Source organism: Flavobacterium sp. YO64 (assembly GCF_004119505.1).
Lineage (GTDB): Bacteria > Bacteroidota > Bacteroidia > Flavobacteriales > Flavobacteriaceae > Flavobacterium > Flavobacterium oncorhynchi.
The window spans coordinates 1-57671 of sequence record NZ_NRQV01000006.1 but is presented as its reverse complement, the minus strand read 5'-3'; the positions used below and the strand labels follow the sequence as shown (position 1 = coordinate 57671).

The 57671-nt window shown below is 33.5% G+C and carries 51 protein-coding genes (1 of these 51 running past the window's edge); 35 read left to right on the top strand and 16 right to left on the bottom strand.

The features are described from left to right. The 3 genes from rsmA to proC all read left to right on the top strand — a co-directional run. On the top strand, nucleotides 1–595 hold the 3' portion of the coding sequence (gene rsmA / locus BOW57_RS05970; protein WP_089053388.1) for a 16S rRNA (adenine(1518)-N(6)/adenine(1519)-N(6))-dimethyltransferase RsmA. Its footprint begins 185 nt before the window's first position; the window shows 595 of its 780 coding nt (coding positions 186–780); the start codon falls outside the window, past its left edge; its stop codon occupies nucleotides 593–595. After that, a complete protein-coding gene (gene mgtE / locus BOW57_RS05965) occupies nucleotides 585–1991 on the top strand; it encodes a magnesium transporter (RefSeq protein WP_129053370.1) in 1407 nt (468 codons plus the stop codon). The genes rsmA and mgtE overlap by 11 nt, the downstream gene beginning before the upstream one ends. 181 nt (nucleotides 1992–2172) lie before the next feature. Further along, nucleotides 2173–2949, top strand: coding sequence for a pyrroline-5-carboxylate reductase (proC, locus tag BOW57_RS05960; protein ID WP_129053369.1), 777 nt, complete (start codon nucleotides 2173–2175; stop codon nucleotides 2947–2949). A 71-nt stretch (nucleotides 2950–3020) separates the two neighbouring features. Here the strand turns inward: proC and nhaA are convergent, their stop codons facing one another. Beyond that, the gene (nhaA, locus tag BOW57_RS05955) at nucleotides 3021–4163 is read right to left on the bottom strand and encodes a Na+/H+ antiporter NhaA (protein ID WP_129053368.1); all 1143 of its coding nucleotides are present in this window, start codon (nucleotides 4161–4163) and stop codon (nucleotides 3021–3023) included. A 161-nt stretch (nucleotides 4164–4324) separates the two neighbouring features. Beyond that, nucleotides 4325–5014: an alpha/beta hydrolase gene (locus BOW57_RS05950; RefSeq protein WP_129053367.1), complete on the bottom strand. Its 690-nt coding sequence runs from the start codon at nucleotides 5012–5014 to the stop codon at nucleotides 4325–4327. Nucleotides 5015–5381: 367 nt separating this feature from the next. On the opposite strand from BOW57_RS05950, the gene BOW57_RS05945 reads away from it, so the two are divergent. The 5 genes from BOW57_RS05945 (at nucleotide 5382) to BOW57_RS05925 (ending at nucleotide 8138) form a co-directional block, all read left to right on the top strand. Continuing rightward, entirely contained in the window at nucleotides 5382–6329 is a 948-nt protein-coding gene (locus BOW57_RS05945) for a 2-hydroxyacid dehydrogenase (protein WP_129053366.1), read from the top strand. A 180-nt stretch (nucleotides 6330–6509) separates the two neighbouring features. Beyond that, nucleotides 6510–6917, top strand: a complete 408-nt coding sequence (locus BOW57_RS05940) for a DUF805 domain-containing protein (protein ID WP_129053365.1) — start codon at nucleotides 6510–6512, stop codon at nucleotides 6915–6917. 25 nt (nucleotides 6918–6942) lie between these two features. Next, nucleotides 6943–7218, top strand: coding sequence for a TM2 domain-containing protein (locus BOW57_RS05935; protein ID WP_129023720.1), 276 nt, complete (start codon nucleotides 6943–6945; stop codon nucleotides 7216–7218). A gap of 91 nt (nucleotides 7219–7309) precedes the next feature. Continuing rightward, nucleotides 7310–7573, top strand: coding sequence for a TM2 domain-containing protein (locus BOW57_RS05930; protein ID WP_129053364.1), 264 nt, complete (start codon nucleotides 7310–7312; stop codon nucleotides 7571–7573). Between the two features lie 199 nt (nucleotides 7574–7772). Further along, complete coding sequence (locus BOW57_RS05925) at nucleotides 7773–8138, top strand: DUF805 domain-containing protein (protein WP_129053363.1); 366 nt, start codon at nucleotides 7773–7775, stop codon at nucleotides 8136–8138. An 84-nt stretch (nucleotides 8139–8222) separates the two neighbouring features. On the opposite strand, the gene BOW57_RS05920 is transcribed toward BOW57_RS05925, so the two are convergent. Beyond that, complete coding sequence (locus tag BOW57_RS05920; RefSeq protein ID WP_089053378.1) at nucleotides 8223–10025, bottom strand: lysophospholipid acyltransferase family protein; 1803 nt, start codon at nucleotides 10023–10025, stop codon at nucleotides 8223–8225. Nucleotides 10026–10145: 120 nt separating this feature from the next. Between BOW57_RS05920 and BOW57_RS05915 the strand changes: the two genes are divergently transcribed. The 3 genes from BOW57_RS05915 to BOW57_RS05905 all read left to right on the top strand — a co-directional run bounded on the left by BOW57_RS05915 (nucleotide 10146) and on the right by BOW57_RS05905 (nucleotide 13283). After that, nucleotides 10146–10907 (top strand): exodeoxyribonuclease III, encoded by a 762-nt coding sequence (locus BOW57_RS05915; RefSeq protein WP_129053362.1) that lies wholly within the window; start codon nucleotides 10146–10148, stop codon nucleotides 10905–10907. 158 nt (nucleotides 10908–11065) lie between these two features. Then, on the top strand, nucleotides 11066–12010 hold the full coding sequence (locus BOW57_RS05910) for an OmpA family protein (protein ID WP_089053376.1): 945 nt from the start codon (nucleotides 11066–11068) through the stop codon (nucleotides 12008–12010). A gap of 235 nt (nucleotides 12011–12245) precedes the next feature. Next, nucleotides 12246–13283, top strand: a complete 1038-nt coding sequence (locus BOW57_RS05905; RefSeq protein WP_129053361.1) for an aldo/keto reductase — start codon at nucleotides 12246–12248, stop codon at nucleotides 13281–13283. Nucleotides 13284–13378: 95 nt separating this feature from the next. Here BOW57_RS05905 and BOW57_RS21035 read toward each other — a convergent pair whose 3' ends face one another. The 6 genes from BOW57_RS21035 to panC all read right to left on the bottom strand — a co-directional run bounded on the left by BOW57_RS21035 (nucleotide 13379) and on the right by panC (nucleotide 20077). After that, entirely contained in the window at nucleotides 13379–13792 is a 414-nt protein-coding gene (locus BOW57_RS21035; RefSeq protein ID WP_129053360.1) for an RDD family protein, read from the bottom strand. A 2-nt stretch (nucleotides 13793–13794) separates the two neighbouring features. Next, nucleotides 13795–15759: a transglycosylase domain-containing protein gene (locus tag BOW57_RS05895; RefSeq protein ID WP_129053359.1), complete on the bottom strand. Its 1965-nt coding sequence runs from the start codon at nucleotides 15757–15759 to the stop codon at nucleotides 13795–13797. Nucleotides 15760–15919: 160 nt separating this feature from the next. Then, on the bottom strand, nucleotides 15920–17281 hold the full coding sequence (radA, locus tag BOW57_RS05890; protein WP_089053372.1) for a DNA repair protein RadA: 1362 nt from the start codon (nucleotides 17279–17281) through the stop codon (nucleotides 15920–15922). Then, the gene (locus BOW57_RS05885; protein ID WP_129053358.1) at nucleotides 17281–18435 is read right to left on the bottom strand and encodes an alpha/beta hydrolase; all 1155 of its coding nucleotides are present in this window, start codon (nucleotides 18433–18435) and stop codon (nucleotides 17281–17283) included. Before BOW57_RS05885 ends, radA begins: the two co-directional genes overlap by 1 nt. Nucleotides 18436–18833: 398 nt before the next feature. Next, nucleotides 18834–19184 carry an aspartate 1-decarboxylase gene (panD, locus tag BOW57_RS05880; protein WP_017495920.1) on the bottom strand — a complete coding sequence of 117 codons (351 nt, stop codon included), beginning with the start codon at nucleotides 19182–19184 and terminating at the stop codon, nucleotides 18834–18836. A gap of 14 nt (nucleotides 19185–19198) precedes the next feature. Further along, the gene (gene panC, locus BOW57_RS05875) at nucleotides 19199–20077 is read right to left on the bottom strand and encodes a pantoate--beta-alanine ligase (protein WP_129053357.1); all 879 of its coding nucleotides are present in this window, start codon (nucleotides 20075–20077) and stop codon (nucleotides 19199–19201) included. 79 nt (nucleotides 20078–20156) lie between these two features. On the opposite strand from panC, the gene BOW57_RS05870 reads away from it, so the two are divergent. From BOW57_RS05870 to BOW57_RS05840, 7 genes are all read left to right on the top strand, one after another. Beyond that, nucleotides 20157–20963, top strand: coding sequence for a glycogen/starch synthase (locus BOW57_RS05870; RefSeq protein ID WP_089053369.1), 807 nt, complete (start codon nucleotides 20157–20159; stop codon nucleotides 20961–20963). Nucleotides 20964–20984: 21 nt separating this feature from the next. Continuing rightward, nucleotides 20985–22586, top strand: coding sequence for a DUF4270 domain-containing protein (locus tag BOW57_RS05865; RefSeq protein ID WP_129053356.1), 1602 nt, complete (start codon nucleotides 20985–20987; stop codon nucleotides 22584–22586). A 9-nt stretch (nucleotides 22587–22595) separates the two neighbouring features. Beyond that, nucleotides 22596–24446 carry a glutamine--fructose-6-phosphate transaminase (isomerizing) gene (gene glmS / locus BOW57_RS05860; protein ID WP_129053355.1) on the top strand — a complete coding sequence of 617 codons (1851 nt, stop codon included), beginning with the start codon at nucleotides 22596–22598 and terminating at the stop codon, nucleotides 24444–24446. A 305-nt stretch (nucleotides 24447–24751) separates the two neighbouring features. Beyond that, nucleotides 24752–27580, top strand: a complete 2829-nt coding sequence (locus BOW57_RS05855) for a TonB-dependent receptor domain-containing protein (RefSeq protein WP_129053354.1) — start codon at nucleotides 24752–24754, stop codon at nucleotides 27578–27580. Between the two features lie 85 nt (nucleotides 27581–27665). Then, nucleotides 27666–29255 (top strand): G-D-S-L family lipolytic protein, encoded by a 1590-nt coding sequence (locus tag BOW57_RS05850; protein ID WP_129053353.1) that lies wholly within the window; start codon nucleotides 27666–27668, stop codon nucleotides 29253–29255. 233 nt (nucleotides 29256–29488) lie between these two features. Beyond that, a complete protein-coding gene (gene atpD / locus BOW57_RS05845; protein ID WP_089053364.1) occupies nucleotides 29489–31000 on the top strand; it encodes a F0F1 ATP synthase subunit beta in 1512 nt (503 codons plus the stop codon). Nucleotides 31001–31051: 51 nt separating this feature from the next. Then, nucleotides 31052–31333 (top strand): F0F1 ATP synthase subunit epsilon, encoded by a 282-nt coding sequence (locus BOW57_RS05840; RefSeq protein WP_089053363.1) that lies wholly within the window; start codon nucleotides 31052–31054, stop codon nucleotides 31331–31333. 80 nt (nucleotides 31334–31413) lie between these two features. Here the strand turns inward: BOW57_RS05840 and BOW57_RS05835 are convergent, their stop codons facing one another. Next, complete coding sequence (locus BOW57_RS05835) at nucleotides 31414–32217, bottom strand: DUF3667 domain-containing protein (protein WP_129053352.1); 804 nt, start codon at nucleotides 32215–32217, stop codon at nucleotides 31414–31416. 165 nt (nucleotides 32218–32382) lie between these two features. Between BOW57_RS05835 and BOW57_RS05830 the strand changes: the two genes are divergently transcribed. From BOW57_RS05830 to BOW57_RS05795, 9 genes are all read left to right on the top strand, one after another. After that, entirely contained in the window at nucleotides 32383–33519 is a 1137-nt protein-coding gene (locus BOW57_RS05830) for a pyridoxal phosphate-dependent aminotransferase family protein (protein WP_129053351.1), read from the top strand. 2 nt (nucleotides 33520–33521) lie between these two features. After that, nucleotides 33522–33929 (top strand): DUF2007 domain-containing protein, encoded by a 408-nt coding sequence (locus BOW57_RS05825; RefSeq protein ID WP_129053350.1) that lies wholly within the window; start codon nucleotides 33522–33524, stop codon nucleotides 33927–33929. 134 nt (nucleotides 33930–34063) lie between these two features. After that, nucleotides 34064–34237 (top strand): hypothetical protein, encoded by a 174-nt coding sequence (locus BOW57_RS20580; protein WP_164973671.1) that lies wholly within the window; start codon nucleotides 34064–34066, stop codon nucleotides 34235–34237. A 50-nt stretch (nucleotides 34238–34287) separates the two neighbouring features. Beyond that, nucleotides 34288–35151 carry a TraB/GumN family protein gene (locus BOW57_RS05820; RefSeq protein ID WP_129053349.1) on the top strand — a complete coding sequence of 288 codons (864 nt, stop codon included), beginning with the start codon at nucleotides 34288–34290 and terminating at the stop codon, nucleotides 35149–35151. 7 nt (nucleotides 35152–35158) lie between these two features. Further along, a complete protein-coding gene (locus BOW57_RS05815) occupies nucleotides 35159–35662 on the top strand; it encodes an RNA polymerase sigma factor (RefSeq protein ID WP_089053358.1) in 504 nt (167 codons plus the stop codon). Next, nucleotides 35652–36266: a hypothetical protein gene (locus tag BOW57_RS05810; RefSeq protein WP_089053357.1), complete on the top strand. Its 615-nt coding sequence runs from the start codon at nucleotides 35652–35654 to the stop codon at nucleotides 36264–36266. Before BOW57_RS05815 ends, BOW57_RS05810 begins: the two co-directional genes overlap by 11 nt. Before the next feature lie 118 nt (nucleotides 36267–36384). Then, complete coding sequence (bioD, locus tag BOW57_RS05805; protein ID WP_129053348.1) at nucleotides 36385–37002, top strand: dethiobiotin synthase; 618 nt, start codon at nucleotides 36385–36387, stop codon at nucleotides 37000–37002. A 98-nt stretch (nucleotides 37003–37100) separates the two neighbouring features. Then, complete coding sequence (bioA, locus tag BOW57_RS05800) at nucleotides 37101–38372, top strand: adenosylmethionine--8-amino-7-oxononanoate transaminase (protein WP_129053347.1); 1272 nt, start codon at nucleotides 37101–37103, stop codon at nucleotides 38370–38372. Nucleotides 38373–38502: 130 nt separating this feature from the next. Further along, on the top strand, nucleotides 38503–39672 hold the full coding sequence (locus BOW57_RS05795; protein WP_129053346.1) for a beta-ketoacyl synthase N-terminal-like domain-containing protein: 1170 nt from the start codon (nucleotides 38503–38505) through the stop codon (nucleotides 39670–39672). A 34-nt stretch (nucleotides 39673–39706) separates the two neighbouring features. Here the strand turns inward: BOW57_RS05795 and BOW57_RS05790 are convergent, their stop codons facing one another. Next, the gene (locus BOW57_RS05790) at nucleotides 39707–40177 is read right to left on the bottom strand and encodes a regulatory protein RecX (protein WP_089053353.1); all 471 of its coding nucleotides are present in this window, start codon (nucleotides 40175–40177) and stop codon (nucleotides 39707–39709) included. 256 nt (nucleotides 40178–40433) lie between these two features. Here BOW57_RS05790 and BOW57_RS05785 point away from each other — a divergent pair, with 256 nt between their 5' ends. Continuing rightward, a complete protein-coding gene (locus tag BOW57_RS05785) occupies nucleotides 40434–44288 on the top strand; it encodes a T9SS sorting signal type C domain-containing protein (RefSeq protein WP_241687397.1) in 3855 nt (1284 codons plus the stop codon). A 6-nt stretch (nucleotides 44289–44294) separates the two neighbouring features. On the opposite strand, the gene BOW57_RS05780 is transcribed toward BOW57_RS05785, so the two are convergent. The 4 genes from BOW57_RS05780 to BOW57_RS05765 form a co-directional block, all read right to left on the bottom strand. Further along, nucleotides 44295–45161 (bottom strand): cupin-like domain-containing protein, encoded by an 867-nt coding sequence (locus BOW57_RS05780; protein WP_089053352.1) that lies wholly within the window; start codon nucleotides 45159–45161, stop codon nucleotides 44295–44297. Nucleotides 45162–45241: 80 nt separating this feature from the next. After that, the gene (gene bioB / locus BOW57_RS05775) at nucleotides 45242–46330 is read right to left on the bottom strand and encodes a biotin synthase BioB (protein WP_129053345.1); all 1089 of its coding nucleotides are present in this window, start codon (nucleotides 46328–46330) and stop codon (nucleotides 45242–45244) included. Nucleotides 46331–46504: 174 nt separating this feature from the next. Next, the gene (locus BOW57_RS05770; RefSeq protein ID WP_089053350.1) at nucleotides 46505–46942 is read right to left on the bottom strand and encodes a hypothetical protein; all 438 of its coding nucleotides are present in this window, start codon (nucleotides 46940–46942) and stop codon (nucleotides 46505–46507) included. A 119-nt stretch (nucleotides 46943–47061) separates the two neighbouring features. Then, complete coding sequence (locus BOW57_RS05765; protein ID WP_129053344.1) at nucleotides 47062–47991, bottom strand: bifunctional riboflavin kinase/FAD synthetase; 930 nt, start codon at nucleotides 47989–47991, stop codon at nucleotides 47062–47064. Between the two features lie 199 nt (nucleotides 47992–48190). Here BOW57_RS05765 and BOW57_RS05760 point away from each other — a divergent pair, with 199 nt between their 5' ends. After that, on the top strand, nucleotides 48191–50866 hold the full coding sequence (locus BOW57_RS05760; protein ID WP_129053343.1) for a reprolysin-like metallopeptidase: 2676 nt from the start codon (nucleotides 48191–48193) through the stop codon (nucleotides 50864–50866). A 19-nt stretch (nucleotides 50867–50885) separates the two neighbouring features. On the opposite strand, the gene BOW57_RS05755 is transcribed toward BOW57_RS05760, so the two are convergent. Next, a complete protein-coding gene (locus BOW57_RS05755) occupies nucleotides 50886–51506 on the bottom strand; it encodes a ComF family protein (RefSeq protein ID WP_129053461.1) in 621 nt (206 codons plus the stop codon). A 160-nt stretch (nucleotides 51507–51666) separates the two neighbouring features. On the opposite strand from BOW57_RS05755, the gene BOW57_RS05750 reads away from it, so the two are divergent. The 6 genes from BOW57_RS05750 (at nucleotide 51667) to BOW57_RS05730 (ending at nucleotide 57639) form a co-directional block, all read left to right on the top strand. After that, nucleotides 51667–53208, top strand: coding sequence for a glycine--tRNA ligase (locus tag BOW57_RS05750; RefSeq protein ID WP_129053342.1), 1542 nt, complete (start codon nucleotides 51667–51669; stop codon nucleotides 53206–53208). 285 nt (nucleotides 53209–53493) lie between these two features. Further along, nucleotides 53494–54303: a LytTR family DNA-binding domain-containing protein gene (locus BOW57_RS05745; protein WP_129053341.1), complete on the top strand. Its 810-nt coding sequence runs from the start codon at nucleotides 53494–53496 to the stop codon at nucleotides 54301–54303. Nucleotides 54304–54478: 175 nt separating this feature from the next. Then, the gene (locus BOW57_RS05740) at nucleotides 54479–54796 is read left to right on the top strand and encodes a hypothetical protein (protein ID WP_129023688.1); all 318 of its coding nucleotides are present in this window, start codon (nucleotides 54479–54481) and stop codon (nucleotides 54794–54796) included. 143 nt (nucleotides 54797–54939) lie between these two features. After that, nucleotides 54940–56466 (top strand): tetratricopeptide repeat protein, encoded by a 1527-nt coding sequence (locus tag BOW57_RS05735; protein WP_241687395.1) that lies wholly within the window; start codon nucleotides 54940–54942, stop codon nucleotides 56464–56466. Then, a complete protein-coding gene (locus BOW57_RS20845) occupies nucleotides 56454–56951 on the top strand; it encodes a sensor histidine kinase (RefSeq protein WP_241687394.1) in 498 nt (165 codons plus the stop codon). Before BOW57_RS05735 ends, BOW57_RS20845 begins: the two co-directional genes overlap by 13 nt. Next, nucleotides 56941–57639, top strand: coding sequence for a response regulator transcription factor (locus BOW57_RS05730; RefSeq protein WP_129053340.1), 699 nt, complete (start codon nucleotides 56941–56943; stop codon nucleotides 57637–57639). The genes BOW57_RS20845 and BOW57_RS05730 overlap by 11 nt, the downstream gene beginning before the upstream one ends. Nucleotides 57640–57671 lie beyond the last annotated feature (32 nt).

Sequence of the window (57671 nt, the reverse complement as noted above, 5' to 3'; positions counted from 1 at the left end):
TGACACCGAATCTGTGGCGTATTTAGGGGAGAACTATCCAAAATTAAAAGATCAGATTATCTCGAAAGATTTTCTGAAATACAATATACATGAAGTATACGGAGATAAACAATTTGCAATAATTGGAAATTTCCCTTATAATATCTCTACTCAAATTGTTTTTAGAACATTAGAGTTTAGAGACCAGATTCCTGAGTTTTCGGGAATGTTTCAAAAAGAAGTTGCAGAACGAATCTGCGAGAAAAAAGGCTCCAAAGCCTATGGAATCTTATCTGTTTTAGCACAGGCTTTCTATGATACTGAGTATCTGTTTACGGTAGATGAAAATGTTTTTATTCCTCCGCCCAAGGTCAAGTCGGGTGTGATGAAAATGACCCGAAAGGAAGATTATAGTCTTCCTTGTGGTGAAAAGTTATTTTTTACAGTAGTAAAAACGGCTTTTCAGCAAAGACGAAAAACATTACGTAACAGTTTGAAAACATTAAATTTATCTGATAATCTGCGAGAAGACACTATCTTTGATAAACGTCCGGAACAGCTTAGTGTCGAGGAATTTATTGTTTTGACTCAAAAAATAGAAGCCGATGGAGTTTAAAATCAGTAAAGAGCTCATTAAGGAAATAGAACAGCTTATTCAAGCTAAGAACAATAAAGAGCTAGAGATTTTATTGAATGACATGCACCATGCTGATTTCGCCGAAATACTTGACGAAATTGACATTGCAGATGCTACTTATATTTTTAAGGTTTTAGACAGCGAGAAAACAGCCGAAATTCTTTTGGAATTAGAGGATGATTTGCGTGAGAAAATCTTAAATAGACTTTCGCCAAAGGAAATTGCTGAAGAGCTTGATGAGCTTGAAACGAATGATGCGGCAGATATTATTGGTGAACTTTCGAAAGATAGAAAAGCGGAAGTAATCTCGGAACTTCAGGATGTTGAGCACGCAAAAAGCATTGTAGACTTACTTCGTTACGATGAAGATACTGCGGGAGGTATCATGCATAAAGAGTTAGTGAAAGTGAATGAAAACTGGAACGTTCTTACTTGTGTGAAAGAAATGCGTATTCAAGCCGAAAATGTTTCAAGAGTACATTCTATTTATGTGGTCGACGATGAAAATCGTCTTAAAGGCAGATTATCTCTTAAAGATTTGCTGACTACTTCTACTAAAACACAAATTTCAGATATTTACATTAGAAAATTGTATTCTGTAAATGTTGAAACACCAGATGTTGAGGTTGCTCGAATAATGGATAAATACGACCTTGAAGCAATACCTGTAGTAGATGAATTAGGACGTTTAGTGGGACGCATTACAATTGATGATATTATCGATGTAATCAAAGATGAAATCGAAAAAAGAGATACCGAAGATATTCAAAAGTTTGGAGGTCTTGAAGCGTTAGAACTTCCTTACGTTCAAACCCGACTTGGTGAAATGGTAAAAAAGAGAGCAACATGGTTAGTTGTTCTGTTTATTGGTGAAATGTTTACCGCTTCGGCAATGGGATTTTTTGAAGGAGAAATCGAAAAAGCCGTTGTTCTAGCTTTATTTGTACCGCTTATTATTTCGAGTGGAGGAAATTCTGGTTCACAAGCCGCAACTTTGATTATTCGTGCTATGGCCTTAAAGGAACTTACTTTAAAGGATTGGTGGTATGTAATGAAAAAGGAAATTGCTTCAGGATTTTTGCTTGGTGCGATTTTAGGTATTGTTGGTTTTATTAGAATTTTAGTTTGGCAGCAAAGCGGATTGTATGAATATGGTGAGCATTGGTTGGCGATAGGAATGACAGTTTCACTTTCATTAGTATTTATTGTTTTGTGGGGAACACTTTCAGGATCAATGATACCCTTTTTATTGAAAAAACTTAAACTGGATCCCGCAACTTCATCAGCGCCTTTTGTTGCTACTTTGGTTGATGTAACCGGATTAGTGATTTACTTTACAATTGCGTCCTTACTCTTAAAAGGGAAGTTGTTATAAAATAAAATAGGTTTGTTTACTGCATTGAATTAGGGTTTTTCAACCGCTAAAGGATTCTCGGCTTTTAGATTTTTGCCACAAATTGATAGCTTACAGTGATTTAAAATGGGTAAAATCTACGTAATTTACATGCCGAAAAATGGGCTGTTAATCAGCCAACAATAAATTAAAACCAAGCAGGATGAAAGTACATATTATAGGGGGAGGAAACCTAGGCGTTTCTATTGCCTTAGGAATTGCAAAATTTTCAAAAAACAATCAAGTTACAGTAACAAGAAGAAACACTGCAAGTATTCAATATTTATCTGAATACGGAATTACTGTTTCTAATGATAATAAACATAATATTCAGGAAGCTGATGTGGTGATTTTAACCATAAAACCGTATCAAGTGGATATCGTTTTAGCTGAAATTCTGCCAGTTATTCAAAATAAAACAATTGCTTCGGCAGTAAGCGGATTGTCTTTGGATGTTCTTCAATCCAAAACAAATAACCAATATCCAGTTGTGCGTATTATGCCAAACATTGCGGCACAGTTTGGAGAATCGGCAACCTGTATTTCTTTTCCAGAAAAAGACCGCGAAAAAGCACTGCCAATTGTCGACCTATTTCAAGATTTAGGAACAGCTCCGGTAATTGATGAAAAATTAATGGATGCAGCGACTGTTTTAGGCGCTTGTGGTACTGCGTATGCTTTACGTTACATTCGTGCTTCTATGCAGGCAGGAATTGAAATTGGATTCGATTCAAACACAGCTTTGGCAATTGCTGCACAAACCGTAAAAGGAGCGGCAAAAATGTTGTTAGAAGAAAAAGTACATCCGGAACAATTAATCGACCGTGTAACAACACCTCAAGGCTGTACAATTGTTGGTTTAAATGAAATGGAACACAATGGTTTCAGTTCATCATTGATAAAAGGAATTAAGACTTCTTTGAAACAAATTAAGGGCTGAGAATAAATAAAAGCAATATTTAAAAATCCTAATTCCAAACTTGATAAGTAGGGAATTAGGATTTTTTATTTTTAGACTTTTTTCTTTCCTAAAACATATTTGAGGTAAACAAACCCAAATACACCAGATAGAACAGAAGCAATTAAAATTGCTATTTTAGAAAATACTATAGTTTCGGGATCTTTAAAAGCAAGAATTGTGATAAAAATAGACATTGTAAAACCAATACCTCCAAGCATTCCTGCTCCTAAAATATGCGCCCATTTTAAGTTTTTAGGTAAAGCGCATAATCCGGCACTAACACCAATTGACGAAAATAGTAAGATTCCTAATGGTTTTCCAACTACTAATCCTAAAATAATTCCAAAAGTATTTGGGTGATTTAATCCTTCATGCCAGTCAGATTCGATCGCGATACAAGTGTTTGCAACAGCAAAAAGAGGTAAAATTACAAAGGCAACTGGTTTGTGTAAAAAATGCTGCAGTTTATAAGAAGAAGATTGCTCATCTCCATTGCCAAATGGAATAACAAAAGCAAGAATAACACCTGTAATAGTAGCATGAATACCTGAATTAAGCATAAAATACCACATAACAACTCCGCCGATTAGGTATGGAATTAGATTGTGAATTTTCATTCGATTCAAGACAAACAAGAAAACCCATATTCCTAATGCAATAGCAAGATTTACAAAAGCAATCGAAGTGGTGTAAAATACTGCAATTACAATTATAGCGCCCAAATCATCAATAACTGCTAGAGCGGTTAAAAAAACTTTTAGCGACGATGGCACTTTGCTTCCTAAAAGTGAAAGAATACCAATTGCAAAAGCAATATCAGTTGCCATTGGAATTCCCGCGCCGTTTTGAGTCGCTGTTCCAAAGTTTAACGCTAGAAATATAGCGGCAGGGACCAGCATTCCTCCAAAGGCGGCCATTATAGGAAGTGAAGCATTTTTTATACTGGACAATTCACCATGATAAATTTCTCTCTCTAACTCTAAACCAATTAATAAAAAGAAAATAGTCATTAAACCGTCATTAATCCAATGTGTGATAGAATGGCCATTGAAATCTTTTTCCCAAAACGAGATATATTCAGCAGAATAAGAAGAATTAGCCAGATACAACGAAACAATCGTAACAAATAATAGAAGCAGCCCGCCTGATTTTTCGTTTTCAAAAAAGGCTTTAAAAGTTTTGGTTAGTTTCATTTGAAGGGTATAATAATTTAGAAAGAAAGAATTTTCTTTAACTCCTGTTTTTCAAAGTTAAAAAAAATATAACCAATAAAAAATTCTGAAGTTTTGTAATGAAGTATTTCTTTTCTAAAGCCATAAAAAAACCGCCTAAAATTGGCGGCTTTGAGATTTCTTTAGAGGGCAGTGGCAGCTTCTAGAATTAAAGCACTTACTTCTTTCGGTTTTGATGCTAAAGAAGCATGACCAGCGTCTAAATGAATGATTTTTTTAGCATTTAATTGTTCTGACATTTCTTTTTGAGTTTCTGGCGGAATCATATTATCGTGATTGGAAATTTGATACCAGCTAGGTTTAGTTTTCCAAGCAGGTTCGCCTGCTTGATCTCCAAAACATTGACCATGTATTGGTTTTTGAGCCAGTGCCATAACTAAAGCCCTTTCTGCGTCTAAATCCTGTCCAAACGATTTGTGAAATTCATCATACTTAATCCATAAAAATCCTTTAGGATCAGGATAGATACTGGCGCCTCCCGAGCCAGCTCTGCGTCCTAAAAGAGCTCCTAAGCTATCTCCTGCATCTGGCGCAAATGCTGCGATATAGACTAAACCTGCAACTTTGTCGTGGTTTCCCGCTCCAGAAATTACTGCTCCTCCGTATGAATGCCCAACCAGCAATACCTTGCCGTCTTGAGCATCAATTAAATCTTTTGTTTTATTTATATCGTCTTGTAAAGAGGTTAAAGGATTTTGAACACTGCGCACTTTATATCCTTTTTTTGCCAGTTCAGGAATTACATATTGCCAATGAGATCCATCTCCCCACGCTCCGTGAACCAAAATAATAGTTAAATCTTGTGTTGCCATAATTGTTTTATTGTTTAAGTGGTTAAAATGTAAATTGCTTAATTAGAATTTAATATCAGTTTGTTTAAACGGTTGGTCAATTATTTTTTTAAGGTTAAGAAAAATGAGGCAGATTTATGATTCGTTTTTAAAGTAACAGGCATCTATAAAATTATGAAAATTAATTGATTAACTCTTATTAGTGTTTTAATTTTTGTAATGTTAAAGTAAGGAATGCGAAAGCCATTAGTTGGTTTGAAAGGGATTTCTTTAATTTATTGAAAAGGATATGCAGGTTTCGTTAAAACAGCCAGTGTTTATAGGATTAATAAATCAATAAAAAACTAATAGAATTAAACGTATTTTTGTTTTAATAAATTAAATAAAAATGAGTGTAAAAATTCTACATATCGACAGTAACCATCCAATTCTATGGAAGCAGCTGGAAGAGGCTGGTTTTGAAAATTATGCCGATTTTACTTCTTCTAAAGAAGAAATTGAGACGAAAATTCAAGATTATAATGGAATCGTAATTCGCAGCCGATTCAAAATCGACAAAACGTTTTTAGATAAGGCAGTCAATTTGCAGTTTATTGCAAGAGTTGGCGCAGGTCTAGAAAGTATTGATTGTGATTATGCTCTGGATAAAGATATTGAATTAATTGCTGCTCCTGAAGGAAATTGCAATGCTGTGGCAGAGCATACATTAGGAATGATTCTTTCTCTTTTTAATAAATTGAATATTGCCGATTATGAAATTCGCTCTGGTCAATGGAACAGAGAAAGTAATCGCGGCCATGAACTTGATGGTAAAACCGTTGGGATTATTGGATATGGAAATATGGGTAAGGCTTTTGCAAAAAAACTGAGAGGATTTGACGTTGAAGTTTTGTGCTATGACATTCAAGATAATGTAGGCGATGAAAATGCCAGACAGGTATCATTAAAAGAACTTCATGAAAAAACCGATGTATTGAGTTTGCATATTCCGTGGACTCCTGAAACTGATAAAATGGTTGATGCGGCATTTATTAATGAATTCAAAAAGCCAATATGGATTATTAATACTTCACGAGGTAAAAATATTGTAACGGCAGATTTGGTCGCAACAATGAAGTTAGGAAAAGTGCTTGGCGCAGGTTTGGATGTTTTAGAGTATGAAAAACTATCTTTTGAAACACTTTTTCAGGATAAAAATACGCCAGAAGCTTTTCAATATCTTTTAGATGGAAGAAAAGTAATCTTAACACCACATATTGCCGGATGGACTTTTGAAAGCCATGAGCGCCTTGCGCAGGTTATTGTAGATAAGATAAAAGCCATTTATAAAAAGTAAGCAAAGACAACTACAATAGTTAACAGTTTATAACGAGTTTTTTCTTGTGAAAAAACTAGCGTCATAATTAGTTTATAAAATTAATTTTTGATAATATTGTTGCGATTTTAACAAAAATTAAAGGAAGAAATAATCAAAGTCTTCAAATGCAATAAATATTAACAAACTAATTTATTATTTATGATTGAGTGGTACAAGAAAGTAGTTTTTGAGAACTATGCGAATTTTTCAGGTCGTGCAAGAAGGAGTGAGTATTGGTATTATACACTAGCTTCAGTAATTATTTCTATAATACTTTCAACTTTGGATAATTTTGCTGGTTTGACTTTTGGCCTTGCAGATTCAGGGATATTGTCGTCGATTTATAGTTTATTGGTTTTCTTGCCTGGTTTAGGAGTAATGGTAAGACGTTTACACGACGTGGGTAAAAGCGGTTGGTTTTTTCTGATCGTGTTACTTCCGATAGCAGGTGTTATTTGGCTGCTTATTGTGTTATGCACAGAAGGGAACAGTGGTACAAATGCTTACGGACCAGACCCTAAGGACGATTTTGAAGAAATAAACGAAATAGGAAGCGCTGAAATATAAATAATCTAAAATACAATAATAAAAAATGGAAAATACAAAACCAGAAGCTTGGAATACGCCATCAGCTCCAAGACAAGAAAATAAAAAAGTTGCTGCCGGAATTTTAGGAATCTTAGTTGGAGCTTTAGGAATTCATAAGTTTTATTTAGGTTACACGAAAGAAGGAATAATTCAAATACTTCTTAATCTTTTGTGTGGACTAGGTAGTTTAATAGGATTTATAGAAGGAATAATTTACCTTACTAAAAGTGAAGAAGACTTTTATCAAACGTATCAAGTTGGAAAAAAAGGCTGGTTCTAAAAATATGTATTCCCATTTGCAATTCGCAGATGGGATTTTTTTTGATTACCCTATATTGCTTAATTAACTATTGAACTTAAAAATATAAATTATGGAAAACACGCAGTCAGAGTTTGGTAATGCTAAACCAGAGAATAAAAAAGTTGTTGCAGGAGTTCTTGCAATTTTGTTAGGAGGATTAGGGGTGCATAAATTTTACTTAGGGTACACTAAAGAAGGTATTATTCAGCTTATTTTAGGATTGTTATGCGGTATAGGTGCAATAATTGGTCTTATTGAGGGAATTATTTATTTGACAAAAACCGACGAGGAGTTTTATCAAACTTATCAGGTCGGTCAGAAAACTTGGTTCTAAAAATGTAAAATCCCATTCAGTAATGAATGGGATTTTTGTTTTAAAATAGTTTGCTCTTAAAAAAATGTCTTTTTTTGATATTATAATGTCGGTTAGTTTCTTTAAATAATTGTAAAAGTAAGTAATCTTGAACTTTGTTAAAAAGTAATGGAGTAACTGAAAATCCATAAAGAGTAGGGCAATTTTAAAGATTTTTATTATGTTAGAAATGTACAAAAAAGTAGTTATGGAAAACTACGCAAACTTTAACGGAAGAGCAAGAAGAAGAGAATATTGGATGTTCTTTTTGTTGAATATTATTATAAGTTATGGTTTGTTGTTTGGTTTAGGCTTTATATCTCCTAAATTAACAATCGTAAGCACTATTTACAGTTTAGCGGTCTTAATTCCTGGAATTGCTGTTGCAATTAGAAGAATGCATGATATTGGTAAAAGCGGATGGTATATTCTTATTCCAATTTACAATATCATATTACTTGCTACTGAAGGTGAAAAAGGATCAAATCAATATGGTGCAGATCCTAAAAATGGATTAGAAGGATTAGATGAAATTGGAAAAGAATAAAGTCTAATTTGTTTAAATAAGCGTTGAAACTAAAAAATCCCATTTGTATTACAAATGGGATTTTTTAGTTTTGAGAAATTACAGCTAATCTTCCTTTTCAGATAATTTACGCTCTAATTCTATTTGAAATTCTTCAATAACGGGTTTCATAGTGCTTTCAGGAATATCTGCGATTCTGATGTACATTAAGCCGTCAACAGCGTTATTAAACAAAGGATCTACGTTGAAAGCAACAACACGTGCATTTTGTTTGATGTATTTTTTGATTAAAACAGGTAAACGTAAATTTCCTGGTTCTAATTCATCAATGATTTTATCAAATTTATTTAAGTCAGATTCAGCTTCGTCGAAGATAAAGTCTTTATCAGCATCTTTTAATTTTACTTTATACGCTTTCTTTGGATGAATGTATTGTGCAATATAAGGATCGTAATAATTTGATTTCATGAACTCGATCATCAACGATTTAGAGAAATCAGAAAATTGATTGCTGATACTTACGCCGCCTAATAAATATTTGTGTTCAGGATGGCGAAGAGTAGTGTGTATAATTCCTTTCCATAACAAGAACAAAGGCATTGGTTTTTGCTGATATTCACGAATGATAAAAGCACGTCCCATTTCAATAGATTTGTGCATCATGTCGTGAAGTTCTGGTTCAAATCTAAAAAGATCTGTCAAGTAGAAACCTTCGATACCATATTTTGGATAAATCTCAGAACCTAGCCCCATACGGTAAGCACCTGCAATTTTTTTAGTTTCATCATCCCATAAAAACATATGGTGATAATACTTGTCGTATTCGTCTAAGTCAATAGATTCATTAGTTCCTTCGCCAACTTCTCTAAAGGTGATTTCACGCAGACGACCTATTTCATGCAGAATATTCGGGATAGATTTTGCACGTGCAAAAAATACTTCATAATTTTTGCTTTGCAATAGGCGGCAATCACTATTTCTTAACGCATTAACTTCGTCAATCATTTTTGATTCGTTCGCCGGCGTAACAATTTTTTTAGGTGCCTTTGGTATTTTTAGACTTGCTGTATCAATCAGTTTGGTGTCTTTTTCAAACGGATTAGCCAGCATATAAGTTTTCTTTCTCAAGAACTCAGAATATTCTTCAAACGATTCGATTTCGTTTTGCTCGTTTACTGAAATTGGTTTTCCAATACGAACTTTAATCACGCGATCTTTCTGAGTCAGTAATTCCGAAGGTAATTTTGCAGTACGCAAAGTATCATCAATTTTAGAAAGCCAGTAGAATAATTTACTGTTTTTAGCATGAAAATAGATGGGTACAACTGGAACTTTGGCTTTTCTAATTAATTTTAAAGCGCCTTCTTCCCAAGGTTTGTCAACTACTAATTTTCCGTCTTTATAAGTTGAAACTTCTCCTGCAGGAAAAATCCCTAAAGGTTTTCCGTCGCTTAAATGACGTAAAGTTTCTTTGATTCCGACCACGCTCGATTTGGCATCCTTATGATTTTCAAAAGGATTAACTGGCATGATATATTTTTTAAGAGGAACAATTCTATGCAATAAAAAATTAGCAATAATCTTGAAATTTGGTTCTCTTTCGAGCATTAATTTCAAAAGCAAAATACCATCAATTCCTCCAAGCGGATGATTTGAGATGGTAATATAAGCGCCGTCTTTAGGTAAACGTTTTAAATCTTCTTCAGGAATTTCAAATTTGATTTCCATTTCATCCAAAATCCCGTTTAAAAACGCAACATCCTCTAAGTGTTTATTGTGATCGTAAATTTTATTTAGGGTAGAGATCTTAAGGACCTTCATAAGAATCCAGCCTGAAAAAGTACCAAATACTCCGTACTTATCAACATTTATTGCTTTTGCAACTTCTTTCGCGGTAACTAAACCCATGTACTATTTTTAAATTATTAGAGCAGCCAACAAAGATAACAAAAAACTCTACTTTTCGTTTATTCAAACGCAAACTTTCCACTTTTTTATTACATTTGGAATCCTTAAAAATACAATCTGATGAAAATTATTTCTTATAATGTTAATGGAATTCGTGCTGCAATTAATAAAGGTTTTATCGAATGGCTGCAACAGGCAAATCCTGATGTAATCTGCCTTCAAGAAATCAAAGCTACGCAGGATCAAATTCCAGTTGACGATATTACGGCCGCAGGCTATCCGTATCAATATTATTATCCAGCAACAAAAAAAGGATACAGCGGTGTTGCAATTCTGTCTAAAACAAAACCCAATAATGTAGTTTACGGTACAGGAATTCATCATATGGACTTTGAGGGACGTAATCTGCGTGCTGATTTTGATGATGTTTCGGTAATGAGTTTATACCTTCCGTCAGGAACAAATATTGAAAGATTAGACCATAAATTTATGTTTATGGATGATTTTCAAACGTATGTTAATGAATTGAAATTAGCAATTCCGAATCTAATTATTTGCGGTGATTACAACATTTGCCACGAAGCAATAGATATTCATGATCCGGTGCGTAATAAAACAGTTTCAGGATTTTTACCTGCTGAACGCGCGTGGCTCGATGGTTTTATGAAATCTGGTTTTATAGACAGTTTCCGTCATTTTAATAAAGATCCACATCATTATTCGTGGTGGAGTTATCGTGCAGGAGCGAGAGGAAATAACAAAGGCTGGCGTATCGATTATAATTTAGTAAGCGCTCCTATGGAACATCGTTTAAAACGTGCCGTGATTCTTCCAGATGCCGTACATTCAGATCATTGTCCGGTTTTAGTCGAGATTGAGTAAAATTTGGTATTGTTCTTGTTGAGAGAAATGGGTTCGGAAATTCTGATAAATTGAATTTTGCTTTTATTTTTAAAGAAAAAGTTCGTTTAGATTTTATTCGAATTATCGTTTAAATCAAGAATTAATAATACGTTTCAAATAAAAAAACAGAAAATAAAATGATTAAGAAAGCTTCAATAGGATTAGTGGTTTTGGCTTTGTCTATGACTTCTTGTGTGTCTAAAAAGATTTATAATGATTTGGAAACAAAGTATTCAGATCTTAAAAAAGAAAATCGTTCGATTGCAGATCAAAATGCCGATTTGCAAAAATCAAAGAATCAGCTGGAATTAGAACGCGATAATTTAACCAAAGATTTAAACAGCACGAAAGATGAATTGGCAAAACAAAAAGCTGATTTAGCTGCTGCGCAAAATAAATATAAGGTTTTACAAGATTCATACAATGCTCTCGAGAAAAACAGCAATGATGCATTGGAGAAAAATATGAATAAAAACCGTGAATTGTTAGCACAATTAGAAGCAAAATCAAAAAAACTGGCTGAAGAACAAGCAAGTCTAGATAAAACGGCAAGTCGATTAAAAGAGCTTGAAGATATGATTGCAGCAAAAGAGGAATCAATGCGCAAACTGAAAGAAACTTTATCGAAAGCTTTAAATGGTTTTGAAGGTAAAGGTTTGACGGTGGAACAAAAGAACGGAAAAGTGTATGTTTCTATGGAAAACAAACTGCTTTTCAATTCAGGAAGCTGGGCTGTTGGAACAGAGGGAAGAAAAGCTGTTGTAGAATTAGGAAAAGTTTTAGGCGACAATCCTGATCTTTCAGTTCTTATTGAAGGACATACAGATGATGATCCGTATGCTGGTTCTGGACCAATTGCAAACAACTGGGATTTATCTACTAAAAGAGCAACTGCGATTGTGGCTATTTTAAGTGAAAATGCTAAAATCAATAAACAAAAATTAACTGCGGCGGGAAGAAGTGAATTCTCTCCTTTGGCAAGTAATGCGACTCCAGAAGGAAAAGCTAAAAACCGTAGAATCGAAATTATTCTAACTCCAAGATTAGACGAGATTGCAGAGATGCTTAATAGTATAAATTAAGAAGCTGAGGTTTTGAGGAACTAAGGTGCTAAGATTTTTTAAAAGGTTCAAAGTTTTGCTTTGAGCCTTTTTTATTGCTTTGAATTTAACTTAGCGCCTCAGAAAAACTTGTAGTTTTTTTAACTATTCTAAGATTTTCATTTGAAGAATAGCATCGTATCTTTGAAGCTTATTATTCGAAAAAAAGAAACCTTAGAATCTTAGTTTCTCAGAACCTTAGTACCTTAGAAAAAAAATGAAATACACTACATTACCCAACACCGATATAAAAGTTAGTAAAATAAATCTTGGGACCATGACTTTTGGCCAACAGAATACAGAGGCAGAAGGTCATGCTCAAATGGATTATGCACTGGAACAAGGAGTAAACTTTTTTGATACTGCAGAGATGTATTCGGTTCCAGCAAGTGAAGTGACTTACGGAAGTACTGAAAAAATTATTGGGACTTGGTTTAAAAAATCAGGAAACCGTGATAAAGTTGTTTTAGCTTCAAAAATAGCTGGGCCAAATCCGAATTTTGGTTATATGCGTGAGAAATTAGATTTTTCGCCTGCAAGTATTAAATATGCTTTAGAAAACAGTTTAAAGCGTTTGCAGACAGATTATATCGACTTGTATCAAATGCATTGGCCGGAAAGAAAAACTAATAATTTTGGGCACCGTGCGTTTATAGGTTTTGAAGATGCATGGGAAGATAACTTTAGAGAAATTTTAGAAACGTTTGATGGGTTAATTAAAGAAGGGAAAATTAAACATATTGGAGTTTCAAATGAGAATTCTTGGGGAATGATGCGTCTTTTGGAAGAAAGTAAATATCATAATCTGCCTAGAATTAAAACCGTTCAAAATCCATATTCATTATTAAATCGTCTTTTTGAAGTGAATTCAGCCGAAGTTTCAATGCATGAAAATGTTGGATTGCTGGCTTATTCGCCTTTAGCATTTGGAGTTTTAACGGGTAAATTTTTAACAGGAGAAGCGCATCCAAATTCTAGAATAAAACTCTTTCCGCAATACACACGTTATAATAGTGAGCAATGTACGCAAGCAACAAAGTTGTATTTGGAAATTGCTAAAAAACATGGTTTAACTTTGACAGAATTAGCAATGGGATTTGTGTTGCAGCAGCCATTTTTAACTAGTGCGATTATTGGTGCTACAACTTTAGAACAATTAAAAGAAAATATTGCCACAATTGATGTTGTGCTTTCAAAAGAAATTATCGCCGAAATTAATCAAGTTCAGGCAATAATTCCTGATCCAGCGCCTTAATCGATTTTTTAATAAACACAAAAGCCACAAATTACCACAGACTAATCCGTGATAATTTGTGGCTTTTTTTTGAAGCGCCGTCAAAAGCAGCTGTTTTAATTATTCGGTTTTTGTGTTACCACTATTTTTGCGATTAAATCACCCAATTTTTGATTCTTCTTTGTCAGAACAATTGGGATTAGGTAAATGAAAGGGCAAACTAATTCAAGCAGATCAAAAAGTCGCCTAATAATTATTTTAAAACATTTTTTATATCCATTTATTTCCATTGGATTATCAAATGTCATCTGCAGCTTGAAGATGTGCTTTCCAATAGTTTTATTCATAAAAACATCTTGAAAAATAAAAAAGAGATAATAAATTAAAAGACCAATTTCCGTTTTAATGAAGCTCTCGCCACTGCTGTTTTTATAAGAGATATACGGAAATAGTATTTTAACTGTAAGAGCTAAAATGATGAAGTCAATTCCAAAGGCAAAAACTCTTTTAAATAAATAAGTGGGTTTCATAATTACAAATCAAATTCGTCGCTGATAGATAAAGAGTCCGCAGGAACTGCAGTAGAATCTGGAGCTTTGATTCGTATTAATGAGCGCGCATTTCCAGAAATGTAAACGGGTAATTGTCCAAGTGTATCTTCGGGAACTAAAAGTCCTCTTCTGAACATTAAATTTTTTAAGAATTTCTGATTTTTAATGGCGAAATCTTTCAGGTTTCCTTCGTCATTAAATTGATACATGAATTTTCTTGGTTTCGGAATAATCGTTGCTAAATACAAACATTCATCTACGCTTAAAGCGGATGGACTTTTTTGGAAATAAAAATGACTTGCTTCGCCAATTCCGTATACATTTGGTCCCCATTCAATAATGTTGAAATAAACTTCCAGCATTCTTTCCTTACTTACAATTCGGTTATTTTCTAAAATATAAACCAAAAGGATTTCTTCAAGCTTTCGCGAAAGCGTTTTTTCTCTCGTTAAAAACACATTTTTAATCAGCTGCATGCTTATTGTGCTGGCGCCGCGCGAGAATTTCTTAGTTCTAATGTTTTTAAGAATAGACTGTTTGAAAGCTTCATTTATAAAACCGCGATGCGAGAAGAAAGAAGGATCTTCAGTTGTTAAAACACATTTTCGTAAATAAGGTGAAATTTGATCCAATGGCGTATAATTCGGATTTGCATTTCCAACTAAAACGGGACGCTGCAAGACATTTTGAATAATGGCACGATACACAAATTCACCGTTTAGTTTGTTCAAATCAGCTTCGCCATATTTAGTGATATGTAAATCTTCTTTGTTCATTTTACTGTCAAAAACAAGCGTATTTGGTTTGTTTTTGTTGAACTTGAAATCGAGTTTATAATCGAAATTTCCAGTTGCCTGCATACCTTGAAAATGCGTGAATAATCCATCTGGAAGCGAAACAATAAAATCCTGCGCTTTCATTTTCGGAATATTCACCTTCAAAGTATAAACGGTATCTTTTTCTGTGCTGTAAGAGATGTACGGTTTTACTTTAATCTTATTCAACTGCATCGTTGAAGTGCTGTCAATCGAGATAAAATCATCGCCCAGTAAAAATCGGTAATCGAAACGGGCATTTTTTATGACAACATCTTTGCTGGCAATTTTTGGATGATTAATTTTCAGATTAACGATAGAAGTAAAACCGTCTATGTGCAATTCGCTGCCGCTTTTGTCAATGTTTTGAACATTCAGGCGAATAGAATCAAAGCTTGCTTTTAAATTGTAGCGTTCATCAAGATAAGGAACGCGAATGGCTCCAGTATCTAAATTAAAGAAACGAATGTCGGCCTTTTGATTTCTTGGATCAGCAAAACCTTTTAAGTTCCAGCGCTGATCAAAATCTTTGCTTTGAACATGAATATTGGTTTCGAGCTGTTTGTTGTTTAAAACCAGTTTGTTGATTGCAACAGCTGTTTTTTTGCCATTATCGTCGATTTTGAATTGGAAGTTTTCCAAATTCATATCCGTGGGAACCAGATTTAATAGCTTTGAAATAATACGATAAGCAAAAGCGCCGTATTTGCGTTTTTCGTTTTTCTCAGAATCATCACGATTTCTTTTTAGGAAAGCATCAAAATTTCGAATTTTTCCCTTTTTAACCAATTGAATGTAGCCGTTGTTAACTTTTAAAGTACCAACTTGAACATCGCCGATTAATAAGTTGCTTAAGCTGACACTGGTTTCAATGTTTTTAATTTTTAAAAGTGTGTCTGCGTTTTTTGGAACGAGAACAACATCAGTAAGTTTTATGCTTGACAATCCGCTGAAAGAAGCTTCTTTTATAGAAAAATCACTGTTGTAATCAACAGCCATTTTGTGGGTGACTTTAGCAACAGCTTGTTTTAGAAGAGAGTTGCGAAAAAAGTACAATCCGATGCAAAGCAAAACTAATATAACGGCTATTATTTTTAGGGCTTTGTATATTTTTTGTTTTGGAAAATTCATAGCAGCAGTTTTCGAAAGAATTTAGAACTATTAGAATGAAGCGTTGTTTTTTTTTGCCACAAATTGCACTAATTTCTCGAATTTAGTAAATGTCTAGATTGAGATTTTAAAATTAAATAAAAATTCGTGTTTAATTTGTGGAATTCGAGGCGAAAAAAAATTACCCAAAAAGAATACTGGCAACATCTTCAATTTTAGCAACAAGTTCAATTTTAATTCCAGTGTTTTTTAAAGTGATTTTATTGTATTTAGAAACAAAAATAGTATCAAAACCTAGTTTTTCGGCTTCCTGAATACGCTGATCAACACGATTTACAGGGCGAATTTCTCCAGAAAGACCTACTTCACCTGCAAAACAAAAACCTTTTCCAACTGGAATATCTTCGTTTGAAGACAAAATCGCAGCAACAACAGCAAGATCAATAGCAGGATCATCAACAGAAATTCCGCCGGTAACATTTAAGAAAACATCTTTTGCACCCAAACGAAATCCTGCTCTTTTTTCTAAAACTGCTAAAATCATGTTTAATCTTTTAGCATTGTATCCTGTAGTGCTTCTTTGCGGAGTTCCATAAACTGCTGTACTTACAAGTGATTGAATTTCGATCATAAGCGGACGCATGCCTTCGAGTGTTGTGGCAATTGCAGTTCCTGATAATTCTTCGTCTTTGTGCGAAATCAATATTTCTGACGGATTGCTTACTTCTCGTAAACCGCTTCCGAGCATTTCGTAAATTCCCAATTCGGCGGTAGAGCCAAAACGGTTTTTAAGCGAACGCAAAATTCGGTAAACGTGGTTTCTGTCGCCTTCAAATTGAAGAACGGTATCAACCATATGTTCCAGAATTTTTGGTCCGGCAATATTTCCGTCTTTTGTAATATGTCCAATTAAAATAACTGGGGTATTGGTTTCTTTAGCAAATTTTATCAATTCTGCAGTGGTTTCTCTAATTTGAGAAATGCTTCCCGCTGTTGATTCGATATAATCGGTGTGTAAAGTCTGAATCGAATCGATGATTACAATTTCTGGCTGAATCGCTTCAATTTGTTTAAAGATATTCTGTGTTTTGGTTTCCGTAAGGATATAACAGTTGTCGCTGTTTGGTGTTATCCTTTCGGCGCGCATTTTTATTTGTTTCTGACTTTCTTCTCCAGAAACATATAAAGTTTTATAGGGTAATTTTAGTGAGATTTGAAGTAAAAGTGTGCTTTTTCCTATTCCAGGCTCGCCGCCCAAAAGAGTTAAAGAACCTGGAACAATTCCGCCGCCCAAAACGCGATTTAATTCGCCGTCAGTAGTGTTCATGCGAATTTCCTGAGCCGAGTCGATTTCGTTTATTTTTAAAGGTCTCGGTGCTTTTCCAGTTGAAGTTGGTTCGCTTTTCCAAGCTACTTTTTCCTGCTTCTGAATGATTTCTTCAGCAATAGTATTCCATTCTTTGCACGCATTGCATTGACCTTGCCATTTTGAATATTGGGTGCCGCAATTTTGGCAGAAAAAGGAAGTTTTAACTTTTGACATTATTTACTTTTTTTAGTAAGTGCGTTCATTTCGTCCATCTTCTCATACATTAAATCCTTGTTCAAATCGCCGATAGGTTCCATTTGAGAAGCGTTTTGATATTTTTTTGAGGCATGCTTTGCATCGCCCATTTTTTCATACATTAAGCCTAGTTCGTATTCTCCTAACATTGCTTTTGGATAATTTACATTTCCTATTTCGGCCATTTTTCCTAGTTCGTCGTATGCGTTCTTTTTCAAGATTATATTTTCAATCACTTTAAAGTCGCTCATTCGAACTGGAATTTGAACGCCTAAAACTTCTGACATTGTATTGTATTTTTTTTCTAAATAATCAGCATAACCTGTTTCAAGTACAGCAATTTTGTTTGCGTATTCTGCAGAATTTATTGGTCTGTATACTTCAAAAATCTGATATAGCGCACTCGGAATCGAATGTAAAACTTCGGTATAGTGAGTTGCATTTTTAAATAACTCGTATTTATAATTTACTAACGGATTATTTGCGATTTTAATATTGTTGTCTAATTTTTCTATCGGCTCTTTAATTTTTTTTATGTCTCCTTCTCCCGCAGAAAGATAGTAGAATATTGGTTTTTGTACTTTGGCAAATTTTTCTGCAATACGTACTTCCATTTTTGGAGCCAGTTCTGGACTTAGACAAATATACGCACTGAAAAGCGGGTTTTCTTTGTATAAATAAAAATTGGCAAAACTCGCCGTTACATCATGTCCTGCAATAATTCTAAAAGGCGATGTTCTGTATTTTTTTTCAATGTATGGAACTAATTCTGCTCCTATAAATTCAAAAAATTTTGCTCCTTTTTCAAAAGGCAAACCCTCGTTTTGATCAATTGTTGTGTCGTCATAACGTTCACCGTCTTTGTTTTGATGAATCCCGATTATGATCATTTCTGGAATATCATCCCAATACGTACCATAACTTACGGCTCCAGAAAAAGGATCGAACAAATAATCACCGTCTAAAAGATATAAAACTGGATATTTTTTGTCAGGCTTAGCTTCATATGAAGCCGGAAGTTCAATTGTTATCCTTCTTTCTTCTCCGAGTTTTTGGGATTGAATGTTGTCGAATTTTTTCTGCGAAAAAACAGAAATGGAAATAAATGCAATTAGTAGGTAAACTTTTTTCATGATTTGGGGCGTTTCAGTGAATTAAAAAGTATTGAAAATAGTGTGGCAATATAATACTTTAATTTGCTTTTTTGTTATAGAAAACTTACGGAGAAATATAAAATATTTTGTATTGATTAAATTGGTTTAACCACAAAGCACGCTAAGATTTTATCTAATTATAAGGTTTAAAAAACACAAAGTTCGTAAAGCTTTGTTTTGATGCAGCTTTGCGAACTTTGTGTTTTCTATATATAAAGTACAATTAAGTCATAGAGGCTTTTGCAGTTAATTTTATTTGTAATTTTTTTGCTCCAAAGATTTTGTATTGATCCTTTTGTTTTGGACCAAAAAAATCCCGTTTGTGCAAAATAAATTTTTGACAAATAGTAAAATAAGATATAATTTGAGGTTGAAACCTAGGTTAATGAATTGTCATTTTCGTTAGGGAAAATAATCCATGGTTTGAAGGTTTTTGCTTCTTCAAATTCTAGAGTTGCATATGAAATAATGATAATGATATCATCTTTTTGTACTTTTCTAGCTGCTGGACCATTCAGGGTAATTTCGCCTGAATTTTTTTCTCCTTTAATGGCATAAGTTTCAAAACGTTCTCCATTATTAATGTTAACGATTGCTACTTTTTCACCTTCAATAATGTTTGAAGCTTCTAGTAAAGTTTCATCAATAGTAATACTGCCAATGTAATTTAAATCGGCTCCAGTCACTTTAACTCGATGAATTTTTGATTTTATAACTTGAATTTGCATGTTGCAAAGGTAATTTAATTAAATGAAATGGTGTCTATTAACCTTATAGAATTAACAAATACTGCTATAAACGCACGGTATTTTTTATCGTTAATTTTATGATCGATTGATAATAATGTAGATTCGTCAGCAATGACAAAATATTCGAGTTCGAATCTTTTGTTGTCTTTAAAAGATTCTTCAACAAATTTGATGGTTTCTTCGGGAGTGCTGTTCTGGAAGATTTCTTTAGCTTCAGTAAGAACTTTGTAAATTATTGAAGCTTCTTTTCTTTCGTCTGCAGTCAGTCGTTCATTTCTTGAACTCATAGCAAGAAGATTATCTTCTCTAAAAATTGGGCAGCCTATAACATTTACAGGTAAGTCATTTTTTTCGACTAGTTTTTTAACAATTTGCAGCTGCTGAAAATCTTTTTCTCCAAAATAAGCATTAGTTGGAGTCACGATTTCGAACAGACGTTTTACGATGGTTCCCACTCCGTTAAAATGTCCAGGTCTAAACTTGCCTTCCATTTGATTCTCTAATCCGTCAAAGTCAAATGACTGCGAAATGGTTTGTCCTTCATAAATATCATCAACAGAAGGAGCGTATAAAATTATTTTATCGCTTAATCCTCGCATTTTTTTTACATCTTCTTCAAGAGTTCGAGGGTATTTTTCGAGATCTTCAGGATTGTTGAATTGGGTTGGATTTACGAAAATGCTTACAACAGTGTCGTCGTTTTCTTTGAGCGATCGCTGCATTAAAGCCAGATGCCCTTGGTGCAAAGCTCCCATTGTTGGTACAAATCCGATAGTTGAATTTGCGGTTTTGATAGTTTTTAAATAGGCTATCAGAGCTACTTTGCCGTAGAAAATATGCATGGCGGTATTATTAAAATTTAGTGCAAACATAATATATTAGTTAATAACTGCATAAATTTTTGTAATTTTGCAACGTTTTTATTACCAAAAATTAAGTAAAATACTATTTATGAAAGATAAGAGGATATTATATGTATCATCTGAAGTCGTGCCTTATTTGGCTGAAAATGAAGTTTCTTTAATGTCTTATGACGTTCCGAAAATGATTAACGATCAAGGAGGTCAGATAAGAATTTTCATGCCAAGATATGGAAATATCAACGAGAGAAGACATCAATTACACGAAGTAATTAGGCTTTCAGGGATGAATTTGGTAGTGAATGATTTAGATATGCCATTGATTATTAAGGTGGCTTCAATTCCTAAAGAGAGAATTCAGGTTTACTTTATCGATAATGATGAATACTTTAAACGCAAAGCAACTTTTGCTGATGAAGAGGGTGTTTTGTATCCTGATAATGACGAAAGAGCTATATTTTTTGCTAAAGGTGTTGTTGAAACAGTAAAAAAATTAAATTGGGTTCCTGATATTATTCACGTACACGGCTGGCTGGCATCTATGCTGCCAATTTATATGAAGCATTATTATAAAAATGAAGCTTTATTCTCTGAAACAAAAATTGTAACATCAGTTTATGGTCAGTCTTTTGATGAGAATCTAGATATGGAGATGATTAACAAAGTAAAATTTGATGGAGTTCCGCATGAATCTGTATCAGATCTAGAAGTTCCTAACTATGAGAACATCTTAAAAGCTAGTATATTGCATTCTGATGCTGTAATTATTGCTTCAGAAAACGTTTCTCCAAGTTTAACAAAATTTATAGAATCTTCAGGAAAACCTTTTTTACCTTTCGCCACGAAAGATGCATTCGCTGAAGCGTATACAAATTTCTATAAAGAAATGGGACTTTAAATTTTAACTTTATTATTAAACATGTACAATACTTCTTTTATTAAGAAAATACTTTTAGCTCTTACGGTTGTTCTTTTATATTCGTGCGATAAAGATTTTAATGCAATTGGAGATGATTTAATTGGTGACGATCATTTTGGACTTGAGTCTGAAAAATATGATGTGGTAGCTTTTAATCAGGAGGTTACGCCTATACAGTCCAATGTTTTAGCGGTTAATGCATTAGGTATTTATGATAATCCTGTTTTTGGAACAACGACAGCTAATTTTGCTACACAGGTAGATTTAAGTACTACGTATCCAGTAATTATTGGTGAAGAGCCTGTAATTACAAGTGTGAGATTAAGTATTCCTTATTTTAAGAAGCTGAAAACGACTAATAGTGATGGAACTCATACTTATACTTTAGATTCTATTTATGGACCGGCAGAAGGAAAACTTAAGTTAAGTGTTTATGAATCTGGTGTTCAAATGCGCAGCTCGTATGTGAGCAATGGAGTTTCGCTGCCGCAGTTTTATTATACAGATGAAAACAATGTTTTTAATCAATATAAAGTTGGTGCTCGTTTGAATAATTCAAGTAACGTGCTGCAAAATGATCAATTCTTTTTTAGTTCTGCAGAATATGTGGATAAGACGACAGATGCGGCAGGAAAAGAAACGACAACTTATACTCCGCCAGAAATGCGTTTGGATTTAGATACAGCTTACTTTCAGCAAAAAATATTGAATGCTCCGGCTTCAAAACTTTCTGCTCCAGATTTGTTTCAGGAGTATTTTAGAGGTTTATACTTTAGTGTTGAAAAAGCAGATGGAAGCCCTGGTAATATGGCTTTGCTGGATTTTTCAGGAGGAAAAATTGTAATTACTTATAAGGCTAAAACGGCAAGTACGACAGATGCTGATACAGAGAAAGAAGATAAAACAATTACAATGACAATTGTAAATCCTGCAAATTCTAGTGCAAATGCTAATTTGTTTCAAGATGTAAAGTCGGCTAATTATCAGAATGCTATTACAACGGCAAACATAAATAAAACTGAAGGAGACGAGAGGCTTTATGTAAAAGGTGGTCAAGGTTCTCTTGCTATTATTAGGCTTAATGACTTCGCGGCAAAATTAGAAGAAATCAGAGCTAAAAATTGGAAAGTAAACGAGGCTAATTTGGTGTTTAATATCGATGCCGATAAAATGGCAGGAGCTAGAGAGCCGAAAAGAGTTTATTTGTATGACTTAACTAATAATGTTCCGGTTGTAGATTATCTTGCTGATGGAAGTGGAAATCTTGTATTGTCAGATCCTAAAACGGCTAAGTATATTTATGGAGGTATGATTAGCCTTGATGATAATAAACGAGGAAAAAATTATAAAATTAGAATTACAGAACATATCCGTAATCTTATAAAAGATAAAACAGCCAAAAATGTTGATTTAGGATTGGTTGTAACGGAGAGTATAGCGATTTCGACTTCGAATTTTTTAAAGAATAAGAATGAGAATATTTCTCAAGCGCCAAGAGCGTCAGTTATGAATCCGCTTGGGACTATTTTGTATGGAGGGAAATCTTCAGTACCAGAGGATAAACGATTGAGGCTTGAGGTTTACTACACGAAACCAAATTAATAAATATATATGTGTGGAATTGTTGGGTATATCGGTCATAGAGAGGCTTATCCTATTGTTATAAAAGGATTAAAGCGTCTTGAGTACAGAGGATATGATAGCGCCGGCGTTATGTTATACGATGACAAGGCAGGAGTTAAAATTTGTAAAACAAAAGGTAAAGTTTCAGATCTTGAAGCTAAAGCAAAAGAAGGTTTTACAATCAATGGAAATATTGGAATTGGGCACACGCGTTGGGCAACTCACGGTGTTCCAAATGATGTGAACTCGCATCCTCATGCTTCAAATTCTGGCGATTTAGTAATCATTCATAATGGTATTATCGAGAATTATGCTCCTTTAAAAGAAGAGCTTATTAAAAGGGGGTATACTTTTAAGTCTGATACAGATACAGAAGTTTTAGTTAATTTAATTGAGGAAGTTCAAAAGAATGAAAATATAAAGCTTGGAAAAGCAGTTCAGGTGGCTTTAAATCAAGTTGTTGGAGCTTATGCAATAGCAGTATTTGATAAAAAGAATCCAAATGAAATTGTTGCAGCAAGATTAGGAAGTCCATTGGCAATAGGAGTAGGTGAAGGAGAATACTTTATTGCTTCTGATGCTTCTCCGTTTATTGAGTATACTTCAAATGCAGTATATCTAGAAGATGGTGAAATGGCAAATATTAGATTGCACAAGCCTCTTAAAATCAGAAAAATTAAAGATGATTCTTTAGTAGATCCTTATATTCAAGAACTTCAAATGAACTTGGAGCAAATTGAAAAAGGAGGGTACGATCATTTCATGCTTAAAGAAATCTACGAACAGCCAAGTGTAATTAAAGATACGTATAGAGGAAGACTTCATGCAAATGAAGGAATCGTTCAAATGGCTGGTGTTGAAGATAATTTAGAGAAATTCCTAAATGCAAAACGTATTTTAATCGTTGCTTGCGGAACTTCATGGCATGCAGGTTTAGTAGCAGAGTATATTTTTGAGGAATTTACGAGAATTCCAGTAGAGGTAGAATATGCTTCTGAATTTAGATACAGAAACCCAATTATCAATAAAGACGACGTTGTAATTGCTATCTCTCAATCAGGTGAAACAGCAGATACTATGGCGGCTATTAAGCTGGCTAAGGAAAACGGAGCTTTTGTATTTGGAGTTTGTAATGTTGTAGGTTCTTCTATTTCAAGAGAAAGCCACGCAGGTGCTTATACGCATGCAGGACCAGAAATTGGAGTAGCTTCTACGAAAGCATTTACAACTCAAATCACGGTTTTAACGATGATTGCTTTGAAGTTAGGAAAAGCAAAAGGAACTTTGTCGAACCCTGATTTCCATGCTTATTTACAAGAATTAGAATTAATTCCTGAAAAAGTGAGTGAGGCTTTAGAAACTAATGATCGTGCAAAAGAAATTGCTACGGCTTTTAAAGATGCACCAAACTGTCTTTACTTGGGAAGAGGATATAATTTTCCGGTTGCACTTGAAGGAGCATTAAAGCTTAAAGAGATCTCATATATTCACGCTGAAGGTTATCCTGCAGCCGAAATGAAACACGGTCCAATTGCTTTAATCGATGAGCATATGCCGGTTATTGTAATTGCTCCAAAGCAAGGTCACTACGATAAAATTGTAAGTAACATTCAAGAGATTAAATCTCGAAGCGGTAAAATTATTGCTGTTGTTACTAAAGGCGATACGCAAGTTCGTGAATTAGCCGATTATGTAATCGAAATTCCAGAAACTTCAGATGCATTGTCGCCGCTTATTACGACAATACCTTTACAATTGTTGTCTTACTATATTGCAGTTATGAGAGGTTGTAACGTTGATCAACCGCGTAACTTAGCAAAATCTGTTACAGTAGAATAAAGATATTTTAAAATATCAATAATGTTAAAAAAGCGAGATTTAGGTCTCGCTTTTTTTTATTGTCAAAATTTTTTTTCAGCCTATGTATTTTTGTGAATTTTTCAATTTTTTGATAAAAATTAATATGTATGCATAGTAAATTGGTTTTTCTTTAGGTTTTATTTGTTTTTATTCTAATAAATTCAATTAGCAAATAGTTAAAATATTGTGTAAATACGTGGCAAATATTAATTTTTTTAACGTTTTTTTATGCATATTAAAATATTTGTGTATTTTGGCTATATACTAACGAAAAAACTAACCCAATGAGAGTCTACTTGCTAATTATGTTATTGTTCAGCGGAATATCTTTTGCGCAGAATACAATAACAGGTTCGGTTACAGATGGTAACAAACAATCTATTCCTGGTGCTAATGTTGTTGTTGCTGGAGAAAACAGTGGTGCATCTACTGATTTTGACGGATCGTTTAAATTGACTACTAAAGCTAAACTGCCTTTTTCTATAAAGGTTTCTGCAGTAGGATTTGAAACGAAAATTATTAGTGTTACATCGGCAAATCAAAAAGTAAATGTAATCTTAAAAGATGAAGAAACTAAACTTGATGAAATAGTTGTTTCTGCTTCTAGAACACCTGAACGTGTTTTTGAGTCTCCCGTTACTATCGAAAGAATGGGTATTCAGGATATCAAAAAAACGGCTTCGCCGTCATTTTATGATGGATTAGAAAATTTAAAAGAGGTACAGATGAATACCAGTAGTATGACTTTTAAGTCGATTAATACTAGAGGGTTTGCTTCGGTTGCTAATACACGTTTTATGCAATTAGTAGATGGTATGGATAATTCATCTCCGTTGTTGAATTTTGTGCTAGGAAACATGATTGGAGTTTCTGAAATAGATGTGCAGAGTGTTGAGTTGCTGCCGGGAGCATCTTCTGCTTTGTATGGGGCAAATGCTTTCAATGGGATTTTGTTTATGAATAGTAAAAGTCCATTTACTTATCAAGGTATTTCAACTTATTTTAAATATGGTGTGACTTCACAAGAGGCTGCGGGTACAAATGGGTATTATGATTTTGGTATTCGATTCGCGCATGCTTTTAATAAATATTTTGCAGCCAAAGCTAACTTTACCTATATGGAGGCTACAGATTGGTATGCAACAAATTATGAAGATAAAACTAGAGCGGGTATTGATAGAACTAATCCGAGTTATGATGGTATTAATGTTTATGGTGACGAGGCTGCGACAAATATTAAAGGAGTAGGTAAAAAATTAGAAGCAATGGGTTTGATTCCTGCAGGAGCATCTAATCTTTTGCCAGATTCAAATGTAAGTAGAACTGGGTATAATGAAATTGATTTGACTAATAATAAGGCAGGAAATACAAAAGTTGATTTCTCTTTTCACGGAAGACCTTTTGGAGATGAGAGATTGGAAATTATCTGGCAAAGTAAATTTGGTACTGGTAATGCAGTTTATCAAGGAGGAAATAGATATTACTTGAATGATTTTTTTATGCAGCAGCATAAATTAGAAGTTAAAGGAAAGAATTTTTTTGTGAGAGGTTATACAACATCTGAAGATGGAGGGCATTCTTATGATATGATTTTTACAGGTCTTAATGTAAATAGAAAGTGGAAAGATGATAATACTTGGTTTGGTCAATACGCTGGAGCCTATATTCAAGGAACGTTAGCTGGTATGACGCCGCAACAAGCACATGCTGCTGGAAGGGCTACAGCTGATACAGGTCGTTTTATGCCGGGTACAACAGAGTTTAAAAATGCTTTTAATCAAGTTATAGCTGATCCAGATGTTCGTTCGGGTTCAAAATTGGTAGATAATTCCAAAATTTATCATTCTGATGCAAATTATAATTTTAGAGATTTGATAAAATTTGCCGAAATTCAAGTAGGAGGTTCGTTTAGAGCTTATGAGCTTAATTCTCATGGCAGGATTTATACAGATGCAAATGGACCGATTAATTATAACGAGTACGGAGCTTATGCTCAGTTAATGAAGAAATTCTTAGAAGATAGATTGAAATTTACAGGTTCTCTTCGTTATGATAAATCTAAAAACTTTGACGGTAATTACTCGCCGCGTTTATCTTTAGTGTATTCAGGAGGAGAAAGAAAAAATCATAATATCAGAGCTTCATTTCAAACAGGTTTCAGAAACCCATCAACTCAAGATCAATATATCGGATTTAATATTGGAAGTGCGGTATTGGTTGGGTCTGCGCCAGATAACTTAACAAGATTTAATGAAACTTTTAATTTAAGTGCAGAAGGACAGGTGTATAACGGAGGTCCAACTAAAGTTATGAGTGGTAATGATGCTTATTATAATTCGTATTTGGCAAGTTCTGTTAGTGCTTTTTCTGCTATGGCAGGAAGTAATCCTATTGCAGCGGCAGCATTGTTAACAAAAACAAGAGCTAATCTTGTTAAGCCTGAAGAAGTAAAAGCTTTTGAGTTAGGATATCGTTCTGTTTTTGAAGGGATGTCAATCGATATTAATGGTTACTATAATATATATAATGATTTTATTGGTAATTTAAATGTAATTTCTCCTTATTACGGAACGGCTCAAGACAATCCAAATCTTGCGGCAGGAGTTACAGATCCAGGTGTTCAATCAGTAAGAGCGATTCAAAATGGAGAGTATAGAGGGTATCAATTGTATACTAATTCAGATGTAGAGATACATTCATTAGGATTTGGAGTTGGACTTACTAAAAAAATAATTTCAAATTTTGAATTAGGGTTGAACTACAATTATGCTCAGTTTGATTTTGATCAAGCAAAAGATCCAAGTTTTGAAGCAGGATTTAATACTCCAAAACATAGAATTAAATTGTCTGTTGGGAATGATAAATTGTTCGAGAATTTTGGGTTTAATGTCAGCGGAAGATGGAATAGTGAATATGAGTGGCAATCAGGCTTCGCTGATGGCACAATTAAATCTGCTACAGTAATAGATGCGCAGATAAATTACGGAATTCCAAAATTGAAATCTGTTGTGAAACTTGGAGCGGCTAATATTGGCGGTAAAGAGTATTATCAAGTAATTGGAGCTGGATTAATCGGGCAGCAATATTTTGTATCATGGACTATTAATCCATAAATCGATTATTAACTATAGGTCAAATACGTTATTTATGTTTCTAAAAATATGATTTAGAAGCAGGTAATTTTAAAATATAAAAATTATGATAAAAAATTTCAAATGGCTTTTATTGGTTTCTTTGACCTTTATGGCTTGTAATAGTGATGATGATGCGGTAACTGTTGTTGATTCGTCAGACGGATTGCCTTTGACATCAGGTTCTGCTAATTTTTCTAAATATGTTGCATTAGGGAATTCCTTAACGTCCGGTTTTAGTGATGGTGCTCTTTTTAAAAAGGGACAAGAAGGAGCGTATACTAATATAATGGCACAGCAATTTAAACTTGTTGGAGGAGGAGAGTTTAAAATTCCTTATACTAATGATAATATTGGTGGTCTGCTTTTTGGCGGACAACCCAATCCAGCATTTGGTCCAAGGCTTTATTTTAATACTACGGTTTCTCCAACTCATCCTAGTTCGACAGTTGATCCCGTAAGCGGGACTCCAACAACTGAAGTAATGAATCCTGCAATTGCAGCTGCGGGACCTTATAATAATACAGGTGTTCCTGGTGCTAAAAGTTTTCATTTGCTGTCTCCAACTTATGGAGCGGCGGCTGGTTTAGCAAACGGAACGGCAAATCCTTATTATGTGCGATTTGCTCCAAACGGAACAACTTCTGTTCTTGCATATGCAATGAGTCAAACTCCAACATTCTTTTCTTTATGGATTGGTAATAATGATGTTTTAGGTTATGCAACTTCTGGAGGAGATGGTACAAACCCAATTACGCCAGCTTCTGGAGCTGCGGGTGTTGGTTTTGATGGAACATATGCGGCTTTAGTGACTACTTTAACTTCGGGAGGAGCAAAAGGGGTTGTAGCAAATATTCCATATGTAACATCAATCCCATTTTTTAAGACTGTTCCTTATAATCCTTTAACGGCTTCTGCTATAGGTAAGGGTAATGCTGCTCAGGGTCTTGCGCTTATTTCGGCATTGAATGCACAATTATATGGTCCGTTAAAACAAGCTTTGACTGCTTTTGGAGCGGGATCAAGAATTAATTTGCTGTCAACAACTGCGGCAAATCCATTATTGATAAAAGACGAATCGCTTCCGAACTTATCTGCGCAATTAACACTGGCTTTTGCGTCTTTAGGCCCTCAGAATGCTGCTTTTTATGGTTCGGTTTTTGGTCAGGCACGTCAAGCTACAAAGGCTGATTTAATTCTTTTGACAACGCAATCGGCTATTGGAACAGCGCCTACAGCTGAAAATTCAGGAATAGGAATAGCTCCGCCGGCTCCTTTGAATAATTTTGGAATTACATATCCTTTGCAGGATAAATATGTTTTGATACCAACTGAAGTTGCAGAACTTGAAGTGGCGACAAATGCGTTTAATGCAACTATAAAGTCTATTGCAGAATCTAAAGGTTTAGCTTTTGTAGATGCAAATGCAATTATGAAGCAAATTGATCAAGGAGGAATTTCTGCCAATAGTTTTACAATGACATCAACATTTGTAACTGGAGGGACTTTTTCTTTAGATGGAGTTCATCCTTCGCCAAGAGGGTATGCATTTATAGCAAATAAATTCATTGAAGCAATTAATGCTAAATACGGATCAAATTTAAAAGGAGTAAATGTGGGTAACTATCCAGTTTTATATCCTTCCGTATTGCCATAAAACCATTTTTTTTAATTAAAAAGCCGTTTGTTTTTTAAAAGCAGCGGCTTTTTTTGTTAGTGTAAAAAATGCTTAAAATGGGAGTTTGGAGCTCTCATTTTTAGAATCAAACAAAATCATGCTATTTTTTATGAAAAAAAAATTGATTTTATATTTTAAAAAATTATCTTTGCGCTCTGAAAAAAGAGGTATTTTCGATAAACCTAAATAGCTATTTAATAAACACATAAGTAATGTCAAAAGTAATAGGAAAAGTTGCTCAAATCATTGGACCAGTAGTTGACGTAGTTTTCAACGGTAAGGATGTTGAACTTCCAAAAATTTATGATTCACTAGAAATCACTAAAAAAGACGGAACATTGTTAGTTCTAGAAGTACAATCTCACATCGGTGAAAACACTGTTCGTACCATTTCTATGGACTCAACAGACGGTTTAAGCAGAGGATATGAAGTAGTTGGAACTGGTAATCCAATCCAAATGCCAATCGGTCCAGACGTATATGGAAGATTATTCAATGTAATTGGAGATGCAATTGATGGTTTAGGAAACTTGCCAAAAACAGGAGAAAACGGTTTGTCAATTCACAGACAAGCGCCTAAATTTGAAGATTTATCAACTTCATCTGAAGTTTTATTCACAGGTATTAAAGTAATCGATTTGATCGAGCCTTATGCAAAAGGAGGTAAAATTGGATTGTTTGGTGGTGCTGGTGTTGGTAAAACAGTATTGATTCAGGAGTTGATCAACAATATTGCAAAAGGTCACGGTGGACTTTCAGTATTCGCAGGAGTAGGTGAAAGAACACGTGAAGGAAATGACTTACTTCGTGAGATGTTAGAGTCAGGAATTATTAAATACGGTGATGATTTCATGCACTCTATGGAAAATGGAGGATGGGATTTATCTAAAGTAGATATGCCAGGAATGAGAGAGTCTAAAGCTACTTTCGTTTTCGGACAAATGAATGAGCCACCTGGAGCTCGTGCACGTGTGGCACTTTCAGGATTATCTATCGCTGAGTATTTCCGTGATGGAGCTGGATCTGACCAAGGTAAAGATGTATTATTCTTCGTTGATAATATCTTCCGTTTTACTCAAGCAGGTTCTGAGGTATCGGCACTTTTAGGACGTATGCCATCTGCAGTAGGTTACCAACCAACTTTGGCAACAGAGATGGGTGCTATGCAAGAGCGTATTACATCTACAAACAAAGGATCTATTACATCTGTACAAGCGGTTTACGTTCCTGCGGATGACTTAACTGACCCGGCGCCGGCTACAACTTTCGCCCACTTAGATGCAACAACAGTATTGTCTCGTAAAATTGCTGAGCTTGGTATTTATCCAGCGGTTGACCCGTTAGATTCTACTTCAAGAATTTTAACTCCTCAAATTTTAGGAAACGAGCACTACGACTGTGCACAAAGAGTAAAAGAAATTCTTCAAAAATACAAACAACTTCAAGATATTATTGCGATCTTAGGTATGGAAGAGTTATCTGAAGAAGATAAACTTTCTGTATCAAGAGCACGTCGTGTACAACGTTTCTTGTCTCAGCCGTTCCACGTAGCAGAGCAATTTACAGGTATTCCTGGAGTATTAGTAGATATTAAAGATACTATCAAAGGATTCAACATGATTATCGATGGTGAGTTAGATCACCTTCCAGAAGCTGCTTTCAACTTGAAAGGTTCTATTCAAGATGCAATCGAAGCTGGAGAAAAAATGTTAGCTGAAGCATAATTCAATTGATAATTATCAATTGACAATTATCAATTATCAATTATTAAAATTATGATTTTAGAAATAGTATCACCAGAAGCAAAATTATTTTCGGGAGAAGTAACGGCAGTTACTGTACCGGGAGTTGATGGAAGCTTTCAAATATTGAATAATCACGCTCCTATTGTTTCTATTTTAGAAAAGGGAACTGTAAAAATTGCAGCGCCAAGTTTTAACTTTTCTAAAGAAGTAGTGAGTAAATTCACGAAGGTAAACGATCAGACTTATACATTAGAGATCACGTCGGGTACTATCGAGATGAAAGACAATAAAGTAATTGTTTTAGTTGACTAAAGACAATTTTTGAATAAAGAAAAAGCCAAACAGAAATGTTTGGCTTTTTTGTTTTTGTTTATATTGACGAATTCAGATTACTATAATATTCCCCAAAAACCTGTAGAAACATAAGTGTTAACAGTAAAACCTGAGATGATTCCCCAAGCGATAATTCCGAAAGCACTTGTAGAAAAGGCTTTTACTAATTGAAGTTTGGTGTTTTTATTTAAAAACTTATAGTAAAAAAGTGTAAAGTAAAAGAGCTGAAAGAGCAGGAAAAGCAAAGCTTGATAATTAGGCGATACATGAAATAATAAGGAAATAGGCAAAATTAAAAGCGTATTAACTAATATACAAAAACCTAGCATATACATTCCGGCAACCAAATGCTCTGTATAGTTGTAGTTTTCTTTTTTGTAAAACAACCAGAAAAAGAATGCCGTAAGAGGTAAAGCCATCATCGCCATTAGATTTGAATATTTTTTCATGAAATGAACCATTTTTTCTTTTCGTTCATAAAGATGTATAATTTTTTCCTTTTGGATAGGATCAGAAATAGCGCTGAGTTCCTTGTTTTCCTGTGAGACATTGATAGCAGGTGTTTCTTTTGGAATATTGGAAATGAAAACAAAGACCGCTGCTACCAGCAGAAAAAAATTAAGCGGTGCAAAGTACTTTTTTCTTTTGCCATTTATATATTCTTTAGCTACAACGCCGCTTTTTAATGTGAGATCTCTAACGAGTTGAAAAATACCTTTGTCGGCATGTGTAAAATAATGAACGGCTTCGTGAAAAATTTCGTGTGGATTTATACGATGTAAATTGATTTTCTGACTGCAATTAGGGCAATAATTAAAGTCTGGATAATTAGGTTTTTCACAGTTTTTGCAAATGGTTTTCATTTTTTTCTTTTTAATAAATAATTAAATTAGTGGTAGTTAGTTCGCAGTTTAAAATTAGACAAAAAAAATAATTAACAATTGTTTGAAATTTAAATTATAAACTTTAATCTGTATCAAACCCGCTGATTATTTAAAATCGACTTCAATTTTTATAACTTTGCTTTTATGAAATTACCTAAAAATCTAGTTCAAAAGCTTGAAAATAGAAGGCTGAATAATTCGTTACGACAATTGCCAAGTTTTAATAATCTTGTCGATTTTTCGTCAAATGATTATATTGGTTTTTCAAAATCAGAGCCGATTTTTAAATTATCGCACCATTATTTAATCGAAAATGAGATTATTCAGAACGGTGCAACGGGTTCAAGATTGATTTCTGGAAATCATTCCTTATATCAAATTACAGAAACTTTTATAGCGCAGTTTCATGAAGCTGAATCGGCTTTAATTTTTAATTCGGGTTACGATGCCAATGTTGGGTTTTTTAGCGCTGTACCGCAGCGAAATGATGTTATTTTATATGATGAATTAAGTCATGCTTCTATAAGAGATGGAATTCTTATGTCGAATGCTAAATCGTATAAATTCAATCATAATGATTTTGAAGATCTCGAGCGATTGATCTTGAAATTCCCCAATGCGAATATTTATATCGTTACCGAAACGGTTTTTTCTATGGATGGCGACAGTCCAAATCTAGAAGAATTAGTAGAATTGTCGGAAAAGTATAATTGTAATTTAGTAGTTGATGAAGCCCATACTTTAGGTGTTTTTGGGAAAAAAGGTGAAGGTTTAACACAGTATTTGAAATTGCATAATCGAATCTTTGCTCGAATTATGACCTTCGGAAAAGGTTTAGGCTGTCATGGTGCTGCAGTTTTGGGCAGTATAGATCTTAAAGATTATTTGGTAAACTTCGCCAGAAGTTTTATTTATACAACAGGATTATCTCCACATTCTGTTTCTACCGTTTTTACTGCTTATCAGCAATTGAATATTGAAAAAGAAACTATTGAAAAGTTGAGGCAAAATATCATATTTTTTAATCAGCAAAAAAACTTACTAGGTTTAAAACCAATGTTTGTTCGAAGTAAATCGGCAATACAATCGGCAATTGTGCCCGGGAATGAAAATGTAAAAAAATTGGCGCAGCAGCTTCAGGACAAAGGTTATGATGTAAAGCCAATACTCTCGCCTACAGTTCCTGAAGGGCAAGAGCGCTTGCGTTTTTGTATCCATAGTTATAATTCAGAAGAAGAAATTAATCAAGTTCTGCAATTATTAAGCGGTTTTATATTTTAATTATGGAAGAGGATTTTAAACTAGTTAGAAGTTATCAATATTCCTATGAAGCTCAGGTTTTTTGCGGTAAACTTGAATCAGAAGGTGTAGATGTGTATTTAAGAGACATTAATACTGTAGACTCAAACCCTATTTGGAGCAATGCAGTGGGTGGTGTTAAGCTTTTTGTAAAAAGTCAGGATTTTGAAAAAGCAAATAAAATTCTATCAGAAATCAGTCCCTATTCTCTAAATGAAAATAATGAATTGATTAAATGTCCGCGTTGCGGAGCCGAAGAAATAGAAATGGTAACTTCAATAAAAGATTTAAAAACACTTTTAGCTTTTGTTCTTTCATTACTTCTTGTTTTGATTCCTATTTATTCAAAACACAGGTATAAATGCAATAAATGTAAGTTTGAATTTGATTGATGGAAATCATTTTTTAATTTTTTTATGTTCGCAATCCCTTTATTTTATTGATGTTTTAAAAAAAAATAAAATTTTTTGTAACGTTTTAAATGTTTGATTACTTACGAGTCGTAATCAAATAAATCAAAACAATTATGAAAACAACATCAACTTCAATCAGCGGGAAAATCTTTGATTTTATCTTTTTTTCTTCAATAGGATTCATCTTAGGTTTAGTAAGTTTCTTTTTAATAAAAGTACTCAGCATCATTTTGGTAGTTTTTTTAGCTGCAGTTTGGTGGAAGAGAAATAAAAATAATAAATATTAAAGAGGAGTTTCAATCATTCAAAATCAATCAAAATTTAAAATCAATCAAAAATGAAAAATTTATTTACATCAGCAATCGCAGTAATCACATTATTTTTTAGCGGAACAGCACAAGCTCAAACAAAATCTGTAAAACTTGAAAACTCTCTTTTATGGGAAGTTTCAGGAAATGGATTATCAAAACCATCATATTTGTACGGAACGATTCATTCTATTTGTCCAACAGATTATTTTTTGACAGAAAAAACGAAGAATGCTTTTCAAAAATCAGATAAATTAATTGTCGAAATCAATTTTTCTGATCCAAATGAAATGGCAGACGCTCAAAAATTAGCAATGTCTCCAGAGTTATTAAGTAAAAAATTAACGCCTGAACAATTATCAGAATTAGATTCCATTTTGCAAAAAGCTACAGGTATAAAAGTGCAGCAGGTAGACAGTTACAGTTTAGCAACAGTTATGAGTTTAATTACTATTAAAACGTTTGATTGTGAAACCTTAAAATCATACGAATCAGATTTTACTGATTTGGCAAAGAAAGAAAAGAAAAGTGTAGGTGGTTTCGAAACGGTAAAAGGACAGTTGAATATGCTCTCTAATGCTTACACAGATTCAGAACTGATCAAATCATTAGGTGATGCGAGCAAAGCTCAAACAAAAAAAATGGTAAAGGACTATAAAAATGAAAATATAATGGATCTTTATGGAGATATTGCCAATGAAAAGGTAATGAGTAAAAAAGCTAAAAAATATATTCTGGATGATAGAAATAGTGACTGGGTGAAGAAAATGAAGGATATGATGAAAAATGAAGCACTGTTTGTAGCAGTTGGTTCAGCACATTTGGCTGGAGATGAGGGAGTAATTAATTTGTTAAGAAAGGCAGGATACAAAGTAAAACCAGTAATGAATTAGTATTATTTTGAAAGAAAAAGAACAAGAATTTTTAAATCGGATCGAAAGTCATAAAGGAATACTATACAAAGTTTCTAAAATGTACATGGATAATCATGATGATCAACAAGATTTGTTTCAGGAGATTATTTGTCAGCTTTGGAAATCGTATGATTCTTTTAGAAACGAAAGTCAGTTTTCGACATGGATGTATCGGGTTGCCGTAAATACAGCAATTGTTTTCTTGAAAAAAGAAAAACGAAAAGTGGATAAATATGAAATCGCTTCTGAAAATATCAAAGAAGATGAAGGAGATTCACATATCAAAGAAAGCCAGATAGATCATTTTTATAAAGCAGTTCAAAAACTAGAAAAAATTGATAAAGCAATCATTTTTTATCAGCTCGAAGGTTTCTCTCATAAAGAAATAGGAGAGAATTTGGGAATATCAGAGGGAAATGCAAGAGTGAAATTAAACAGAGCAAAAGAAAAATTAAAAGAAATAATTAAAAATCAAGGATATGGATTTTAACGATATACAAAACGCATGGAATAGCGAAAAGACAGATAATGTTGTTGTTCCTAATAATTTAGAGAAAATACAATCGGCAAGTATGCCCTTGGATAGAATTAGAAAAAGTTTAAGGATAGAATTCTTTATTCAGTTTTTGTCCTTGGTGATTATAGGTCTTTTGCCATTGCATAGTAAGTTTCCATCAAATTTAGTGGTGCCATACTATTTTATATTCGGGATATTGGTTGCCATTTGTATTTATTATCTAACACAGCTTTTTTTGTTTTACAGAAGATTAGATAAAGCTGCATTGAAAACTAAAGATAGTTTGTATGAAACGTATCTTGACATCAGGCTGAATATGCAGCTTTATAAGACATTTACTTTTTCATTATCACCTTTTTTTCTGATTTATTTCTTTGGATTTATTCTTTATGAAATGCCTGACTTTCTGCAGATTTTAAATGAAGGTTTTGCCAACAAGAAATTAGGATTGATTGTGTTTGTTTTTGTAATCACAATTTTACTTATAGGCGTGCTTACAGAGTGGTGGGTACATTACTCCTATGGAAAATACGCTAAGGAAATCCGAAAAGTAATAGACGAATTAAAAGAAGAATAAGAAATAATAAAAACCCATCGTCATGATGGGTTTTGTTTTTATTGGTATTTTTGTTGAAATTATTCAATAGTTTTTTAGAAATAAAATGGCTTTTGGAATAGTTATGAAATAAAAAAGTATGAAAATATTTGTTACCGGAATTTCAACAGATGTTGGAAAAACAATTGCATCGTCTATTATTGTAGAAGCCTTAGAGGCTGATTATTGGAAACCTGTTCAGGCGGGAGATTTAGATAATTCAGACAGTCATAAAATCAAAACTAGAATTTCGAATAATAAGTCTCAAATTTTTGAGAACAGCTACAAATTAAACACGCCTGCAAGTCCGCATTTAGCAGCCGAGATTGATGGTATTACAATTGATTTAAAACAAATACAAGAACCTAAAACCAATAATCATTTAGTAATTGAAGGTGCGGGAGGTATTTTTGTTCCTTTAAACGATAAAGATTCTATTATTGATTTAATTCAACTGGATTATAAAATAGTAATCGTTTCAAGACATTATCTAGGAAGCATCAATCATACTTTGCTGACGATTGAAGCAATTAAAAATCGAGGTTTTGAAATCGCTGGAATTATCTTCAGCGGAAGCGAAAATAAAGCAACAGAAAGTATAATTCTAGAAAGAACAGGAATTAAATTAATTGGAAGAATCGACGAAGAGCCTTATTTTGATCAGAATGTAATTCGCGAATATGCTGATTTATTTCGAGAAAATCTACTTCATTTATAGAGCAAAGATTATAGAAAATAGAATATAGACTTTCCTATCTTTGCTTAAACAATTGAGTTTAGTCTTTTTTCTATTCTCTTTCTTCTATTTTCTTAAAAATGACATTAACAGAAAAAGACAGCCAATATCTTTGGCATCCTTATACACAGCACAAAACATCTCAAACTCCAATTGCAATTTCTAGAGGCGAAGGCGCTTTATTGTGGGATGAAAATGGCAAAGAATATATCGATGCAATTGCGTCGTGGTGGGTAAACCCTTTTGGACACAGTAATAAATTTATTGCCGATGCTGTTTATAAGCAATTGACAACTCTTGAACACGTTTTGTTTGGAGGTTTTACACATGAACCCGCTGTAAAAGTAGCCGAAAAGCTGATTGAAATTTTACCCAAAAACCAACAGAAGATCTTTTTTTCTGATAATGGTTCTACCGCCGTAGAGGTTGCGATAAAAGTAGCTTTGCAATATTTCTTCAATAAAAATGAAAAACGTACCACTATAATTGCTTTTGAAAATGCTTTTCATGGTGATACTTTCGCGGCAATGGCGGCAAGTGGAATCTCTTTTTACACACAGGCTTTTCAGGGAATGTTTATTGATGTTGTTCGAATTCCGGTACCGGTAAAAGGACAAGAACAGGCAAGTTTTGATGCATTGACAAATGTCATTCAAAATCATAATTGCGCAGGTTTTATATTTGAACCATTGGTACAAGGTGCAGCCGGAATGGTAATGTACGAACCAGAAGCATTGGCAAAATTAATTCAGATTTGTGCAGCAAATAAGGTATTGACAATTGCTGATGAAGTTATGACTGGTTTTGGTAAAACAGGAAAAACATTTGCAATGGATTATGTTTCTGAGGTGCCTGATATGATCTGTTTGTCTAAAGCCTTAACAGGAGGAACTATCCCTATGGCAATTACAACTTTTACACAGGATATTTTCGATGCCTTTTATGATGATGATATTAATAAGGCATTATTTCATGGTCATACTTTTACAGCAAATCCAACAGGTTGTGCTGCGGTTTTGGCAAGTATCGATTTATTGCAGACTGTAGAAATGCAGGCTAATATTGAAAGAATTAATGCCAGCCATTTGGAATTTCAAAAGAAAATCGAAAACCATTCAAAAGTAATTACCGCTAGAACATTGGGAGTTATTTTTGCAGTTGAAATTAAATCAGACTCAGAAGAAAGTTATTATGGGTCGATGCGAACAAAGCTTTATAATTTTTTCATAGAAAATGGAGTAGTTCTGCGTCCAGTCGGAAACATTGTTTACATTTTGCCGCCTTATATTATGACTAATGAACAGCTTCAAAAAGTATATAAAACAATTGAAGAAGCCATTGAAATGGTTTAGTTCTATATATCGGTATTAGTAATGCTGTCATTTTTAGTAACATATATTACTTATGTCGTTTTATTTTTTACTCTAAAACCCGTTGAACTTTGCATAAACTTTTGCGAACTTTGCGGTTAAATAAAATAATGTGAATACACAAAAAATTGCCATAACAGCCTTTTCTTCTATTTCTCCTTTAGGAAGCGATAAAGACGAGGTTTGGAATAAATATCTGAACGGAAAACATTGTTTTACTAAACGATTTTTAGATCAACAAGATACTTTTGTTGCAGCTTTAAGTACAAATTCAAAACAATTGATTGCTCAAATACGGGAATCAGATCCTAAATATAAATTTTTAGACAATTCTGTTTTATTTGCATTAGCGGCTTCACGAAAAGCAGTCCAAAATGCTGGTTGGAATTCCGAAGATGTTTTTGGTATAAATATTGGATCTTCAAGAGGAGCTACAGATTTGTTTGAAAAACATTATGCGGAGTATATTGAAACAGGAAAAGCACAGACTTTAGCATCACCTACAACAACTTTAGGAAATATTTCTTCATGGATTGCGCATGATTTGCAAAGTGCAGGACCCGAAATTTCACATTCAATAACTTGTTCTACAGCATTACATTCACTTTTAAACGGTGTTGCATGGTTAAAATCAGGAATGGCTGATAAGTTTTTGGTAGGAGGCAGCGAAGCGCCTTTAACAGATTTTACTATCGGACAAATGCGTGCGTTAAAAATATATTCACGCATCGATCAAGAAAATGATTCTTGGCCCAACCTTGCTTTTGATTTTGAGAAAACACAAAATACCATGATTTTGGGAGAAGGCGCTGCAGTATGTTGCTTAGAATCTGGTGAAAAAGAAAATGCTATTGCGTACGTTACAGGAGTGGGGTACGCCACTGAAATTTTAGAACATAATATCTCAATTTCTGCCGAGGCTGATTGTTTTCAAAAGTCTATGAAAATGGCTTTAAAAGATACCGATTTAGATAGTGTTGATGTTATTGTAATGCATGCACCTGGAACAATTAAAGGAGATTTGACAGAACTTCGTGCAATTGAAAAAGTTTTTGGTTCAAAACAGCCTTTGTTGACCACTAATAAATGGAAAATCGGGCATACTTTTGGGGCTTCTGGAATATTGAGTGTAGAGCTCGCGCTTTTAATGATGGAACATGATATTTTTATCGAAACTCCTTTTTCAAAAGCAATAACTAAAGACAGATCAATTAAAAAAGTTTTGATTAATGCTGTTGGTTTTGGCGGAAATGCTGTTAGTATTTTAATCGAAAAAGCATAGTTTTAATATCTAAGAACTCTTTGTTTAGAATAACTTAAAGGTTTTCAAGATCTTTTACTTTTTCATAAACCAGATTACTTTCATACCCTCTTCGAAGCATATAGTCACAGAACTTTTTGCGCTTTTTTAATATATTTTTCTCCTGTATACCGTTCCAACATCTTTCAGAAAGAGCTTCAAAAGTTTCAATATATTCTTCTTGCGAAATCTCTTTGAGTGCGAGAGTTATATTTGTGCTGGAAATATTTCGAAACTTCAGTTCATTTGTAATTCTCAGTTTCCCCCAATGTTTAATGCGGTGTTTTCCTCTGGCAAAACTGCAGGCAAAACGAGTTTCATTCAAGAAATTACCTTCAATTAATTGAACCAGAATAAGATCTATTTCGTCAGAAGTCATTTTTAAACTGTAAAGTTTTGATACAACTTCATCATGGCAACGCTCCTGATAAGCACAAAAGTGTTCTAGTTTCTGTAAAGCTTCTTTCGGAGTACAGGTCGAATTCATGTGTTTTTCTTTCTTTTTAACTGTTATTGCTGCAAAAAGTGATTTTCTTGAAAATTTCTATCAAAGCAAAAGCAAATTTAAATAAATCCCCCAGTTTATAAGATTCAAAATTTACTTTTGAGTGTTCATTTTTTATACCTACAGCAAAAAAAATGTTTTTTGGCATTATAAAAAATCACTAAAAGTGGGTATTGTTTTTAAAATCGGAACAGTTTAATTTCGGTTAATTCTTACAATTTTAAATAATCATTTAGTTTTGATAAAAAAACTACTTTACCAGCTGTTTTGGGTTTCTTTTCTCTCCTGTACTTTCATTAATGCGCAGCAAGGAAAATTGGATATCACTTTTAATACATTTGATGATGGTACAAAGGGTGATGGTTTTGACAGTGCCGTTAGAACTTTACTTTTGCAACCCAATAATAATTTAATAGTTGGGGGGGATTTTTCCAGCCTAAACGGAGTTCCATCTCCATCTTTAATACGTTTAAAACCAGATGGAACAATCGATGAAAGTTTTACTGTAGGTTCAGGGTTCAGTGGTAAAGTTTATACCGCTTATTTACAGCTCGATGGGAAAATAATAGTTGGCGGAGGATTTACAAGTTATAATGCAGTAAATTCAGGAAGATTAATTCGGTTGAATGCAGATGGTTCCCGTGATTCAACTTTTGACACTTCTGTGGGAGCCGGCAGTGGTATTATTTATAGTATAGCAGAACAGCCAGATGGGAAAATTATAATCGTAGGAAGCTTTACAAAATACAATAATGTAACTGTAAACCGCATAGCACGAATTCTTCCAAATGGCTCTTTAGATCGAACATTTGCGACAGGAACGGGATCTTCTACAAATATTACTAATGTTAGAATTCTTTCAAATGGAAAAATTTTAATAACAGGAAATTTTATTTCGTTTAATGGCACATTAAGCAATAGGATTATTCGTTTGAATTCTGACGGAAGCGTTGATAATAGTTTTAATATTGGTTCTGGATTTAATGATGATGTAAATGCCATTGCGGTTCAACGAGACGGAAAAATTCTTCTAGGTGGTAATTTTACAGTTTATAACGAAAATACCGCAAATAGAATTATTCGTATTTATGAAGATGGATCATTAGATCAAAGTTTTCAAAGATTAGGTTTTAATAATGGTTCAGTACAAATAATCAAAGAAGATCTTTTAGGAAATATAATGGTTGGAGGATCTTTTTCCAGCAGATATGGAAGTGATGATGTAAATAGAACAGTACTTTTAAACACCGACGGAACTATAAAATCTGACTTTGATTTGGGCGCAGGTCCTGGATCAGCTTCTGTTTTTGCATTAGCAGAAGATCAAGAAGGATCATGGTTTATTGGCGGTTCATTTGCTGTTTTTGATGGGCAAAATCAAGGAGGTTTGGCTAAAACAGATTCTAATGGAGAGCAAGATACAGGTTATTTGTCAGCAGCAGTTGGCTTTGATAATTCGGTGTTAAAGATTTTACCATTGGCAAATTTAAAAACAATGGTTTTTGGTAATTTCAGCAAATTCAATAATTTATTAGTTAATCGAATTGCACGACTTCTAGAAGATGGCTCACTTGATCTGGATTTTAATGCAGGTAAATCAGGAGCCGATAAACTAATAAAAGCAGCTGTGCTTCAAGAAGGAGAGAAAATTGTTTTTGGAGGAAATTTTACCAAGTACAATGATGCAGCTTCTAATAGAATTGCTAGAATATTACCAAACGGCACTTTAGATAATACTTTCAATATTGGTTCTGGATTTAATGGTCAAGTTTATGCTTTAGCAGTACAGTCAGACAATAAAATTATTGCTGCTGGTAACTTCACTCGGTTCAATAACGATTTATCTGCTGCTAGAATAGTAAGATTACTGCCAGATGGATCACGAGATGTTACTTTTAATGTTGGTACTGGTGCAGATGCTATTATCGAAGATGTTTTGATTCAACCAGATGGAAAAATATTGGCTGCAGGCAGATTTACCACTTTTAACGGACAGTCCTATCCTCATTTAGTTCGCTTAAATGAAGACGGAAGTATCGATTTAAGTTTTAATATAGGTGCTGGTTTTGATAAACACATCTATACACTTGCAATGCAATCAGACGGAAAAATAATCGCTGGAGGTACATTTTTGACATTTAAAGAGTCATCACAAAAAAGAATCACCCGTTTAAATCCCAATGGAAGTCTGGACGATAGCTTTTCTGCGGGAACAGGCTTTAGTAACGGCGACGTGCGATGTATTTTGGTACAGCCAGATGATAAACTTTTAATTGGAGGCGCCTTTTCAGGAACTTATAAAAACAGTAAGGCGCTGCGATTAATAAGGCTTTTGAAAACAGGCGATTTTGATAACTCATTTGATGCGAGGCTCAATAAAAATCTTTTAACTTTAAATTTCACCAGCGATTATAGACTTTTAATAGGTGGTGATTTTAATTCGGTCAACGGAGTTTCTAAACATCGAGCAGCACGATTAAAACTTTGTGTAGATACTACAATTTGGGATGGCGTTTCTTGGACAAAAGGTTATCCGTCCAGTGGAAAAGAAGTTTTTTTTAAAGAAAGTTATCCAAATCTAATTTCCGCAAATATTTGCAGCTGTACAATTGAATCAGCCAAAACAGTTACACTTTTAAGCGGAAATACTTTAGGTATAGAATTTTCTTATTCAGGTTTAGGAACATTAGTTTTAGAAGATACGGCTAGTTTATATCAATCAGACGATAGTGTTGTAAATACTGGGATTATTAATCTTTTTCGAAAAACAAAACCAATTTTAAGATACGATTATACGTTTTGGTCTTCGCCTGTCGATAATCAAAAGTTAATAGATGTGTCACCCAATACCTTGTTTGATAAATATTTGTCATTTGATACCGCCGCAGGCTGGAAAGAAGAATCACGATTAAATAATATGATGTTAGGTAAAGGATATGCAATAAGAGGACCACAGGAATTTTCAATAACATCAAGAGCAGTTTATGAAGCAGTTTTTAAAGGAATCCCAAATAATGGAAAAGTAGAAATAGAATTGGGAGAAACAGATAGTTTTAGTTTAGTTGGAAATCCCTATCCATCGGCAATAGATGCGACGGCTTTTTTGAAAAAAAACAATCTTAAAACAAAAGGCGCGCTTTATTTTTGGACGCATCACACACCAGTAACTAATTTTGAATACAATTCAGATGACTATGCAGCCTATAATCTGGTTGGCGGAGTTGGTACTGAAGCATCATCTTATGGGGTAAATGAAACGATTCCTGACGGAAAAATAGCTTCAGGGCAATCCTTTTTTGTTACAAGTAATGCTTCAGGTACGATCGAATTTAATGACAGTATGCGGATACTAGGAAATAATAATGCTTTTTTTAAACCTTCTAAAGCAGGAAATTTTCCGAGCAGTAATAAAATAGAGAAACATCGATTGTGGTTGAATTTTGAAAATTCAAAAGGAGCCTATAAACAAATTTTAATTGGATATATGGATGAAGCCACCAACGCTTACGATTTAAACTACGATGCAGAATCATTAGATGGAAATCAATTTGTTGATTTTTATAGTTTAATTGACGATAAAAAACTTGTAATTCAAGGGCGTGCTTTGCCTTTTTCAGAATCAGATTTTGTGGCTTTGGGATATAGTTCAACAATTGCCGGCGAATTTTCAATTGCAATTGATCATGCAGATGGCGATCTGAGTACACAAACTGTTTATTTAGATGACAAAACCGAAAATATTGTGCATAATCTTCTAGAAAGCAACTATAAATTTACAACCACAGCTGGAACTTTTTTAAATCGTTTTGTAATTCGGTATAATATTGAAACATTAGGAGCGGATCAATTTAAGAATCAAGAAAGTTTACTTTGCGTTTCGGTTAAAGGAAAAAATATAATATTAAATTCGACAAAAGATGTTATGAAAGAAGTATCAATTTTTGATGTTTCAGGAAAAATGTTATTCAATAACAAAACAATTAATAATACAGAATACCAGATTGTAAACTTCAAATCCAGTGATCAGATATTGTTGATTAATGTAGTTTTTGACAGCGGAAAATCAGCAGCTCAAAAGATTGTTTTTCATTGATTTTTATCAGAAAGTCTTTTGCAGTTTTTCATGAGTATTTTGAATTGCTTTTTCATTCTTATAATCAATCCATTTTTGTCCTTTTACCTTTCGCATCATAATATCAAAGTAGCGCATAATGAAAACATTATAAGCCGCTTTTGATAAATTGGTTATGTTTTTAGGAAAAGAGCGCAGACTCATAGAAAATCCCGGAGTTAAATATTTCATATAATGCCAATACCCCTCTGGCATATACAGCATTTCGCCATGTTTTAAGTTAGTAATGTAGCCTTTTGCATTTTTAAGAGCAGGAAATTTTTCGTAATCAGGATCATCAAAATTTATATCCTCTCTGGAAATTAAAGCGTGAGGTACTTTATACATATATTTCGATTGGTCAGGAGCAAAAAGCATACATTGTTTTTCTCCATTAAAATGAAAATGAAGAATATTCGAATAGTCAATGTCAAAATGCATGAACACCTTAGAGTTTTCTCCTCCAAAAAACAGCATAGGCATTTGCTTTACAAGTTTTAAACCAATATCAGGCCACAAAAAATCTTGATTTAGTGCAGGAACTTCTTTCATTAAATTATAAAGAAAGATACGATAATTTGTTGGTTTTTGTTCCAGAAGATTTATATAATCGCTCATTTTCATTTTAGTGTGAGCTTCATTAAAACCGTCTTCATGATTAACGGGTCTATTATCGTACAAAGGCACAATTAAATCTCCTGCGACTTTCTTTATATAAGAAAGCTTCCAATTTTTATAGGCTGGCCAATCTTCGGTCAGTTCCTCAACAACTACTGGGATTTGTTTTTTTACATATTGGGAAATAAAATCGGCCTTAGAGATTTTTTTTACCCTTTCGATTTGTTTTAACTCCATCTTCTAAATAAAAAAATTGCTTATAACACACAAGTTATAAGCAATTTAGAAATATTTATCGAGATTTTGAGCTCTGTTAATTAAATTTTTGATTTAATTGAAGCTTCAATGTTTTTTTCGATAGTATGTCCAGGTCTTGACCATTTAGGTTTTTCACCCAATGAAGTAAATTGAGAATCGGCCGCTTCAACAGTTTTAGGCTGCATTACCTTGATAAAAGGTTTTTGAGGCACCATTCCTAATGTTTCGAACATCTTCATATCTTCGTTTACATCTGGATTTGGTGTAGTCAGTAATTTGTCACCTGCAAAAATTGAGTTTGCTCCAGCAAAAAAGCACATCGCCTGCCCTTCACGAGTCATATTAGTTCTTCCAGCAGACAAGCGAACCTGAGTTTCCGGCATTACAATTCTAGTTGTAGCTACCATACGAATCATTTCCCAAATTTCAACCGGTTTTTCTTCTTCCATTGGAGTTCCCTCAACAGCAACCAAAGCATTAATTGGCACAGATTCTGGCTGCGGGTTTAATGTAGAAAGAGCAACAAGCATTCCGGCTCTGTCATCGATACTTTCTCCCATACCAATAATTCCGCCGCTGCAAACCGTAACATTTGTTTTACGAACATTCTCGATAGTCTGTAAACGATCTTCAAAACCACGTGTCGAAATCACGTCTTTATAATATTCTTCAGAAGTATCTAAATTGTGATTATAAGCATATAAACCTGCTTCAGCCAAACGCTGCGCTTGATTTTCAGTAATCATTCCTAGAGTACAGCAAACTTCCATATCTAGTTTATTAATGGTACGAACCATTTCTAAAACTTGATCAAACTCTTCGCCGTCTTTTACATTTCGCCAAGCCGCTCCCATGCAAACGCGCGAAGATCCGCTTGATTTTGCACGCAAAGCTTGCGCCTTTACCTGACTTACACTCATTAAATCATTTCCTTCAACACCAGTATTATAACGTGCAGCTTGTGGGCAATAGCCGCAATCTTCAGGACAGCCGCCCGTTTTGATCGAAAGTAAGGTGGATACCTGAACTACATTCGGATCATGTTGTTGTCTATGAATTGTCGCTGCTTCATAAAGCAAATCCATTAAAGGTTTATTGTAGATTGCGATTATTTCGTCTTTGGTCCAGTTGTGTTTTGTAATGCTCATCGAATACATTGTTTTTGAAGCTTCAAAAGTAATTAAATTGTCCTAATCGACAATAATGAATGCTGGAAATGAATGTTTGCGGGGTATTAAAAAAAAAGAAACACTCTAAAATCATCATAGTAAGGCTTTTATGATTTTAGAGTGTTTTTGAATGATTGTTTTTATTCTGATAAATTAATCAGCAACATATTTATTATTCCAATATAACATCATCAATAAAGTAACAATTACAGATGAAGCAAGCCCTTCAAAAAGAAGGCAGATGCAATAAGTAGGAACAGAAGGATTTCCTCCAAACATGAAAGTTTTTGAGAGTGTACTCACATAAGCATCACCGCCGCGTGCGTAACTATATACTAATAATCCAAAAACGCTCAATGCAACACCAACCACTGAAGTTGCCATTGCCGAAACAGCATTAGATACAAAATTCGTTTCTCCCTCGTGAAGATTCATTTGCATAGTTCTGTTTACGCCCCAGAATATAAAAAAAACATTTAAAACGCGCAGGTAAAACAAATCAGCTAAACCCAATACATTCATCAATAAAAAGTAAATGCCAATTCCGAGGAATATCAAAAAACCGTTGGTTATTTCTTTAGGTAGTTTCATAGTGGTTATTTTTAAAGAAGTTAATAGTAAAGTTTTGATAAACAGAGTTGTATATCAAATTTACTAAAAAAATAACTACGATGGTTTAAAATTAAAGAAAAGTATATCTTAAGATTTGCTTACAATTGATTTATAAATGCCAGTGCATTTATTCGATCTTGATTTAACTGTTCTTTTAGTAAATCTATCGATCCAAACTTTTGTTCTTCACGTAGGAAATGCAATAATGAAACTTCGATTTCTTTGTCATAAATATCAGCATCGAAATCAAAAAGATTTACCTCGATAGTTTGTTTCTGACCATTTACAGTTGGATTAAAACCAATATTCATCATTCCAAAAATTTCCTTTTGATCGATAAGAGCTTTAACGGCATAAACGCCTGTTTTTGGGATCAATTTATAATCCTCTTCAATCTCTATATTAGCCGTTGGAAAACCAATTGTTCTTCCAAGCTGCTTTCCTTTTACAATTTTACCGCTCAAAAAATAGTCATAACCTAGATATTCATTGGCTAAATCCATTTTTCCTTCGGTAAGAGCTTTTCTAATTTTAGTAGAACTTACAGAGACATCTTGAATTTCTTGTGCTGAAATTTGTTCAACTTCAAAACCATATTCAGCGCCATAAGCAATTAAATTATCAATATTGGCAGTTCGATTTCTTCCAAAACGATGATCGTGACCAATAATTATTTTTTGAATTTGAAATTGATCTACCAAAATCGAATGCACAAATTCTTCAGCAGTTAATCTCGAAAAACTTTCGTCGAAAGGATGAATGATTAAATTTTCGATTCCCGTCGCTTCCAGAAGTTTTGTTTTTTCAGCAATTGTGTTTAAAAGTTTTATTTCTGATTTTTCCTGTAAAACCATTCTTGGATGCGGAAAAAAGGTAAGCACCAAACTTTCGTATTTGCCATTTTCGGTATTTTGAGTAATTCGTTCCAGAATTTTTTTATGACCAATATGCACACCATCAAAAGTACCAAGAGTTAAAATTGTTTTCTTGGTCGAATGAAAATCGTTTATAGAATGAAAGAGCTTCAAAACAAATAATTTAAGATGCTGCAAATTTATACTATCTATTTTAAATTTTAAGCTTAGACGAATTGATTTTTTTAAGAAGATTAAGTTTCCCCTGACGACAAAAAAGTGAGACTTGTCGATTAAAAAATATTAAATGTCGTCAAAAAGTAAGAATTTGATTTAATTCCTTTAATTTTGATATAGTAAAGAACAACTTGCCATGAAAAAAACACTACTCTTTTTATTCTTACTTTTTTGTTGGTCAGGAGTACAAGCTCAAAGTGATGACTTGTGGCAAAAAGTGAATACTGCTTCAGTTTTTAGTAAAAAGACAGTTTTTTTAGATTCAGGCAAACAGTATTACAAATTGAATGCTGGTTTTTTAACCTCAAAATTGGCAAAAACTACCGAAAAATCGGCAGTAAGTAATACAGCAGAAATTACAATTCCAAATCCAAACGGAGTTTTAGAGCGGTTTCAAGTTTGGGAATCTTCCAATTTTGAACCTGAATTACAAGCCAAGTACCCAGAAATTAGAGCTTATCAAGGAAGAGGATTAGATGATAAATCGGCTAGAATACATTTCAGTGTTTCTGAAAGCGGAATACAATCAATGGTTTTAAGAGTAGATAAAGCTACCGAGTTTATAGAAGAAAATCCAGAGAATAAAACAGAATACGTTTTATTTACGGCTAAAGATAAAACTTCAAAAGTTAAGTTAGATTGTAAAACATCAGATGAACTTACAGTCAATTCTATTTTTGGTAAAACTGCAAAAACAGCAGCAAACACAAAAGTTTTAAAAACCCTGCGTTTAGCATTGTCTTGTACGGGAGAATATGCCGCTTATTTTGGCGGTACAAAGGCGAAAGCTTTAGAAGGAATGAATGCAACGATGACCAGAGTTAATGGGATTTTGAATAAAGATCTTGCTGTGAAACTGGTTTTAATTGCAAATAACGATGCCGTAATTTATACTGATGCATCGACAGATCCCTATTCTGTTGCATCAACAGGAGTTAAAGGAGCTTGGAATAAAGAAGTGCAAACTACTTTAACTAGTGTTATAGGTAACAATAATTACGATATAGGACATTTGTTCGGCGCTTCTGGCGGAGGCGGAAATGCGGGTTGTATAGGCTGTGTTTGCGCAAATCCAACTTCTAGTGATTCTTTGGCAAAAGGAAGTGCTTATACATCTCCAAGTGACGGGAAACCTCAAGGAGATACTTTTGATGTTGATTTTGTTGTACATGAATTTGGTCATCAATTAGGAGCAAGTCATACTTTTTCATACGATTCTACCGAAAGAACAAATGTAAATGTTGAACCAGGAAGCGGTTCTACAATAATGGGATATGCAGGAGTAAGCGGGGATTATGATATACAAGATAATTCAGATGATTATTTTGCCTATGTAAGTATTTTACAAATTCAAAATAGTCTTGCAGGGAAAAGCTGTCCTGTCAATACAAGTTTGACTAACAATCCGCCGGTAATTGATGCCGGTTTAGATTATACCATTCCAATAAGTACTGCATTTGTTTTAAAAGGCAGTGGTACAGATCCCGATGGCGATACCGTTACTTTCAATTGGGAAGAAAATGATAACGCAATAACAACTTCAGGATCAACAAGTATCGCTTATCCAACAAAACCAGATGGGCCTTTGTTTCGATCAGTAATTCCTAATAGTTCTCCAATTCGATATATGCCAAGGTTGAGTTATGTTTTAGACAATAAACTAACTACAACTTGGGAATCAGTTTCTTCTATCCCGAGAACATTAAACTTTACTTTAACAGGCAGAGATAATTCAACTTTAGATTCAGGACAAACCAATACAGATGCTATGGTAGTAAATGTCGTTTCTACTGCGGGACCATTTACGATTTCTTCACATAATGGTACTGACGTAAGCTGGTGGCAGGGTTTAAGTGAAACGGTAACTTGGAATGTTAATAATACAAATACGCTTCAGGGATCATCGCAGGTAAATATTAAATTGTCTACAGATGGTGGTTTAACTTTTCCAATAATACTTGTGGCGAATACTCCAAATGATGGTTCAGAAACGATTATACTTCCCACAAGTGTTGCTTCATCAACTAATTGCCGATTATTGATTGAGCCAACGGCTAATATTTATTATGCGGTAAACAGCAAACCTTTTGCGGTTGGCTACACTCCATCAACTACTTGCGCTTCTTATAGTTTTGGAAGTTCGTTTAGTATTCCGGGAGGGACTACATTTACAACAAAAACCGTTAGTGTTCCTGCTGCCACAGGTGCAGTATCAGATGTAAATGTTTCAGTAAATGTAACACACGAAAGAATGTCAGATCTTGAAATTCAAATCGTAAGTCCAAAGGGAACTGTGGCTCGTTTGTTTAATAGATCGTGCCCAAGTTTGAATTCAACTTTAATTTTCCGATTTGATGATTCCGGTGCTGTTTTAGATTGCAGTAAAACAACAGAACAAATCGTTATTCCTGTAGATCAATTAAGTGTTTTTAATGGAGAAAATCCAGAAGGAAACTGGACATTTGGAGTTCGTGATGCCGTTTCGGGAATGTCTGGAACCATTAATTCAGCTTCGGTAAATATTTGTACACAGAGTTTTACTTTAGGACGTGATGATTTCGAAAATATTGATTTTGCCCTTTATCCAAATCCAAATAAAGGCAGCTTTTCGGTTCAGTTTCAAAGTGAGTCAGCAGCAGGATGTAAAGTATTTGTTCATGATATTTTAGGAAAAAAAGTTTACGAAAATACTTTTGAAAGTTCTGGAACTTTCAATCAAAATATTCACTTGCCAAACGCTGCAGCTGGAATTTATCTCGTTACCGTAATTGATGGAGAAAGAAGAACCGTTAAAAAAATAATCGTCAATTAAAGTATTTGGAATTTCTCTTTTAAGAATTTGCCATTGCCATACATGCAATGCTGATTTTTGCTCCTTGAATTTTTAATAAAGCACGAGAACAAGCCTCCAGAGTTGCTCCAGTTGTGAGCACATCATCAACAATTAAAAAATGCTTATTGTGATTTTCTTCTTTTAAAATCACATCAAATATATTTTCGATATTTTCGGATCGCCCTAAAAGATTCTTTTTTGACTGTGTTTTTGAATATTTAGTTCGATACAAAATAGAATCGTCATATGGTATTTCTAAACCTTCAGCAAGTGCTTTTCCGAAAGAAGCAACTTGATTATAGCCGCGCTCTTTAAATTTCTTTGGATGCAGCGGAACAGGAATAATTATATCAAAAGGCTTGTTTAATTGGAGTTCTTTTAAATCTTCAACATACCATTTTCCTAACACTACTCCAATTTCTTCATGGCCTTTGTATTTTAAATTGTGAATGAGTTCCTGAACGATTCCTTTTTTGTTGAAGTACACAAATGCCGAAGCATGTTCAATTTCAATCTTACCGTAAAATTTCTTTACGGCTTCATTATTTGGATCTAGGTAATACTGAGTTAGAGGTATTTCATGACGACAACGAGTACATAAAACGGTTTCGTTAGTCATTAAAACAGAGCGGCATCCCGAGCAAACTTTAGGGAAAAAGAGGTCGATTATGAATTTAAACACAAATAGAAAGAATTTAGTTACAAAAATAAGGAAATTTGAACTTCAATCTTTTTAATTTTCTTTTTTTTATAAGTACTTTTTATATTTTTGCATTACTATGGCAAAACAAGACGATTTATTTAAGAATGTGGTTTCGCACGCAAAAGAGTACGGATTTATATTTCCGTCAAGCGAAGTATACGATGGATTGAGTGCAGTGTATGATTATGCACAAAATGGTGTCGAATTAAAAAAGAATATCCGTGAATATTGGTGGAAATCAATGGTTCAAATGAATGAAAATATTGTTGGTTTAGATGCAGCAATATTAATGCACCCAACTACCTGGAAAGCTTCAGGTCACGTTGATGCTTTCAATGATCCATTAATTGATAATAAAGATTCTAAAAAAAGATATAGAGCCGATGTTTTAGTTGAAGATTTTGCTGAAAAGATTAATCTGAAAGCTAAAAAAGAAATCGAAAAAGCTAAAGCTCGTTTTGGAGATGCTTTCAATGAAGAAGAATTTGTAACTACAAATGCTCGAGTAATTGAATATTTGGCTAAAGAAAGAGAAATTAGAGAGCGTTTAGGACGTTCTTTAGGAAATGGTGATCTTGAAGATGTAAAAGCTTTAATCGAAGAACTTGAAATTGCTGATCCTGAAACAGGTTCTAGAAACTGGACAGATGTAAAGCAGTTTAACTTAATGTTTGGAACTAAACTTGGAGCTTCTGCAGAGTCTGCAATGGACTTGTATTTACGTCCAGAAACCGCACAAGGTATTTTTGTAAACTTTTTAAATGTTCAGAAATCGGGTCGTATGAAAGTTCCTTTTGGAATTGCACAAACCGGAAAAGCATTTAGAAACGAAATCGTTGCAAGACAGTTTATTTTCCGTATGCGTGAATTCGAACAAATGGAAATGCAATTTTTTGTGCGTCCAGGAGAAGAAATGCAATGGTACGAACATTGGAAACAAACACGTTTAAACTGGCATTTATCTTTAGGTTTAGGAAAAGATAATTACCGTTTTCACGATCATGAGAAATTAGCACATTACGCAAATGCTGCTGCAGATATTGAATTTAACTTTCCGTTCGGATTTAAAGAGTTAGAAGGAATTCACTCTCGTACCGATTTTGACTTAAAAGCACACGAACAATATTCTGGTAGAAAACTGCAGTATTTTGATCCGGAATTGAATGAAAACTATGTGCCATATGTAGTAGAAACTTCAGTTGGTTTAGATCGTATGTTCTTGGCTGTATTTGCAACATCATTACAAGAAGAAACATTAGAAGACGGTTCGTCAAGAACAGTTTTAAAATTACCGGCAGTTTTAGCGCCAACAAAAGCAGCAGTTTTACCATTGGTTAAAAAAGATGGTTTACCAGAAATTTCAAAAAAGATTATAGAAGATCTAAAATGGGATTTCAATGTTTCTTATGATGAAAAAGATGCTGTAGGACGCCGTTATAGAAGACAAGATGCACTTGGTACTCCATTCTGTATTACTGTAGATCATCAAACTATTGAAGATGAAACGGTAACAATTCGTCATAGAGATACAATGAAACAAGATCGTGTGAAAATCTCTGAATTAAGAGGTATTATTGAAAACGAAGTTTCAATGAAAAATTGGTTGATGAAGATGTAATCTTTGGATGCTGAACAATATAAATCCCAAATTCCTTAGCAGGAGTTTGGGATTTTTTTAATTTTAAATGATGCAATTCATCGGATATTTTTGCATTTCATCAGTATGTGTTAACATTTTGAAGTAATGTATTAACAATGAAATGCTTAAAATATTGAAATTCGTATTTTTAAATGCGGATAAAATGAAAAATAATAATTTTTTCTTAAAGTATTTATGAAACTGTTTTCTAATCTCAAATAGAAAGCGCTGGAAGGGATTAATGAAAAAGCAATATAAACTATCTTGAATAAGTATTCGTATATAATTATTGATGATGATGCTGAGAGTATTTCAAAAACCAAAACAATTGCTGAAGGTTTTTCGGAGTTGTCTTTTGCGGCTTCAGCTTCTAATTATCAAGATGGCTTAAATTTGGTTTTAGAACATAAGCCGTCTATTGTTTTTTTGGAAATTGAACCCCAGGATAGTTCAAGTAATTTATCGCTTTCTTTTATTAATGAATTGCACAGGTTTTTAGATACAATTCCTCACATTGTTGTTACCACATTAAAAACAGAACAAGCTTTTAATGCGATTAAATTTGGTGTGTTTGATTATTTAATAAAACCAATAATACCCGTGGAGTTGTTGAAAACAGTTTTGAAACTGAACAAAATAGCTGAAGATCTAAATTTAAAAGTTTTTAAAGAAGAAGTTTCTAAGTTAATTACCTCAGATACAAAAACTGGTCAAATATTTGATAAACCACTTATAATCTGTATTAAATCCTATGGAGATCATCGTTATATAAATGCCGATGATATTGCATATTTTCAAGCCGATAATAATTCAACAGATATTTATTTAAATTCTGGTGAAATGATAACAGCTTTTAAGACATTAAAGCATTTCGAGAACGTTTTAGTGTATCCGTTTATTCGAATTCACAATAGTTATATTATAAATCGAAATTACATTGCAAGAATTCATAGCGGACACTCAGTGTGTTACATAAAAAACTCATTGAAAAAGATCCCTTTTTCAAAAACTTATAAATCAAATGTCGACTTAATTATTGCCGATTTTACTGCCGGAAATTATTTAGAAGTCTAACAATTAAGCGATTACATTGATTTGACGCTCATTGACTATCAATTGGGCATGATCTACCATAAACCTGTTTTTTCGTATAAATTTTTTTTGATTACGGTGTTAGTTTTACATCATGATTCACACTAAGTGAACAACTCCAAAAAAAAATCATTTAAAAATATTAATACCTCAAATCATGAAAAAAACAGCTTTAACTTTCGGACTATTTTCTTTAGTAATGGTAGCAACTTCTTTTGCAACACCAAAAACAAATTCAGTACTATTGGCACAAAATCAGACAATAGAGAGAGATGGAGAGACAGATGGAACTGGTGCAACAGGCGGACAGAAGAAAGCTGATTTTCATCAAGTAAGAGAACAATTAATGGATACAGATGGAACTGGTGCTACAGGAGGACAAAAGAAAGCTGATTTTCATCAAGTAAGAAGTAATTCACATCTAAATTTTGCAAGCGTTAATCAATCTATTGGAACAGATAAAAAATTAGATTAATTAAACTTAGAATAATATATAGTAAAGCTGTCAATTTTTTGACAGCTTTTTTTTTGTGTCTATAGTTTTACTATTTTTGGTGAAACTCTAAATCGCAATTGAAAAAAAAACGTAAAATAATATTGCTTTTATTTTTTGTTTTAATGGCATGTACCAAGAAAACAGAATTTGATAAAAATGCAATTCCTACAATAGATAGTTTGTCTACGTATCTATCATTAGCGAATGAAGATAAGCTTCCTTTGAATATTAAGAAGGGTTACAATGAGAAAGCGTTAAATGTAATTCTAAATCAGAAGGATGATTCTCTTAATAAAGTAAATCTTTTTAAAGTTGCCAATCGATATTACAATATAAGTGACTGGAAATCTTATCTTCAAGTAACTAAGTTAATCCTAGAAAGAGCAACTAATTCTAGTGATTCTGTCCATATGGCAAAAGCATACAGCTATTTGGGAGATTATTATGCTTCTCAATCCGTTTCGGATAGTGCTTTCATGCATTACTATAAAGCAGAAAAAATTTATCTGAAGTTGAATGATAATTTTAATCTGTCAAAAACAATTTTAAACAAAGCAAGTCTGCAATATAACGAGGGAGATTTTTTTGAAAGTGAAATAGCGGTTTTTAAAGCTTTAAGCAGTTTAAAAAAACAGCAAAACGTAAATGAATTGTATTATGAAAGTTACAATTTGCTAGGAATATTGTATAATGAAAGAGGTGAATATACGAAAGCTTTAGAGTTTCAAAATAAAGCTCTAAAGATTTTAGATGATAAATCAATCCCAACATTATTTCAATATAAGGCGGCTTCCTTAAATAATATTGGGTTTATATATTTAAATTGGAATAATTACAAACAAGCAAAAGGATTTTTTGAAAAAGGTTTAAATCAGGAAAACCTTTTTAAAGACAGGGTAAGTTTATATGCTATTTTACTTGATAATTTAGGTTATTCTAAATTCAAATTAAAAGAATTAGACAGCTTGCCTGATTTGTTTTATAAATCATTAAAAATTAGAGATAGTTTAGGTCTTACATCGGGAGTGGTTTCTAGTAAAATACATTTGTCTGAATACTTTGCTTTAAAAAAAGATACTTTAAGAGCCGTTCAATTTGCAAAACAAGCGTTAAATTCATCTCGAGGAACAACAAAATTGATTAGTACGCTTGACGCACTTAAACAATTGGCTGTTGTTGATCCTGCCCGAGCTTCGGTTTATTCAAAGGAATATATCAGGTTAAATGATAAAATGCTGAAAGCAGAGCGAAAAATGGGAGAAAAATTCTCTCGTATCGAATATGAAACGAATGAAATAAAAGACCAGAACTCAAACTTGCAAGAAAAAAACAAAACCCTAGTGTATGTTTTTAGTATTTGCACGTTGCTAGGTTTGTTTTTTTATGTTTATAAAACGCAGCAGGCAAGAAATAGAGAACTGCTTTTTAAACAGCAGCAGCAGGTGGCAAATGAAGACATTTATAATCTGATGATTTCGCAGCAAAATGAGATTGAAGCAACTCGAATTCGAGAAAAGAAAAATGTTGCTCAGGAATTGCATGATGGTGTTTTAGGACGTATGTTTGGAATTCGAATTAGTTTGGATAGTTTAGATAAAGTAGACGAAAGCCTTGCGGCGCCGAAACGAAAAAATATTTGGCTGAGTTAAAAAGTATTGAAGAAGATATTCGAGAAATATCGCACGATTTAAATCGAGAGAAATCAGAACTAGTTAATAATTTTGTTTTAATTTTGAATAAACTTATTGAAAATCAAAGAAATACGTACGATTCTAGATTGGTTGCTTTTTTTGATTCTCAAATAAAATGGGAGCTTGTAAACAATACGGTTAAAATTAATTTGTATAGAATTGTTCAAGAAGCACTTCAAAATTGTAATAAGTATGCAGATGCAGAAACCATTAAAGTCGAGTTTAAAAGCGAAATAGATTATCTCATATTGTCAATTATGGATGATGGTGTTGGATTTAATACCAAACGTAAAAAAAAGGGTATAGGTTTGCATAATATAGAATATAGAGCCGCAGAATGCAAGGGTACAGTCGCCATAAAATCTGCCAAAGGAGAAGGAACACTTCTAGTTATTAAAGTTCCGATAGATCAAAAAATTAACCTACATAAAAATGACATCTGATAGTAATGCCCCAATTTCGGAATTAATAAAACCCAATATATTAATTGTCGATGATCATCCTTTTATTATTGAAGGATATAAGAATGCAATAACTCGCTATAACCCCAAAGAATACGAGTTTGTAATTGCGCAGGCTCACGATTGTAAATCAGCTTACGAGTTATTGCAAGATGAGCATACACCTCAGTTTGATATTGCTTTTTTAGATATAAGTATGCCGGCTTATGAAGAAAAAGACCTTTTTTCTGGCGAAGATCTGGCAAAATTGATCATTAAAAAAATGCCGCACTGTAAAATCGTTTTGCTTACGATGTACACAGAATTGCTGAAAATCAAAACCATTATCAGGACAATTAATCCGAATGGATTAGTTATAAAAAATGATTTAACTTTTGATGAATTGCTTTTTGCGTTTGATAAAGTAATGAAATGCGAAAAGTATTATAGTCAATCAGTTGTAAAAATGCTAAATCAATCACCACACAACTCTATAGAAATTGATGAGTTTGATAAGCAGATTTTATTTCACTTTTCGAAAGGAACAGAACTTTCTGAAATGCCCCATTATATTGCTATTTCTTTAAATGAAATTCAAAGACGCAGGATTGCTTTAATGGAACTGCTGAAAGTAAAATCAGGTTCAAATGATGATTTAGTGAAGGAAGCAAAGAGCAAAGGACTCTTCTAAAAATAGGATTTCAAAATAAAAAATTCAATACT

Coding starts and splice junctions, on each gene's coding strand:
- BOW57_RS05770 (WP_089053350.1), bottom strand. CDS start 46,942: ATGAAACTACCTAAAGAAATAACCAACGGTTTTTTGATATTCCTCGGA.
- BOW57_RS05750 (WP_129053342.1), top strand. CDS start 51,667: ATGGCAAAACAAGACGATTTATTTAAGAATGTGGTTTCGCACGCAAAA.
- BOW57_RS05935 (WP_129023720.1), top strand. CDS start 6,943: ATGGAAAATACAAAACCAGAAGCTTGGAATACGCCATCAGCTCCAAGA.
- radA (WP_089053372.1), bottom strand. CDS start 17,281: ATGTCAAAAGTTAAAACTTCCTTTTTCTGCCAAAATTGCGGCACCCAA.
- BOW57_RS05950 (WP_129053367.1), bottom strand. CDS start 5,014: ATGGCAACACAAGATTTAACTATTATTTTGGTTCACGGAGCGTGGGGA.
- BOW57_RS05850 (WP_129053353.1), top strand. CDS start 27,666: ATGATAAAAAATTTCAAATGGCTTTTATTGGTTTCTTTGACCTTTATG.
- BOW57_RS05735 (WP_241687395.1), top strand. CDS start 54,940: ATGGCATGTACCAAGAAAACAGAATTTGATAAAAATGCAATTCCTACA.
- glmS (WP_129053355.1), top strand. CDS start 22,596: ATGTGTGGAATTGTTGGGTATATCGGTCATAGAGAGGCTTATCCTATT.
- BOW57_RS21035 (WP_129053360.1), bottom strand. CDS start 13,792: ATGAAACCCACTTATTTATTTAAAAGAGTTTTTGCCTTTGGAATTGAC.
- BOW57_RS05915 (WP_129053362.1), top strand. CDS start 10,146: ATGAAAATTATTTCTTATAATGTTAATGGAATTCGTGCTGCAATTAAT.
- proC (WP_129053369.1), top strand. CDS start 2,173: ATGAAAGTACATATTATAGGGGGAGGAAACCTAGGCGTTTCTATTGCC.
- panD (WP_017495920.1), bottom strand. CDS start 19,184: ATGCAAATTCAAGTTATAAAATCAAAAATTCATCGAGTTAAAGTGACT.
- BOW57_RS05910 (WP_089053376.1), top strand. CDS start 11,066: ATGATTAAGAAAGCTTCAATAGGATTAGTGGTTTTGGCTTTGTCTATG.
- BOW57_RS05925 (WP_129053363.1), top strand. CDS start 7,773: ATGTTAGAAATGTACAAAAAAGTAGTTATGGAAAACTACGCAAACTTT.
- BOW57_RS20580 (WP_164973671.1), top strand. CDS start 34,064: ATGAAAACAACATCAACTTCAATCAGCGGGAAAATCTTTGATTTTATC.
- BOW57_RS05930 (WP_129053364.1), top strand. CDS start 7,310: ATGGAAAACACGCAGTCAGAGTTTGGTAATGCTAAACCAGAGAATAAA.
- bioD (WP_129053348.1), top strand. CDS start 36,385: ATGAAAATATTTGTTACCGGAATTTCAACAGATGTTGGAAAAACAATT.
- BOW57_RS05790 (WP_089053353.1), bottom strand. CDS start 40,177: ATGAATTCGACCTGTACTCCGAAAGAAGCTTTACAGAAACTAGAACAC.
- nhaA (WP_129053368.1), bottom strand. CDS start 4,163: ATGAAACTAACCAAAACTTTTAAAGCCTTTTTTGAAAACGAAAAATCA.
- BOW57_RS05740 (WP_129023688.1), top strand. CDS start 54,479: ATGAAAAAAACAGCTTTAACTTTCGGACTATTTTCTTTAGTAATGGTA.
- BOW57_RS05730 (WP_129053340.1), top strand. CDS start 56,941: ATGACATCTGATAGTAATGCCCCAATTTCGGAATTAATAAAACCCAAT.
- BOW57_RS05920 (WP_089053378.1), bottom strand. CDS start 10,025: ATGGGTTTAGTTACCGCGAAAGAAGTTGCAAAAGCAATAAATGTTGAT.
- BOW57_RS05865 (WP_129053356.1), top strand. CDS start 20,985: ATGTACAATACTTCTTTTATTAAGAAAATACTTTTAGCTCTTACGGTT.
- BOW57_RS05780 (WP_089053352.1), bottom strand. CDS start 45,161: ATGGAGTTAAAACAAATCGAAAGGGTAAAAAAAATCTCTAAGGCCGAT.
- BOW57_RS05895 (WP_129053359.1), bottom strand. CDS start 15,759: ATGAATTTTCCAAAACAAAAAATATACAAAGCCCTAAAAATAATAGCC.
- bioB (WP_129053345.1), bottom strand. CDS start 46,330: ATGAGCATTACAAAACACAACTGGACCAAAGACGAAATAATCGCAATC.
- BOW57_RS05855 (WP_129053354.1), top strand. CDS start 24,752: ATGAGAGTCTACTTGCTAATTATGTTATTGTTCAGCGGAATATCTTTT.
- BOW57_RS05940 (WP_129053365.1), top strand. CDS start 6,510: ATGATTGAGTGGTACAAGAAAGTAGTTTTTGAGAACTATGCGAATTTT.
- BOW57_RS05905 (WP_129053361.1), top strand. CDS start 12,246: ATGAAATACACTACATTACCCAACACCGATATAAAAGTTAGTAAAATA.
- mgtE (WP_129053370.1), top strand. CDS start 585: ATGGAGTTTAAAATCAGTAAAGAGCTCATTAAGGAAATAGAACAGCTT.
- BOW57_RS05945 (WP_129053366.1), top strand. CDS start 5,382: ATGAGTGTAAAAATTCTACATATCGACAGTAACCATCCAATTCTATGG.
- BOW57_RS05810 (WP_089053357.1), top strand. CDS start 35,652: ATGGATTTTAACGATATACAAAACGCATGGAATAGCGAAAAGACAGAT.
- BOW57_RS05825 (WP_129053350.1), top strand. CDS start 33,522: ATGGAAGAGGATTTTAAACTAGTTAGAAGTTATCAATATTCCTATGAA.
- BOW57_RS05840 (WP_089053363.1), top strand. CDS start 31,052: ATGATTTTAGAAATAGTATCACCAGAAGCAAAATTATTTTCGGGAGAA.
- BOW57_RS05820 (WP_129053349.1), top strand. CDS start 34,288: ATGAAAAATTTATTTACATCAGCAATCGCAGTAATCACATTATTTTTT.
- BOW57_RS05870 (WP_089053369.1), top strand. CDS start 20,157: ATGAAAGATAAGAGGATATTATATGTATCATCTGAAGTCGTGCCTTAT.
- panC (WP_129053357.1), bottom strand. CDS start 20,077: ATGTTTGCACTAAATTTTAATAATACCGCCATGCATATTTTCTACGGC.
- BOW57_RS05835 (WP_129053352.1), bottom strand. CDS start 32,217: ATGAAAACCATTTGCAAAAACTGTGAAAAACCTAATTATCCAGACTTT.
- bioA (WP_129053347.1), top strand. CDS start 37,101: ATGACATTAACAGAAAAAGACAGCCAATATCTTTGGCATCCTTATACA.
- atpD (WP_089053364.1), top strand. CDS start 29,489: ATGTCAAAAGTAATAGGAAAAGTTGCTCAAATCATTGGACCAGTAGTT.
- BOW57_RS05830 (WP_129053351.1), top strand. CDS start 32,383: ATGAAATTACCTAAAAATCTAGTTCAAAAGCTTGAAAATAGAAGGCTG.
- BOW57_RS05885 (WP_129053358.1), bottom strand. CDS start 18,435: ATGAAAAAAGTTTACCTACTAATTGCATTTATTTCCATTTCTGTTTTT.
- BOW57_RS05760 (WP_129053343.1), top strand. CDS start 48,191: ATGAAAAAAACACTACTCTTTTTATTCTTACTTTTTTGTTGGTCAGGA.
- BOW57_RS05755 (WP_129053461.1), bottom strand. CDS start 51,506: ATGACTAACGAAACCGTTTTATGTACTCGTTGTCGTCATGAAATACCT.